This window comes from Azospirillum sp. A1-3, from assembly GCF_023806445.1.
GTDB lineage: Bacteria > Pseudomonadota > Alphaproteobacteria > Azospirillales > Azospirillaceae > Azospirillum.
The window spans coordinates 1347010-1403410 of sequence record NZ_JAMSLU010000001.1 but is presented as its reverse complement, the minus strand read 5'-3'; the positions used below and the strand labels follow the sequence as shown (position 1 = coordinate 1403410).

The window sequence follows — 56401 nt, the reverse complement described above, 5'->3', positions numbered from 1 at the left end:
CCCCAGGAAGACCATGACGATCAGGATGGTCAGGATGCCGCCCTCGACCAGCGTCTTCTGCACGTTGCTGAGCGAGTTGGTGATGCCGCGGGAACTGTCGCGCACCACCGCCAGCGTCACGTCCGGCGGCAGGGAGCCGTTGGTCCGCAGATCCCCGATCGCCGCCTGCAGGCCGCGCGCGACCTCCACCGTGTTGGCGCCCTGGACCTTGACCACATCGACCGCCAGCGCCGGGTTGCCGTTCAGCAATGCTGCGGAGTCCTGTTCCTCCTGCCCGTCGATCACCTCGGCGACCTGACCCAGCCGCACCGGGCTGTTGCCGCGGCGGGCGACGATCAGGTCCAGCAGGTCGCGCGGGTTGCGGACGCGCCCCTCCACCTGCACCACGCGCTCCCGCCCCTGGCCGGTGACGGTGCCGGCGGGGACGTCCTGGTTCTCACCCGTGACGGTGGCGATCACCTCGTCGACGCCGACGTTCAGCGCCTCCAGCTTTTCCGGCTTCAGGCGAACCAGGATCTGGCGCTTCACCCCGCCGGCGATGGTGGCCTTGCCGACGCCGCGGACGTTCTGCAGGCGCTTCAGGATGATCTGGTCGGTGAGCGTGGTGAGATCGCGCAAGGACCGCAGGTCCGACGTGACGGCGATGGACAGGATCGGCTGGTCATCCGGGTTGAATCGGGTGATCTGCGGATCCTTCACCTCGTCCCGGAAAGTGGCGCGGATGGCCGAGACCTTTTCGCGCACGTCCTGCAACGCCTGGACGGAGGAGGTCTTCAGGTCGAACTCCGCGATCACCACCGACTGGCCCTCGTAAGAGCGCGAGGTCAACGTCTTGATGCCGGCGATGGTGTTGATCGCATCCTCGACCGGGCGGGTGATGTCGGTTTCCACCGTCTCTGGGCTGGCGCCGGGATAGCTGGTGCTGACCACCACCACCGGGAAATCGACGTCGGGAAACAGGTCGACGCCCAGCCGGTTGTAGGAGAAGAGGCCGAGCACCATCAGCGCCACCATCATCATGGTGGCGAAGACCGGGTTGTCGACGCTGATGCGGGTGATCGGCATGGCGGCTGCTCCCGATCAGGCGCCGGCAATCGTGACGGGACGGCCGGCGGTCAGGCCGGGCAGGTTGCCGGTGACCACGCGGTCGCCCGGCGTCAGCCCCTCCACCTGCACCAGATCGCCGCGCGCCCACGATCCCACGCGCGTGACGGGCCGGCGTTCGGTGCGGCCATCGGCGATGACCAGAACGAAGTCGCCCTGCTCGTCATGGCGGACGGCGACCGGCGGCACGGCAATGGCTTGCGCGGCCTGCGCCACCAGAACCTCGCCGCTGGCGAACATGCCCCCGCGCAACGCGCCGTCCTTGTTGTCGATCGTCACATAGACGGGGATGGCGCGCGACCCCGCCCGCGCCATGGGGTTGATGCGGGCGACGCGGCCGGCGAACTCCCGCTCGCCGAAGCCTTCCACCCGCAGGGTCGCCGCCTGGCCGACGGCGAGCCGCGCCACCTGCTCCGCCGGGACGGTCGCCTCGACCTCCACCCGCGACAGGTCGACGATGGTGAACATGGCGGCGTTCACCGCCAGATTTTCCCCCGGATTGACGGAGCGGGTGGCGACCATGCCGTCGATGGGGCTGACCACCACCGCGTCGCGCAGGGCCTTGCGCGCCAGTTCCACCTGGGCGGCCAGCGCATCGACCTGCGCGCGCTGGAAACCGAAGCTGCTCTCGGCCTGATCCAGGCTGGTGTCGGAAACGATGTTGCTGCGGTTCAGCGTGCGGTTCTTGGACAACGTCTTTTCGGCCAGCACCATCTGGGCGCGGGCGCCCTCCAGATTGGCCTGCTTCTCGTTCAGGCGGGCGGACAGCTCGACCGTGTCGAAGCGGGCCAGCACATCGCCGCGGCGGACCGCCTGCCCCTCGCGCACCAGCACCTCGGCCAGCCTCGCGGCCACTTCCGCCTTCACCGCCGACTGCTCCATGGGGGAAACGGAACCACTGAGGCGCACGGTTTCCGTCAACGCGCGCGGCGCGACCGCCGTCACTTCCAACGCCGTCAGTTCCACCGGTCGTTCCGCCGCCGGGACAGGCGGGGCGGGGGGAAGCGCCGCCGGGCTGCTTGCACGCCACAGGGCAACCCCGCCGCCGGCCGCGAGCACGACCAGAAGGACCAGCAACAGCCGACCGAACCGCCGCCGCGGACGGGGCGAGGGCGGGGCATAGCCCTGCGGCGAAGGCCGCTGGGGCTGCAAAGGCTGGGGAGCCGGTGGGAAGGTCCGTTGCGGGGCGGTCATGATCGTCGATCCAATTCGGCCGGCCCTTCGCGGTCGAGGCGGCGTCGGTTGAGGGCGTGGCCGGTGCCTTCCATTAGGGGTGGCGCGGATGTTCCGTCAAGGTTCTCATTGTCGCGCCTTATGACAGGATGGGAGCACGGCATGGTCCTATCCAGATGGGCAGCGAAGATTGGCATACCAGCATTTGTCAAAAATCCTAATTGTCGACTTCGTTACAAGGGATAAATCGGGCAACTTTGAGGCATCTTCGGGACAGGATTCGACAAACGGCCGTGATGTCGCTTGACAGGCGTGGCCTATACATTGAAAAGCGATCCAACTCTTGTCCCGCCCGCGCCAACAGCACGGAAATTCACTCGTGGTCATACGAAACCTCGCGACGATCAACGCCGCCGGTGCAATGCTGTGCCTCGCCCTCGGTCTGGCCGGCTGCGCCTCCGAAGCGCCGCAGGTGCAGACGGCCCCGCCGGTCGAAGCCGCCTATGTCCCGGACCCGAACGATCCGCTGTCGCGCTGGGTCCCGCTGATCCGCGAGGCTTCCCAGAAATACGACATGCCGGAGAAATGGATCCGCGCGGTGATGATGCGGGAGAGCAATGGCCGTGCGACCACCAACAGCGGCAAGGTGCTGACCAGCTCCGCCGGGGCAATCGGGCTGATGCAGGTGATGCCCGGCACCTATGAGCTGATGCGGACACAGTACGGTCTCGGTCCCGACCCGTCGAACCCGCGCGACAACATCATGGCCGGCACCGCGTATCTGCGCGAGATGTACGACCTGTTCGGCGCTCCCGGTTTCCTGGCGGCCTACAATTGCGGCCCGGCCTGCTATGCCCAGCATCTGGCCGGCAAGCAGCGACTGCCGCGCGAAACCAAGATGTATCTGGCGGCCCTGACCCCGGTTCTGCGCGGCGCTGCGCCGCGCGAGCCGTCGCAGGCCGCCGGCGCCTCGGCCATCGAGGTCGCGGTGGTGCCGGACGACGCACCGAAGCCGCAAGGCGGCAGGCCGACCGCCCCGCCGCAGCGGTCCGAGCCGGCGCCGGTTGTCGTCGCCTCTGCCGCGCCGGACTCCCGCGCCCCCGAATCCCGTGCGGTCGAGCCGCGCCGGATGGAACCGCATCCGGCCGAGCCGGCACCGACCCCGGACCCGGCCCCCGTGGCGGTGGCGTCGCTGCCCGCACCCGCGCTGCCCGCCGCCAAGCCGGTCCAGGTCGCCAGTCTCGACTCGCCGCCGCCGACCACGCATCGGGTCAGCCCGCAGTTCACCACGCAGGTCGCCGAAGCGCTGCTTCCCCCGCAATCGGTCGGCAAGGGCGAGCGCGTGGTGATGCGCTTCGTCTCCCAGCGCGCCGACGGCTGCGGCAGCCTCGCCGGCCGCGACCGCGCCTGCGTCGCGCTGGCCGACGCGCGGTAGGAAGCGATGGCGGTCGGCTCCCGCGTCTCCACGGTGGAGGCGGAGAGCCGCCGCCCACCACCGGGCCAGCGTGAGCCGGACAATTTTTTGCGCCATTGCGGTCTGATTTGATCCGTATCACTTACGGATCGCCTCACCACTGGCATAACGGTGAGATGGACCGGTCCGAACACACATCCAGCCCATATCCCCCCTGCAGCTGTTGCGGTGAAGAGGTGCTGCTTGGCGAACCCATGTACTGGACGCCGGAGCGGCCCGGCCGCGTCTGGCACGACCTGTGCGCCCAGCGGGAAGGCCTCCTGCCGGCCAGCCCCAAGCCTGCCCGCGGCAAGCGGCGCAGTCCCAGGACGCAGGCGGTCGAGTCGCTGTTCTGAGGTGCAACTGAACGGGCAAAAGAAAAGGGGCGGTTTCCCGCCCCTTCGTCCTTCACCAGCGAAAGATTTCGCCTCACCTCATTCCCACTCGATGGTCCCCGGCGGCTTCGACGTGATGTCGTAGACCACGCGGTTGACGCCGCGCACTTCGTTGACGATGCGGTTGGACACGCGCGCCAGGAAGTCGTGGGGGAAGGGGTACCAGTCGGCGGTCATGCCGTCGGTGGAGGTCACGGCGCGCAGAGCCAGCACATGGTCGTAGGTGCGGCCATCGCCCATCACGCCGACGGTGCGGACCGGCAGCAGAACGGCAAAGGCCTGCCAGATCGCGTCGTAGAGGCCGGCGTTGCGGATTTCCTCCAGATAGATCGTGTCGGCCTTGCGCAGGATCTCCAGCTTCTCCGGCGTGATCTCGCCGGGGACGCGGATGGCGAGGCCCGGGCCAGGGAAGGGGTGGCGGCCGATGAAGGCCGGCGGCAGGCCGAGTTCGCGACCCAAAGCGCGCACCTCGTCCTTGAACAGCTCGCGCAGCGGCTCCACCAGCTTCAGCTTCATCCGGTCCGGCAGGCCGCCGACATTGTGGTGCGACTTGATGGTGACCGACGGGCCGCCGGTGAAGGACACGCTCTCGATCACATCGGGGTAGAGGGTGCCCTGGGCCAGGAACTCCGCACCGCCGACCTTGGCGCTCTCCTCGTCGAAGACGTCGATGAACAGGCCGCCGATGATCTTGCGCTTCTGCTCCGGGTCGGTGACGCCGGCCAGCTTGCCCAGGAACAGGTCCGATGCCTCGCGGTGGACCAGCGGGATGTTATAGTGGTCGCGGAACAGCCGCACGACCTCTTCCGACTCGCCGGCGCGCATCAGGCCGGTGTCGACGAAGATGCAGGTCAGCTGGTCGCCGATGGCCTCGTGGATCAGCACGGCCGCGACCGACGAATCGACGCCGCCGGAGAGGCCGCAGATCACCTTGCCCTTGCCGACCTGGGCGCGGATCTTCTCGATGGCCTGCTGCTTGAAGGCGGCCATGGTCCAGTCGCCCTTGATGCCGGCGACGCGGTGGACGAAGTTCGCCAGCAGCTGGGCGCCGTGCGGGGTGTGGACCACCTCCGGGTGGAACTGCACGCCATACATGCGGCGTTGGTCATTGGCGATGGCGGCGAAGGGGGCGCCATCGCTGACCGCCACGGCGCGGAAGCCGTCGGGCAATGCTGTGACGCGGTCGCCGTGGCTCATCCACACCTGTTCCTTCGACCCGACCTCCCACAGCCCGTCGAACAGGGCGCAGGGCTCCTTGATCTCGATGAAGGCGCGGCCGAATTCGCGGTGGTCGGAGCCGGAGACGTTGCCGCCCAACTGCTGGCACATCGTCTGCTGACCGTAGCAGATGCCGAGCACCGGGACCTTCAGGTCGAACACCGCCTGCGGCGCGCGCGGGCCGTTCGCCTCGGTGACGGAGGCCGGGCTGCCGGACAGGATGATGGCCTTCGGGTCATACTCGCGGATACGCTCGTCGCTCATGCCGAAGGGATGGATTTCGCAATAGACCCCGCTCTCGCGCACACGGCGGGCGATGAGCTGGGTGACCTGCGACCCGAAATCGAGAATGAGGACGCGTTCGGCGGAAAGGGAAGCGGCGCTGGACATCGACGAATCCTGATGCGGGGGACTCAAGGCCCCTCACTACCGCACCTCCGGCCCCGCCGACAAGCGTGCAAGCGGCGTCAGGTCGCGCCAGCCATAGGCGATCTCCACCAGATCGGTGCTGGCGAAGCGGATCGGCCGTTCCGCGACCTTGATGCCGCCCAACCGTTCGTAGAACCAGCGCGACGGGTTGTCGCGCAGGCACCACACCGCGGCCGACCGGACGCCGGCCGCCAGGAAGCGGTCGGCCATCGCCGCCATCAGCCGCCGGCCGATGCCGTAACCCTTTGCGTCGTCAAGAAGATAGAGCGCGTGGAACTCCCCCGCGTGGCCCTGCACCGCGACCCGCCGCGTGCCGAAGGAGGCGATGCCGACGATGGTGCCGGGGGCGGCGATCCCGCCGGCGACATCGACGGCGACGAAGGCGCCCTGGCCGGGGCCGCGCGTCTCGGCGATGGCTGCCCAGCGCTGAGCGGCGGCCGGCTCGGACAAATTGACCAGGAACTGCGCCGGGATCAGGCCGGGATAGGTTGACCGCCAGCTCTGCACATGGACGCGGGCGATGCCGTCGGCGTCCGACGCGCGCGCTTGGCGGATTGCGACCGTGGTGTCCGTCATCGACCGACCCTCCCGTGCAGCCTCTATACCAACAGTTTGGGGTGCGGATGCAGGAAGTCCAGCCGGAAAAGGAGGCAGGAATGCGTCACCAACGATAGGGCCGCGCGATTGGCGGGAGGGAGGCCTGCCCCCGGCCCGGTTGTCATCGCGCCGCAACAGGGGTAAACAGCCGGGACTGTTCCGGCGGGGGCCCGCACCGATCCAATCGGGCGGGGCCGCGCCAGTCCGCCTCAAGCGCCATGGCGGCGCGCCGGGCGGGGCTCCGGAGACCGGACACCGCATGTATTCCTCGCCTACGCTTTCCCGTTACATCGGGCGGCAGTTCATCGTCTGGTTCTGCCTGCTGATGGTGATCCTGCTCGCCATCGTGCTGCTGCTGGACACGGTGGAACTGCTGCGCCGCGCCGGCACCAAACCACATGTGACCTTCGGGCTGGTGGTGGAGATGGCGCTGCTGAAGCTGCCGGAGATCGGGCAGCAGATCTTCCCCTTCGTCATCCTGTTCGCGGGCATGTTCACCTTCTGGCGGCTGACGCGCAGCGCCGAACTGGTGGTCGCCCGCGCCGTCGGCGTTTCGGCCTGGCAATTCCTGATGCCGGTGATGTTCGCCGCCGCCGCCATCGGCGTGGTGAAGGTGACGCTGATCAATCCGGTCGGCGCCGTGTTCATCGCAAAGTACGAGCAGTTGCAGGACCGCTATCTGAAACTGCAGTCGAGCACGCTGAACATTTCGCGCTCCGGCCTGTGGCTGCGCCAGACCAACGAGAAGGAACAGTTCTTCATCCACTCGGAACTGGTGAATCCGGTGACCTTCGAGTTGTCGAACGTCATCGTCTTCCTGTTCGATGCCGATCAGAACTATCTCGGCCGCGTCGACGCGCCCAGCGCCGAACTGAAGGACCGCAAGTGGGAACTGCAGGACGCCGTTCTGAACCGGGCCAAGAAGGATCCGGAGAAGCTCGACAGCTACACGATCCCGACCGAGCTGGACATGGCCACCATCGAAGAGAGCTTCGCCCCGCCGGAGACGATCTCCTTCTGGGAGCTGCCGCGCTTCATCCACACGCTGGAGACCACGGGCTTCCCTGCCGTGCGGCACCGGCTGCATTACCAGTCGCTGCTGGCCCAGCCCTTCCTGTTCCTGGCGATGGTGCTGTTCGCCGCCGCATTCTCGCTGCGGCTGCCAAGGCGCGGTGGGACGATGGCGATGGTCACCGGCGGCGTGCTGACCGGATTCGTCCTGTTCGTGATGACCGACGTGGTCCGCACCTTCGGCATGTCGGAGACGATCCCCATCGTGATGGCAGCGTGGAGTCCCGCCGGCATCAGCCTGCTGCTGGGAACCGCGGCCCTTCTTCATCTGGAGGACGGCTGACGGAAAACGACCGGATGGGGGTGGGGCCATTCGCCGCAAAGCGACCGGTTATCCCCTTCGGTCATAATTCCGCCCAGTTGGTTTCGCACTGAATGGCAAGGTCCGATTCCGTTTGCATGGGGCACCGGCCCCACCGTAATAACGGGCGACCCGTTTTTGGAGCTTGAGCAGCATGTCGAGTTTGCGAGCCGTCCGGACCACCGTCGCCGTGGCGACCGCCTGCGCGCTTCTGGCCCTGCCCGCCGCGGCGCAGTCCGTCAAGGCCGCCGCCGGCGCTGCGGCCCCCCGGCCGACCGACCAGGGCACGCAGGTGGCGCGGGCACCGGGGTCCGAAGGCATCGCCGCCGTGGTGAATGACGAGGTCGTCTCGGTTTCGGACGTCAACGCCCGCATCCGCATGGCTCTGCTGAACGCCGGTGCCGCCGGCAATCCGGAGACGATCAAGCGCCTGACCCCGCAGGTGATGCGCCTGCTGATCGACGAGCGCCTGCAGATGCAGGAGGCAAAGCGCCTCGGCATCACGGTGTCCGCCTCCGAGATCGAGGACGCCATCAAGCGCATCGCCGAGCAGAACCGGATGAATGGACAGCAGCTTCAGGAAACCCTGAAGCGGCAGAATGTCCCGGTCTCCACCCTGAAGGATCAGATTCGCGCGCTGCTCGGCTGGCAGAAGGTGATGCAGCGCCGCATCCGTCAGGAGGTCGTCGTCGGCGAGGACGAGATCGACGCGGCGATGGAGCGGCTGAAGGCCAACATCGGCAAGCCCGAATATCTGGTCGCCGAGATCTTCCTGGCGGTGGACAGCCCTGACCAGGACGACGAGGTGCGCCGCAATGCCGAACGTCTGGTCGAAGAGGTGAAGCGCGGCGGCAACTTCGCCGCGCTGGCCCGCCAGTTCTCGCAGTCGGCCGGCGCCGCGTCGGGCGGCGATCTCGGCTGGGTGCGCAGCGGCGAACTGTCGCCCGAGGTCGACAAGGCGCTGGCCGGGATGCGCGGTGGTCAGCTGTCGGCGCCGATCCGCACCGCCACCGGCTATCATATCCTGCTGGTGCGCGGTCAGCGGCCCTTCGGCAGCAGCGGCGGCGAAGTTCCGATGCCGGTCGCCCAGCCGCCGGCGCCCCGTCCGCAGGCGCGGCCCGACGTGGCCAAGGCCACCGTCAACATGAAGCAGATCATCATTCCGATCGAATCCAAGGAGCAGGCCAAGGCCGTCAAGGAACAGGCCGAGAAGCTGCGCAAGTCGATCAAGAGCTGCTCCGACTTCCAGGCCCGCGCCAAGGAAACCGGCATGCCGGAATCGGGCGACATGGGCACCATGCGGGTCAAGGACATGGCGCCGGGCCTGCAGAACCTCGCGCTGGGCATCCCGCTCGGTCAGGCCAGCCCGGTGCTGATGAGCCCGGCCGCCGCGGTGATCCTGATCGTCTGCAAGCGCGACGTGCCGATGATCCAGCCGCCGCCGCAGGCCCAGCCGGCTCCGCCGCCGCCGGCGGCGCCGACTCCGATCAAGGAGGCCAAGCTGCCCGGTCGCGACGAGATCGAGCGCGAGCTGATCGCCGAGCGGGCGGATCTGCTGTCGCGCCGTTATCTCCGCGACCTGCGCCGCACCGCCTTCATCGAGACGCGCCTGTGACCGCCGCCCCGCCGGACAAGCTGCCGCTGGCCCTCACCATGGGGGAGCCGGCCGGCATCGGCGGGGACATCACGCTGAAGGCCTGGGCGGCCCGGCATGAGGCCGGCTTGCCGCCCTTCGTCGTTCTCGACGACCCTGCGCGGCTGGCGGCGCTCGCCGCGAAGCTCGGGCTGGCGGTTCCGGTCCAGGCGGTGTCGTCGCCGGACGAGGCTGTGGTGCTGTTCGACAGTGCGCTGCCGGTTCTGCCGGTGGGGCTCGGTACCGCTGTCATCGCCGGAAAACCTGACCCTGCCAACGGTGCGGCGGTGATCGCCAGCATCGACCGGGCGGTCGCCCTGGTGCAGGGGGGACAAGCGGCGGCCGTGGTCACCAACCCGATCCAGAAATCCTCGCTCTACGCCGCCGGCTTCCGCCATCCCGGCCACACCGAATATCTGGCGCATCTGGCCGGACTGGCCGACGAGCCGATCATGATGCTGGCGGCGGCCGATCTGCGCGTGGTGCCGGTCACCATCCATGTCTCGGTGCGCGATGCGGTGACCCTGCTGACCACCGAGGCCATCGTTCATGCCGGCCGCGTCACCGCGGCTTCGCTGGCGCGTGATTTCGGCATCGAGCGGCCGAGGCTGGCCGTCGCCGGGCTCAATCCCCATGCAGGGGAGGGTGGGGCGATGGGCCGCGAAGAGATCGACATCATCGAGCCGGCCATCGCCATCCTGCGCGCGGACGGCATCGACGTTTCCGGTCCGCGCCCGCCCGACACCATGTTCCATGCCGCCGCCCGCCGCGGCTATGACGCCGCGTTGTGCATGTACCACGATCAGGCGCTGATCCCGGTGAAGACGGTGGATTTCGACGGCGGCGTGAACATCACGCTGGGGCTGCCCTTCGTCCGCACCTCGCCCGATCACGGGACCGCGCTGGACATCGCCGGCACGGGCGCCGCCAACGCGACCAGCCTGATCGCTGCGCTGAAAACGGCCGACCGCATGGCGCGGAACCGGCGGCGCACGAGCGCTCCTTAGTCGCAGCACTTCGGCAAAACACTGCCACAAATGAAAAAGGAGCGCTCGTGCGCTCCTTTTTTCATGCCGTCCTTCCGGTGCGATCAGCCCCGGTCGTCGGGATCATACATCGTCGGCCCGCTCTGTTGGTCATGGTGGGACGGCGCCTGCTCGCGGTGATGGTGGGTGCGGGCGATGAAGGGCGCCAGATCCTGGAGTTCGATGAAGTTGTCGGCCTGACGACGCAGTTCGTCGGCGACCATCGGCGGCTGCGAGCGGACCGTGCTGACGACGCTGAAGCGCACGCCCTTGCGCTGAACCGCCTCCACCAGCCGGCGGAAGTCGCCGTCGCCGGAGAAGAGCAGGATGTGATCGACATGGTCGGCCATCTCCATCACGTCGATGGCCAACTCGATGTCCATATTGCCCTTGATCTTGCGCCGGCCCGATGCGTCGGTGAATTCCTTGGTCGGCTTGGTGACCATGGTATAGCCGTTGTAGTCGAGCCAGTCGACCAGCGGACGAATCGGGGAGTATTCTTGGTCTTCGACCAACGCGGTGTAGTAGAAGGCGCGAACCAGCCGGCCTTCCCCGGCGAACCCGTCACGCAACCTTTTGTAATCAATGTCGAAGCCCAACGAACGCGCTGCGGCGTAGAGGTTGGCGCCGTCTATGAACAGAGCGAGACGCTCTTCCTTGTAAAACAACTTGCTGACATCACGCGGCAAAGTCGAATTGCGGTCCAATGCCAGATTCCTTCCATCGCTGCTTGTGAAAATATGCATGGATTACGCGGAAAGACCCGCGTTCCAATTTTGAAATCTAGTGTATTGGACGCAAACATACAAGGGGCCAGCAGCCGCCGACTGTTCCGGGACACCACATTGATGTATAGGGACATTTTTATGGGGCGTTCCCCTGGCGCAATGCAGCAACGCTGTCGTTCGCGCTTGCACCTATCGGGCCACATCCATATAGTCTAGAGCCTCCTATGACTCCGGAGTTCGTCTGGCATGGCCCGCGTTACCGTTGAAGATTGCGTCCTGAAGGTTCCGAACCGTTTCGAGCTGGTCATGATGGCCGCCCAGCGCGCCCGCGAGGTCGCGAGCGGCGCTCCGCTGTCGATCGACCGCGACAACGACAAGAACCCGGTCGTGGCGCTCCGCGAGATCGCGGACGAGACGGTGTCGCTGGACTATCTGAAGAACGCCCTGATCAAGGGCCATCAGAAGCATGTCGAGCCGGATGAGCCTGAGGAAGAGATCGTCGAACTGATGGCCGGCGAGAACGACTGGGCCGCGCGCGGCAACACCTCGCTGGGCGACGAAGACGGCATGAGCGAGAGCGACGGCGAGGAACTGGCTGAGGACGACGACATCGCCGCGGACATGGATGCCGAGCCGGGCGCTGGTTTCGCCATGACCGAGGATCCCGACGGAGACCTCTGATTCTGGACAACGACCGCAGAACACGGAGGGGGCTCGACGCCCCCTCATCGAAGAATGGGGTGGGGAGCATCCGGCTCCCTTTTGGTTCGCTCAGGACCACCACGCACACATTTGAGGCGCCGCGCGCGCCGGGTCGGGCCGCATGATCCGGCAATACGAGCTTGTCGAGCGCGTCAAGGCGTATGATCCCTCGGCCGACGAGGATCTGCTCAACCGCGCCTATGTCTTCTCGATGAAGGCGCACGGGTCGCAGACGCGCGCGTCGGGCGATCCCTACTTCCTCCATCCGCTGGAGGTCGCCGGTATCTTGACCCAGATGAAGCTGGACGCCGGCACCATCGCCACCGCGCTGCTTCACGATACGGTCGAGGACACCGTCGCCACGCTCGAAGACATCGAGAGGGTGTTCGGCAAGGAAATCGCCCGCCTGGTCGACGGCGTCACCAAGCTGTCGCGGCTGGAGTTGAACAGCGAGCAGGCCAAGCAGGCGGAGAATTTCCGCAAGCTGGTCATCGCCATGTCGGAGGACATCCGTGTCCTGCTGGTGAAGCTGGCCGACCGGCTTCACAACATGCGCACGCTGTTCCATCTGAAAAAGCCGGAAAAGCGCCGCCGCATCGCCCGCGAAACCATCGAAATCTACTCGCCCTTGGCCGAACGCATCGGCATGCACAAGATCAAGGACGAACTGGACGATCTTGCTTTCGCCGAACTGAACCCGGACGCGCGCGACAGCATCCTGGCCCAGTTGGCCCGTCTGCGCAGCGAGGGTGAGAACCGCGTCCAGACCATCATCACCGAGCTGCGCGAGCTGCTGGCCTCCGAAGGGCTGCCTGACGTATCGGTGACCGGCCGCGAGAAGTCGGCCTATTCGATCTGGCGCAAGCTGCAGCGCAAGAATGTCAGCTTCGAACAGCTGTCCGACATCATGGCCTTCCGCATCACGGTCGGCACGGTCGGCGAATGCTATCAGGCTCTGGGTATCGTCCACGCCCATTATCCGGTCGTGCCGGGTCGCTTCAAGGACTACATCTCCACGCCCAAGCCCAACGGCTACCGCAGTCTGCACACCGGCGTGATCGGTCCCGGCCGCAATCGGATCGAGGTGCAGATCCGCACCCAGGACATGCACGAGATCGCCGAGCTGGGCGTCGCCGCCCACTGGGCCTACAAGCAGGATCACCAGCCGCGCCCGAATGGTGGCGAATACCGCTGGCTGCGCGAGCTGCTGGACATCCTGGAGCATGCGCAGAAGCCGGAAGAGTTCCTGGAACACACCAAGCTGGAGCTGTTCCAGGATCAGGTCTTCTGCTTCACGCCGAAGGGCGATCTGATCGCGCTGCCGCGCGGCGCCACGCCGGTCGACTTCGCCTATGCCGTCCATTCGCAGGTCGGCGACCATTGCGTCGGGGCCAAGATCAACGGCCGCATGCTGCCGCTGCGCACCCAGCTGCAGAACGGCGATCAGGTCGACATCGTTACCTCCAAGGCGCAGACGCCGGTTCCGGGCTGGGAACGCTTCGTCGTCACCGGCAAGGCGCGTGCCCGCATCCGCAAGTTCCTGCGCACCCAGCAGCGCGCCCAGTACATGGAGCTGGGCCGCGGCATGCTGATGCGGCAGTTCAAGTCGGAAGGCTACGAGTTCACCGAAAAGGCTCTGGAAGCCGCCACCAAGATCTTCCAGCAGCCGACTGTGGACGATTTGATGGCCGGTGTCGGCTCCGGCCTGCATTCGGTGCGCGAGGTCTTCCACGCCGTCTTCCCCGGCCACAAGGCCCAGACCGCACCCGCCGTCCGCGAGACGGAGGAGAGCGCGCCGAAGCCGAAGGCGAAGAACCGCAAGGAATCGGCGCTGCCGATCCGCGGTCTGATTCCGGGCATGGCCGTGCATTACGCCCGTTGCTGCCACCCGCTGCCCGGCGACCGCATCGTCGGCATCGTCACCACCGGCAAGGGCGTGACGATCCACACCATCGACTGCGAGACGCTGGAGAGCTTCCACGAATCGCCGGAACGCTGGATCGACGTGTCGTGGGAGACCGGTCCGGATTCGCCGGAAGAGCATGTCGGCCGCATCAGCGTCGTCATCGCCAATGAACAGGGCTCGCTTGGCACGCTGTTCACGGTGATCGGCAAGAACCAGGGCAACGTCATCCATCAGAAGATCACGAACCGCAGCACCGACTATTTCGAGCTGCTGATCGACATCGACGTGAAGGATGCCAAGCACCTGACCAACATCATGGCCGCCCTGCGCGCCACCCCGGCCATCCATTCGGTGGAGCGGGCGCGGGGACGGTAAATTCCCTGTCATCCGCGGCTGCACCGGTCGGTTCGGCGTGACGGAAGGCCGGTGCACCGCTATATAGACGGAATCGCCCCCGCCCGTTCCGGCGGGCGGCGGCGCTTTGGAGTCCGTGCATGTCCCGTTTCCTGCGCCTCGGCGTGAACATCGACCATGTGGCGACCGTCCGCAACGCGCGCGGCGGGGCGCATCCCGATCCCGTGCGCGCGGCAAGGCTCGCCATCGAGGCCGGGGCCGACGGGATCACCGCCCACCTGCGCGAGGACCGGCGCCACATCGTGGATCGCGACATCGAGCGGCTGATGGCCGAGATCGATCGCCCGCTGAACTTCGAAATGGCGGCCACCGGCGAGATGCTGGGCATCGCGCTGCGCCACAAGCCGCACGCGGCCTGCCTCGTTCCGGAAAAGCGCACCGAGGTCACCACCGAAGGCGGGCTGGACGTGATCGGCCAATACGACCAACTGGTCCGGCCGGTCGGGGAGTTGGGCGCCGCCGGCATCCGCGTTTCACTGTTCATCGATCCGGAACCGGCACAGCTCGACGCCGCCAAGCGCCTCGGCGCTCCGGTGGTGGAACTGCACACCGGCGCCTATTGCGACGCTCATGACCCGGCGGCGCGCGAGGCGGAGTTGGCGCGCATCGTCCGCGCCGCCGCCCATGCCGAGGCCATCGGGCTGGAGTGCCATGCCGGCCATGGCCTGAGCTACGACACCGTCGGTCCGGTCGCGGCGATCCAGACCATCGTCGAGTTGAACATAGGCCATTTCCTGATCGGCGAGGCGATCTTCGTCGGATTGACCAACGCCATCGCCCGCATGCGCAAGGCGATGGACACGGCGCGGAACGCGGCGGCGCCCGCCTCATGATGATGTCCGGCACCATCCTCGGCATCGGCAACGACCTGATCGACATCCGGCGGGTCGAGAAGTCGCTGGAGCGTTTCGGACAGCGCTTCATCGACCGCATCTTCACCGAGGTCGAGCAGGCCAAGTCGGAACGCCGCGCCGGCTCCGCCGCGAAGAACAACGCCCGCGCCTCGACATATGCCAAGCGCTTCGCCGCCAAGGAGGCGTGCTCCAAGGCGCTGGGCACCGGGTTTCGCGACGGGGTGTTCTGGCGCGACATGGGGGTGGTCAACCTGCCGTCCGGCCAGCCGACCATGCGCCTGACCGGCGGGGCGCTGGCCCGGCTGGAGGCGATGACGCCGCCGGGCATGCGCGCCCGCATCCATGTGACGCTGACCGACGAATACCCGATGGCCGAGGCCTTCGTCGTCATCAGCGCCGAACCGATCGAGTCCGCCCCAACCAAGCCCACAATGCCAACCAATACGGCGAACCCAGAATGACCTTTCAGAAAGAAACGGCGTCCAGCGCCAAGACCAAGGAATCCGGGTTCGCCGAGACCGTCAAGACGGTGATCTTCGCCGTGCTGATCGCCTTCGGCGTGCGGACGTTCGCCTTTGAGCCGTTCAACATTCCGTCGGGGTCGATGATCCCGACCCTGCTGATCGGCGATTACCTGTTCGTGTCGAAATACAGCTACGGCTACAGCAAATACACGGTCGGCTTCGGCCTGCCGCTGTTCGAGGGCCGTATCTTCGGCTCCATGCCGGAGCGGGGCGACGTGGCGGTGTTCAAGCTGCCGCGCGACAACAAGACCGACTACATCAAGCGGGTGATCGGGCTGCCGGGCGACAGCATCCAGATGATCGGCGGCATCCTGCACATCAACGGCCAGCCGGTGAAGCGCGAGCGGATCGAGGACTACGTCACCACCGATCCGCTGGGCCGCAGCATCCGCACCGCGCAGTTCATCGAGACGCTGCCGAACGGCCGCACCCACCGCATCATCGAGGAGTCGGACAACGGTCCACTCGACAACACCCCGGTGTTCAAGGTGCCGGCCGGCCACCTGTTCATGATGGGTGACAACCGCGACAACTCGCTGGACAGCCGCGTGCCGTCGCAGGTCGGGTTCGTTCCCATCGAAAACATGGTCGGCCGCGCCGAATTCCTGTTCTTCTCACTCGACGAGGGCACGCGCTTCTACGAGATCTGGCGCTGGCCGGTCGATCTGCGCTTCAGCCGTCTGTTCAACGGAGTCCGGTAAGTGTCCACCGTCACCAAGGCGCCTGCCGATGCAGGCGCCGGCTCCGAACCCGAGGCCGATGGCGCCGTCCAATCCGCGGACGTCGCCGGCCTCGCGCGTGCGCTGGGCTACGAGTTTTCCAACCCGTCGCTCCTGCGGGACGCGGTCACCCACCCGAGCCTGATGGGGCTGGAACGGGCCGGCCGCAAGTCGCACAAGGGGCCGGGCATCGCCTATGAGCGGCTGGAGTTCTTGGGCGACCGCGTCGTCGGGCTGGTGGTCGCGCAATGGCTGCTGGAGCGTTATCCGAACGAGCGCGAAGGGGCGCTGGCCAAGCGGCATGCAGCGCTGGTTCGCCGGGAATCGCTGGGCCGCGTCGCCGACGCCCTCGGGCTGGGCGCCTATCTGCGCCTGTCGCCGGCGGAAGCGCAGAGCGGTGGGCGGGAGAATCGCACCATCCTGGGCGATGCCTGCGAGGCGGTGCTGGGCGCCATGTATCTCGACGGTGGGTTGGAGCCGGTGACGCGCTTTGTCCGCCACGCGCTGGCCGGCGAGATCGACAAGGCGACGCCGCCGCCGCTGGACAGCAAGACGACGCTGCAGGAATGGGCGCAGGGGCGCGGAAAGCCGCTGCCCCGTTATGAACTGATCGAACGCAGCGGCCCGGCGCACGAGCCGCTGTTCGTGGTTGCGGTGCATGTCGAGGGAATGGAGCCGGTCAGCGGCTCCGGCTCGTCGAAGCGCATCGCGGAAAAGAAGGCGGCCAGCACATTGCTGCGCCAGGTGGGAGTACAGGTCGATGACTGACGGTCGCGACGACATCGACAAGAACAAGGTCCAGCCCGGTTCCGAGGCTGTGGAGCCGACACCGGAGTCCGTGGGCCCGGAGTCCATGAAGGACGACGAGGCGCTCGACCATGAGGACGGCGACGTCGGGAGCGAGGACGCCGACGAGGGCGACTTCGACGGCGAAGACGGCGAATACGAGGACGATGAGTACGAGGATGATGAGGATGCTCCGCGCGGGCAGCCCATCTCCGTCCTGCCGCCGCTGCTGACGATGCCGGAGCATCCGCGCTGCGGCTTCATCGCCCTGGTCGGCGCACCCAATGCCGGCAAGTCGACGCTGCTGAACGCGATGATCGGCAGCAAGGTGTCGATCGTCAGCCCGAAGGTGCAGACCACCCGCACCCGCGTGCTGGGCATCACCATCCAGGGCGACGCCCAGATGATCTTCGTCGACACCCCCGGCATCTTCAAGCCGAAGCGCCGGCTGGACCGCGCCATGGTGGCGGCGGCCTGGCAGGGGGCGGAGGACGCCGACGTGATCGGCGTGCTGTACGACGTGTCACGCCGCTCGATCGACGAGGACACCCGCAGCATCGTCGCCCGGCTGAAGGAGCAGGGGCGCGAGGCGATCCTGATCCTGAACAAGATCGATCTGGTGAAGCGCGACGTCCTGCTGGGCATCGCCGACGCCTTCCGGCAGGAAGGGATCTTCTCCGACATCTTCATGGTGTCGGCCTTCACCGAGGACGGCGTCGCCGATCTGAAGCAGTTCCTGGCCGACCGGCTGCCGGAAGGGCCGTGGCACTTCCCGGAGGACCAGATCTCCGACATGCCGATGCGCCTGCTGGCGGCGGAGATCACCCGCGAAAAGCTGTTCCTGCAGCTTCACCAGGAGCTTCCCTATTCCGCCACGGTGGAGACCGAGGTGTGGGAGGAGTTCGACGACGGATCGGTGAAGATCTCACAGGTCATCTTCGTGCAACGCGAAAGCCAGAAGGCCATTGTGCTGGGCAAGGGTGGCCAGCGGATCAAGGCTCTGGGTTCCGCCGCGCGGTCCGAGTTGACGGCGATGCTGGAGCGTCGCGTCCACCTGATCCTGTTCGTGAAGGTGCGCGAGGGCTGGGTCGACGACCCGGAACGCTATTCGGCCTGGGGGCTGGATTTCGGGGCGTCCTGAACGACAAAGGCCCTCTCCCGCGGGAGAGGGCCTTTTCCATTCCAGGGCTGTAGCTTTATGGTTGGCGATCGGATTCACGCTCCAAATCGATTCCGATTTCACACGATCCGATCTAAAGCCTCAGGCGGCCAGCAGGCGTAGATGGCCGTCGAATTCGTCAAGCGCACGCATCAGGTCCATCATCGCCTGGTCGGCCTGGGCACGGGCGAAGGGCCATGCGTCGTCATCGGCCATGTGGGTGGCCTCGATGCGGGCGATGGCACGATTGTTCAGTCCGCGGAGGCGGTCGAGCGTGCGCTCCCACGTCTCTCGCCGGTCGCTGCCCGCGCGCTCCACCATGGATCGCAGGGTTTCCATGCGGTCGGTGGCGCGCAGCACGAGCTCACGGCTCAGCGTGTCGAAGGCTTGCCGGTTGCGGCGGCTCATGAGATGTCCTCCTTTGATCCTCAACCGATTTTGACCTCTCGGCCGGCTGGCAGGATAGCCCCGCGCCGATACTGCGCAAACGCACCGGAAGCGCAGTCGTCACAGCCCCTTCGGGAGAAGCCGTAGCGATTTTGCGATGCGATTTAGCAGTTGCGGGATATCCGTCCGAATCCAAATCCCGCCGGGTTGCCCCGGCCTAAAAAGGACAAGGCAAACCCGGTGGCCGAGGAAGTCTTCCTGGTTGGATTGCGTTTCCTCCAGGGCCGGTTTCATCCGGCCCGTTGGCGTTTTTATACGCCGCCTTTTTGACGACGTTCTTTTGTTTTGGTGACGCTTTTGTGCCGGATTGGCAGGGCAGGGTCAATCCGCCCAAAAATCATAGACGGCGCGCAATCTGTCGCAGCCTAAAGGCGAGGTTGTAACCCTCAAACCGGGCAGAAAGCCGGAAGTGGTAGAGCGTTCGTGCGCGTGCTCACTCGGCCGCGACGGCGTAGGCGGGGATGGCTTCGGCATTGGCCGGTTCCGGCATCGCCGTGCCGCAGCAGGGGGCGGCCGCGGGCGTCGCGGCGATGGCGGCCTGTTGGGCCATGACGGCGCGATGCTCGCTGGCCATGCTGCGCATGGTGGGCACGCATTTGCCGCATTGGACCTGGCAATTGTGATGGCGGAACACCGAGGCCGGGGTCGTGGCGCCTTGATCCAGCGCGGCCTTGACCTTCTTGTCGTTCAACGCGTGGCAGATGCAGACGTACATTAGCCCTCGGCGACGTTCGGATGCGGAGCATTTCCCGGGTCCAGCAATAGCTGAGAGTGAGAATCGTTGTCAATGCTGCTATTGCGAACCGATCGCATATAAGAGGATTCGAGACGCTTTGTCACAGCCCCCTTCGCGTCAGTTCGAAAGGGGCGTGCCGCATCCTTGCGCTTGCATTCGGCGGCCGGCGGCGGTAGCCCGTGGGGCATGGACGACAGCACCCCCAAAAACGCTTCCGAAAACGCTCCGCAGCCCTCGCCGGGCGCGGTGGTGACCCCGCTTGGCCAGACGGTTTATCTGGCGGCGGACGGCTTCCTCGACGATCTGGTGGCGGAACTGGGGGAGGTCGCGTCGGTCGACGACCGGCTGGTCTTCGTCGACGGCCCGGCGCGCCCGGCCGCCTGGGCGCAGAACATCTGGTACGACCCGGTGCGCATCGAGTTCTCCTCGATCAAGGGCGGTGCCAAGGCGCTGCGCGGTATCCAGCGGAATTGGGCACTGTGGTCGCAGCGGCATCACCGCCGCGCTGCCCTGATCCAGGAGAACCTGCCGCACGTCTCTGCCAAGCCGGTGGTCTTCCCGTCGCCCCTGCCGACGGCGCCGCTGGGCTCCTGGACGCTGACGGACGAGTCCACCATCATCGCCGCGGCACGCTGCTCCAGCCCCTTCCGCAACGGTGAAGTGACCTTTGTCGAGAACCGGACAGTGCCGCCCAACCGCGCCTATCTGAAGCTATGGGAGGCACTGACCCTGTTCGGGGAGCAGCCGGGGCCGGGCGACCGCTGCCTCGATCTCGGCGCCTGTCCGGGTGGCTGGACCTGGGTGCTGCACGAGTTGGGGGCGTCGGTGGTCAGCGTTGACAAGGCGCCACTCGACCCCGCCATCGCCGCCCTGCCGCGGGTGGAGATCCGCCAGGAAAGCGCATTCGGCCTGAAGCCGGCGGCGGTCGGCCCGGTCGACTGGCTGTGCTGCGACGTGATCTGCTACCCGACCCGGCTTCTGCGGCTGGTGAAGGAGTGGATGGACAGCGGGCTGGCCAAACGCTTCATCTGCACGCTGAAATTCCAGGCGGAAACCGACCATGAGACCGCCCGCGCCTTCGCGGCGATCCCCGGCGGCCGGGTGATCCACCTGCACCACAACAAGCACGAACTGACTTGGATGTGGCCGGCGCAGTGAGCGCCGACCCTTCGCCTAATTCTGTCAGGCCACCGCCCGCCCTTCGGCATAGCCGAAGCTGACATAGTGCTGCCGTGCTCCCGACAGGCTGCCGCCGACGGCGGCCTTGACGTCGGGGTTCGCGGCCAGATAGGCGGCGGCATTGAATCTGCTGAGAGACCGTCCCTCGAACCTGCCGAACTGGATGTAATGCAGCTCCACGGCTTCGCGGTTGTTGCCGTAGGCGGCGATCAGGTCGGGGTTGCTGGCTTCGTAGGACAGCGTGTCGAACAGGCTGGAATTGCGGCCCTCGCGATAGCCGTGATCGATGAAGTGACGGGTCGCCGCAGTGGCATCGGTTCCGAAGGCCGACATCAGATCGCCGTAGCCGGCCAGATAATTGTAGGGGTCGAATCCGCTCAGGCTGCGGCCTTCGTAAACGCCGGAGTTGGCGAGATGCTGGGCCGCGGCGGCCGTGTCGGCGCCGAACGCGGCGATCAGGTCGCCATTCGACGCGATGTAGCGCAAGGTGTCGAAGCTGCCGGACACCGTGGCCGACAGCGCGCTGCTGCTGTCGGAAAAGCGCAGATACTCGATGTTGGTCAGGACATCGGTGCCGTTAGGGCCGTTGACGATGGTGTGGCTGCCGTCCAGCTGCTGGACGCTGTATTGCGCGCGGCTGCCGCTGAACACCACCGTGTCGGTGCCGGCGCCGCCATCCAGCACATCGCCCAGGCTGTTGACGGTGAAGTTGTCGTTGCCGCTGCCGCCGATCGCCTGCTGCATCTTCGTGCCGTAGGCCAGCGCCAGGAATGTGGTGGAGCCGGCGCTGCTGAACTGCCCGTCGCGCAGGTCCAGCGACAGCGCCGCCGTCTGGGCACTGCCGTTCAGGCTGTTGTGCCCGTTGGGGTCCCACAGGGTGATGAAGCTGCCGGTGTTCAGCGTGTAGCTGGTGTCGCCGGGGGCGGCCGACATGTTGGCGCCGTAGAGATACTGGATCGCCGCGATGTCGTAGAGGCTGGGGCCGGTCAGATTGACGCCCGACGGCAGGGCGTCGTTGTCGTTGTAGGACATGATGCTGTAGGCATAATTGTCCTGGGCGGACGACAGGTACGGACCCTCCGTCCCCTCGCTGGAGCCGGCATTGTAGTTGCCGGGATGCTTCAGGCCCAGCGCATGGCCGATCTCGTGGATGATCGTCATGTAGCCGTAGCTGCCCGTCGTCGGGTCGGTGTTCGTGGAACTGTCGTTGGCCAGGAAGACCTGACCGCCCTGGGAGGCGGTGGAGGGGTAGTAGGCGTAGGCTGCCGACTGGCCGTACTGTCGATTGGTGCCGAAGGCGATCGTCGCGTTGGCGGCGTCGGAGGTCTCGACGAAGGTGACGTTCGAGACGGCGCTCCAGGTCGCAAGCGCCTGCCGGACGGCAGCCTGCTGGGCGCTGTTCATTGCCGCGAAGCCGACGGCGTCGGATGAGGAGACCTGCCGCGAGCTGGACAGGAACCCATAGGTGACGGTGACCGCGCCGCCGACCGAACTGCCGTTCAGCACCGTGCTGTTGGCGCCCCAATGCGGTGTTCCGCTGGCGATAAGGGCGGAGATGCTGGTGGTCAGCGCGGACTGGCTCATGGGCGCTCGGCTCTTGCGACAATCGGGGTAGGACGTCCGGACGACGTCCGGACCACCCCTATACGAAATACGAGCAAGGTCACCAGCGCAATAGGTCAGGCACGGCGCAGCGCAAGTTCGATGGACGGACGCAGCATCGAGGCGGCGGCATGGCCGATCTCCACCGCCTCCGCCGCGCGGTCGAACTCCAGGATGCCGATATGGGCAAGCCGCGGCGCGATCAGCACATCCGGCGGCTCACCGGCCAGCCGCGAGCGGGTGATGCGGTCCTGCATGATGTCGATGGAGCCCGCCATAACCTCCAGGGCGTTCGGCATCTGCTTGTGGGCGTGGGCGTCGTCGATCTGATCGGCCAGGAAACGGGTCCGCTGGGTTGGCTTGCGGCCGAGCCAGGTGGAAATTTGGCTGGTCAGGTGCGAAAAGGCGGGCGAGCCGGCATCGCCGCCGGCGACCACCGGTTCCGGCACCTTGGCCGACACCGCTTTGACTCCATCCGATTTGCCGCGGCCGTTCGGCCGTCCCAGCGGGGACAGCTCGCTGTTCAGGTTGACCGCCACCACCACGTCGGCCCCAAGGGCCCGGCACAGCGAGACCGGCACCGGATTGACCAGCGCGCCGTCGACCAGCAGGTGGTGATCGCGCCGCACCGCCGGGAACAGGCCGGGCATGGCGGCCGACGCCAGCACCGCCGACATCAGCGGGCCGTCGCGCAGCCACATTTCGCGCCCGGTCGACAGATCGGTGGCGACGGTGGCGAAGGGCAGGGGCAGATCCTCGATCAGGACATTGCTGCGTTCGTTGTCGAAGCGGCCGAACGCCTTCTCGGCGGCGACCAGACCGCCGCGGCGGAAGGTGAGATCGATGATGCCCAGCATGCCCAGCCAGCCCATCTTCTGCGCCCAGGACTGCAGCTCGTCCATCTGGTCGGTCAGATAGGCGGCCCCGACCGCGGCCCCGATGGAGGTTCCGCAGATGATGTCGGGCTTGATCCCGATTTCCTCAAGCGCGCGCAGGACGCCGATATGCGCCCAGCCGCGCGCAGCGCCGCTGCCCAGGGCAAGCCCGATCTTCAGGTCGGTTTCCTTCGCCATCCGCTTCCCCTGTCAGCGCCGCCACCAGAATCCGATACCGGCCGGCGGCTTGATCTAGAGCTTATCATCTAGGCATCGCCGGCCGGTATCGGAAGCTGCCGGAAGTGGCACGCCGCCGGAGTGCCGGCGATCGCCGCAGTTGAAATGGCAAATGGCGAAAATTTATCCGACCTTTGACCTGGATCATCGGTTTCAAGGCCGTGACTGTGGCATTTCTGTGCCAGTACGAAGGTGTGATCGTCATTCGGGCTGATTTTAACCATGCGTCAACTGGACCCGATGCATTTTCGTTGCGTTGCAGTGTAGTTCCCGAACGCGGAAGGCTTGCCATGGCCGACGAACTGAAAAGCTTCAGAAAGGACTGGAAACGCTGGTCGACCGCGGAGCGGCTGATTGCCGTTACCCTGCTGGTCCTGGCGGCGCTTCTTGGTGCGCCGGCCGCCGCCGGGCTGTTCTGAGCCCCGACCTGCCGCAATCCGGTCGAACGCGCCACAGTGTGGCGCGCCGGCAACTTCGGCGCCGCCAAGGACGCTGCGGCGCGGTCCTCTTTACGGGCTATTAACCCTCACGACCATAGGCTTGGTCGGCTCGGACAGTTCCTGGGACGGTTGGGCGCCACGATCGGACGGAGCGTCGAACCTCCGCCGCAAGGGCACTCGACGGGCGCTCGCTGGAGGGCGCGGACCGGGGTGGTTCCGGCATATTCCGCCAAGGCCTTGCCCCTCTCGCTGGACACGCCCGATGACCTTCTCCGCCCAATCCGCCGTGACGGAACAGAAGCTCCTGAGACAGCGCCTCGACGCCGCCTTCGCGGAAGCAGCAAAGCCGCTGTCGCGTGACGAGGTGACGGACATCGTCCGCAACATCCTGGGCAGCATGGACGGCGACATCTCCGCCACCGACCTGCGCCTCTACAAGGAGGTCGTGGACCTCGCCAAGTTCATCGAAACGGCCAAGCAGGAAATCGCGGCGCTGCAGCCGGCCGAAATCCGCGACGAACATATCCGCACCGCCACGGACGAGCTGGATGCGGTGATCGGCGCGACCGAGAAGGCGACCTTCGCCATCTTCGACGCCTGCGACGCCATCGGCGCCATCGCCGGCCAGACGGACGCGGACAGCTCGGCGAAGCTGAACGACCAGATCACCAAGATCTACGAGGCCTGCAACTTCCAGGACATTACCGGCCAGCGCATCAGCAAGGTGGTGCGGACGCTGAAGCACATCGAATCGAAGGTCGACATGATCGTCGCCGCCTTCGGCAGCGAAGTGCGCCAGAACCACGCCCCGCGGCTGGCCAAGCTGGCGGCGGAGGAGGCGGAGGCCGCCGTCCATTACGAACCGATGACCGAGGAAGAGGCGGACAAGCAGCTTCTGCACGGGCCGCAGATGCCGGGCAACGCCATGGACCAGGACGAGATCGACCGTCTGCTGGCCAGCTTCGACTGACGCCATGCTGCCCGGCGCACCCATCAGCAGGCCCACCGGCGGCCACACGGCCCAAGGTGCAGGACCGGGCACGGGGAACGCCGGGCTGTCGCCGCTGCGGGTCGCGGGTGCCGGCGGTGTCGGTGCCAGGTCCGGTGTTGGCGGCCATGCCAACCCGAACAACGGCAGCATCCTGCTTCTGCTGTCGCTGTTCCTGCTGCTTCTGGTCTTCTTCATCGTGCTGAACGCCAATTCGGTGCAGACGGTGCAGAAGGTGAAGGCGGTCGCCGCCTCGCTGGAGCGGACCTTTCCCAGCTTCGTCATCGACCCGCGCCTTCGTGAGGGCGCCGAACCGGTGGCCTCGCGCGCCGGGACCGTCTTCGCCGTGCAGCGGCTGGACGATGTCGGCACCCTGTTCGCCACCGCGGTGGCGGTCGCCAAGGTCGAGGTGGTCGCTCCCGGCCAGTTGCTGGAGGTCCGGCTGCCGGCCGACGACCTGTTCCTTCCCGGCACCATGACCCTCCGGCCGGACCGCCAGGGCCTGATTGACCGCATCGCCGATGCCCTGCGCCAGTCGCGCCAGGGCGAGCGGGTGGAACTGGACGCGCTGCTCGGCATCGGGCCGACGGGAACGCCCAGCCAGCCGCCGGGGCCGGTCGCCCGTGCCGGGGTTCTGGCCCGCGCGCTGGTCGAGGATGGGGCGCCGGCCGGCAACGTCACCATCGGGATCGAGCGCGGGGAGCCGGGCGGCGTGCGCCTGCTGTTCTCCCTGCGCTGGGACGAGGATGGGGCGGCGGCAAATGCGGCTCCCAAGCTGGCCCCGAAGGCGGGGAAGACGGAGGTGCGGAAATGATCCGCATTCCGGGCGTCGTCAGCAAGGCCGGGGCGGAAGCGGACGATCGCGGCGGACAGCGCAAGACGCTGTGGCTGATCAGCTTCACCGACCTGATCTCGCTGATGCTCGCCTTCTTCGTCCTGATGTATTCGATGAGCGAGCCGGAGGCGGAGCGCTGGACCCGTCTGGCAAAGGGCGTGGCGGAGGCGATCCCCGCCGCGCGCTCGACCGCCAGCACTCCGTCGGATCGGCCCACTGATCCCGGCGCCGCCTTCAACGCCAAGGCGGTGGAGGCCAGGGCGGCCATCGACCTGCATTATCTGGCGGCCCTGCTGGGAAGCCAGCTGCGGTCGAATACGGAACTGGCGGTGGTCGAGGTTCGGCGCGAAGATGACCGTGTCGTCATCCGTCTGCCGGGCGAGCGGATGTTCGATCCCACCGGCGCCGCCTTCACCGAGGAGGGGCGGCGGGTGCTGTTCCTGCTGGGCGCCGTCATCGGCCGGATCGGCAACCGGATCGAGCTGGTCGGCCATGCGGAGCACGAGGATGCGACCGGCGGCGTGGCCTGGGAACGGGCGCTGACGCGGGCGGTCGCCGTGTCCGCCGCGCTGCGCGAGACCGGCTATCGCCGCGATCTGGTGGCACGGGCGGTGATGATGCCGGTTGATGGGGCAGGGGGCGCCGGCAACGGGCGCCTGCCGGTGGACATCGTGGTGCGAGAGGAAGGAGCGGATTGAGGTGACGGACCGGACGGCCCAAGAGTGGAAGCGTTGGCTGCGCGGCTGTGCCGCTGCGGTGGCGCTGCTTGCCGTGCCGGTCCTGCTGTCTCCTCTGGATGCGGACGCCGCCACGGTTCCGGTGCGCGGCGGCACCCACAAGGACTTCGGCCGGCTGGTCTTCGACTGGCCGGGCAAGGTCGATTACACCGCGTCGGTCGAGGGCGACCGGCTGGTCGTCACCTTCACCGACAGCATCGACGCTCCGCTCGATCGCCTGGTAAGGGCTCTGCCCAGCTATCTGGCCGCCGGACGGGTCGAGGCGGATGGCAAGACGGTCTCCTTCGACCTGAAGCGCCCGGTCTCGCTGAAAAGCTTCCGCAACGGCAACGCCATCGCCATCGACCTGTCGCCGGCCGCACCGCAGACGGCCGTCAAGGCGGAGGACGCGAAGCCCGAACCCGCGAAACCCGAACCCGCGAAAGCAGAGACCACGAAAGCGGAGGCGGTAAAGCCGGTGCCGTCCGCCGGGCGGCTGCGCGTGCGTGGGGCCGACCAGCCGGACCAGAGCCGCCTGACCTTCGACTGGCCGTCGCCGGTCGGCTACACGGTCACGCGCGACGGCGCCGCGGTGACGGTCGCCTTCGACAAGGGCGGCACCGCCGATCTGTCGGCTGTTTCCAAGGCGGCGTTGCGCAACATCCGGAATGTGGAAGCCTATCGGCGGGCCGATGGCGCGCTGGCGGTGACGCTGGCCGTGCCGCAGGATGCCGAGGTGACCGACAGCGCATCGGGCAAGTCGGTGGTGCTGTCCGTCGGCAATCCCGGCTCCCGCGCCGGCCTGCCCAAGAGCGACGCTCCGCCCGCCGCCGGTTCCCAGGGGACCGCTGCGGGGCAGGGCAGCAGCCAGGGCAGCAGCCAGGGCAGCAGCAGCCAGCCGGCGCCGGCCAAGGACACCGCCGGGGAAGGCGGCAGGGACGCGCCCACGATGGCGTCGGCGACCTCCAGCCTTTCCGCAATCGCGGCCAATGCCGCGGCGCCCCACTCTGCGGCCAATGTCGTGGCCCCCAGCGTTCCGCCGGCGGAGGCGAAGGCCGCGCCCGCAGCGCCTGCCGATGCCAAGGCCCAGCCGGCGGCAGGCCCGAAGGGACCGGTGCTGACCTTCGACACCGGCGGACCGGCCTCCATCGCCGTCTATCCGCGGGCGGGCCAGCTTTACGTCGTGTTCGACCGGCCGATGCCGATCGGTGCCGGCAAGCTCAGCGGCCCCGGGGCCGAGCTGATGGGGGCGGTGGAGCCGGTACCGGCGACCGGCGGCACCGTGTTCCGCACCAAGATCGGTCCGATGGTATGGCCGACCGTGGAACGGCAGGGCACCACTTGGCGCATCCTGTCCTCCGCCCGCCCCGCCAACATGGGCAGCGCCGGCGATCTCCGGGTGGAGCCCGACCCCGACTTCCTTCTCGGCGCCCGGCTGCTGGTGCGCGCGCCCGACGCGGCGAACGTCGTGCAGTTCGCCGATCCCGACGTCGGCGACCGCATCCAGGTGGTTCCGCTGCCCAGCCCCGGGCAAGGCGTGCCCGAACCGCACCGTTACCCGGACCTGGAAGTCATGCCCTCCTATCAGGGCGTGGTGGTGCGGCCGATCTCCGACAATGTGACGGTGCGCGCGATCAAGGAGGGGGTGGAACTGACCACCGCCGGCGGGCTGCACCTGTCGCCGGCCGCCGATGCAGGCAACCCGGCGGTCGCGCCGCCGCCAGCACCGGCATCAGCCCCCCAGCCGGTTCCGTCGCAGCTGGCCGCGGCGCCGCTTCCGGTCAATCCGCCGGCCGGTGGCGCCTCGTCCGCCATGGAGCCGCCGAAGGCGCAGCCCGCCCAGATGCAGGGTCGCCGCCTGTTCAATCTGCCGGCCTGGAAGCATGGCGACCTCGACCATTTCACCGAGGCGCGGCAGGACCTTCAGCTGGCCGTCGTCAATGCGCCGGAATCGGAGCGGCCGAAGGCGCAGCTCGACCTCGCGCGGTTCTATTTCGCCAACGGGTTCGGGCAGGAAACGCTCGGTATGTTGGACGTGCTGCAGCAGAACCAACCCGATCTGGAAGGCTGGCCGGAGTTCCGCGCGCTGCGCGGTGCCGCCCGCGTGCTGACCGGCGACCTCGACGGGGCGGAGGCCGACCTGTCGATCCCGTCGCTGGCCGGCAATCCGGAAGCCAATTTGTGGCGCGCCGCCATCGCCGCCGACCGCCGCGACTGGCCCAAGGCGATGGCCGGCTTCAAGGCGTCGGGCCCGATCCTGAACAGCTACCCCGAACCGATGATCGGAAAGCTCGGCCTGAGGGCGGCGGAAGCGGCGCTGGAGACGCGCGACTCCGCCACCGCCAAGCGGCTGTTCGACCGCGTGATCGAACACAGCGGCCCGGATCAGGAGGAGAACCCGCAGACGCAATATCTGCGCGGCCTGCTCTTCGCCCAGACTGGCGAGATCGATCAGGCGCGGGAACAGCTGACCGCCGCCTACAACAGCTATGACCGGCTCTATCGCGCCAAGGCCGGGCTGGCGCTGACCAATCTGGAACTGTCGGAAGGCAAGATGTCGCCGACCGCCGCGGCGGAGCAGCTGGCTGGCCTGACCTTCACTTGGCGCGGCGACGATCTGGAAATGCAGATCCGCTCGCGCATGGGCGAGGTGCTGATCGCCGGCGGCGAATATGCTAAGGGCTTCAACACCATGAAGGAGACGGCGGCCCTGGTCGCCGACACGCCCAGAGCCGAGGCGATCACCAAGGAGATGTCGCGCATCTTCGCCGACCTGTTCAAGGATGGGGCGCAGCGCCTGCCGACGCTGGACGCGCTGCAGCTCTACGATCAGTTCCGCGAGTTGACCCCGGTGGGGGAGGCTGGCGACGAAATCATCCGGCAGCTGGCGGAAAGGCTGATCTCCATCGATCTGCTGAACCGTGCGGCCGACCTGTTGCAGCATCAGGTCGAATACCGCCTGTCCGGTCTGGACAAGGCGCGGGTCGGCACGCGGCTGGCCTCCGTCCGGCTGCTCGACAACAAGCCGGAAGAGGCTTTGAAGGCGCTGGAACTTTCGAATGTCGCCGGGCTGCCGGCCGATCTGACGGCGGAACGGCGGCTGATGCAGGCCAAGGCGCTGGCCGAGCTGAACCGCGGCGACGAGGCGATGCAGCTTCTGGCCCAGGACGACAGCACCAACGCCAACCTGCTGCGTGTCGACATCGCCTGGAAGGGTCAGAAATGGGATGCTGCGGCGCTGGCCCTGAACAAGGTGATCGGCCCGCCACCCGCCGCCGGCAAGCAGCTGGACCCCAACATGTCGCAACTGGTGCTGAATCGCGCGGTGGCGCTGGCGCTGGCCGGCGACGGCAACGGGCTGAATCTGTTGAAGAAGGATTTCGAAGGGTCGATGAAGGGCGGGCCGAATGAGGATGCTTTCCGCATTCTGACCCGCCCCGAACAGGCGATGGGCCTGATCGACGTCGGCACCATCCGCTCCCGCGTCGCGGAGGTGGATATGTTCAAGAAGTTTTTGAAGGAATATCGCGGCGGGAAGCAGTCAGCCGATAAGCCGACTTCCTAAAGCCCACTTCATAAGGCGGCGGGACGCCTTGCGGGGGGATTGCGGCGCCCCGCCGCCCGCTCCGCGCCGATGGCCTTGGGCCGTTACTTCGGCAGCAGAACCTTGTCGATGACGTGGATGACGCCGTTGGACTGTTCGACGTTGGCGATGGTGACGCGCGCCATGTTGCCGGAAGCGTCGGCGACCATCACGGCGTCGCCGGACTGGGTGAAGGTCAGCGGCATGCCTTCCACTGTCTTCAGCATAGCCTTGCCGTTGCCCTTCTTGATGTCGGCCACGATGTCCTTGGCGTCCAGCTTGCCGGGAATGACGTGGTAGGTCAGCACCTTGGTCAACTGCGCCTTGTTCTCCGGCTTCAGCAGCGTATCGACGGTGCCGGCGGGCAGGGCGGCGAAGGCCTCGTTGGTGGGTGCGAAGACGGTGAAGGGGCCCTTGCTGTTCAGCGTGTCGACCAGCCCGGCGGCCTTCACGGCGGCGACGAGGGTGGTGTGGTCCTTGGACTGGGACGCATTCTCCACGATGGTCTTGCTGGGGTACATCGGCGCGCCGCCGACCATCTTTTCCATGGCCGCATTGGCGCAACCGGCAAAAAGAAGGGTGGCGATCGCCACGGTGGCAACCTTCTTCATAGCATTCCCTCTTGTCGGTGAAGGTCCGCTTCCCGCGGACACAACACCGTTACGGGGGAGGCTTCCGGTCAGATCACAGCAGAGTCTGTGCGTGGCACCGATTTTTGTTTGCGCGAAAGAGGTAATGCTCTGGTGGTGCAGCGCCGCCTCCCGACGGCTAGAGCTGCACCTGCGTCCCCAGCTCCACCACGCGGTTGGGCGGCAGTTTGAAGAAGTCGGTGGCGCTGACCGAGGTGCGGGACATCACCACGAACAGCTTCTCCCGCCACAGTGCCATTTGGGAGTTCATCTGCGGGATCAGCGTCTCCCGGCCCAGGAAGAAGGAGGTCGCCATCACGTCGAACTCCAGCCCGAAGGCCTTGCACAGGCGAAGCGCCTTGGGGATGTTCGGTTCCTGCGAGAAGCCGTAGCGCACGGTGATGCGGTAGAAGCCGTCGGCCAGCCCCTCCACCACCACGCGGTCCTTGGCGGGGACGCGCGGCACATCCTCCACCACCACCGTGACGAAGACGATGCGCTCGTGCAGGACCTGATTGTGTTTCAGGTTGTGCAGCAGGGCGATCGGCACGGTGTTGGAACTGGAGGTCATGAAGACCGCCGTGCCCTTCACCCGCTGGATGTCGCCCTTCTTCGCCTGACGCTGGATGAAGGCGTCGAGAGGCAGCGATTCCTCGGCCAGCCGCTTGGTCAGCACGGCCCGGCCGCGGCGCCATGTCGACATCAGCCCCAGCGTGACGCAGGCGATCACCAGCGGCACCCAACCGCCATGAGGAATTTTCACCGCATTTGCGGCGAAGAAGGAAACCTCCACCGTCAGGAAGGCCGCGCCGACGGCGAAGCAGAGCGGCAGGCTCCAGCTCCAGCGGCGGCGCGCCACCACCAGGAACAGGGTCGTGGTGATGATCATGTCACCCGTCACCGCGATGCCATAGGCGGCGGCGAGACGGCTGGAGGATTGGAAAACCAGCACCAGCCCCAGCACCGCGGCCAGCAGGCCCCAGTTGGCGCGGGGAATGTAGATCTGCCCTTCCTCCTCGTTGGAGGTGTGGCGGATGTCGAGGCGCGGGCAGAGGCCCAACTGCACCGCCTGCCGGGTCAGCGAGAAGACGCCGGAGATCACCGCCTGGCTGGCGATGACGGTGGCGGCGGTGGACAGGCCGATCAGCGGATAGAGCCCCCACTCCGGCGCCAGCAGGTAGAAGGGACTGCGCACCGCCGTCGGGTCGTTCAGCAGAAGCGCGCACTGGCCCAGATAGTTTAGCAGCAGGCCCGGCAGTACCACGGCCAGCCATGCCACCTGGATCGGGCGGCGGCCGAAATGGCCCATGTCGGCGTAGAGCGCCTCGCCGCCGGTCACCGCCAGCACCACCGCGCCCAGCACCAGGAAACCGGCGACGCCATGCTCGGCGAAGAAGGCGATGGCATAGTACGGGTTGAAGGCGACCAGCACGCTCGGTTGCCGGATCACCTCCAGCAGGCCCAGGATGCCGAGCGTGGAGAACCACACCAGCATGATCGGACCGAACAGCGCGCCGACGCGCGAGGTGCCATGGCTCTGGATGGCGAACAGGGCGATCAGGATGGCGACGGTCAGCGGCACCACCGACGACTCCAGCGCCGGCTCCGCCACGCCCAGGCCCTCGACTGCGGACAGCACGGACATCGCCGGGGTGATCATGCCGTCGCCGTAGAACAGCGAGGCGCCGAACAGGCCGAGCGCCGTCAGGATGGTCAGCTTGCCCGACGCATCCGGCCGCGTCTTGGACGCCAGCGCCAGAAGGGAGAGGATGCCGCCCTCGCCCTTGTTGTCGGCCCGCATGACGAAGCCCACATATTTAACGGTGACGACCATCACCAGCGCCCAGAACACCAGCGACATGATGCCCAGGACATTGTCATGGGTCAGGGCGAGCCCGTGGTCGCCGCCGAAGCATTCTCGCAGCGTGTAGAGCGGGCTGGTGCCGATGTCGCCATACACCACCCCGAGGGCACCCAGGGTCAGCGTCGCGAGCTTGCCGGAGTCGGGCGGCGCGGCCTTCAAAGCGGTATCAGTCATGCAGTGATTGCGGTCCGAAGTTGGTCCGTCGTTCGATGGCGCCCATCGCGGCGATGTCCCGGCCCGTCGCCCCTTCGGCGGCTGCGAACGGTCGGATCCATCCGGCGGGATCGGCGTCCTTGCCAATCATCCCACCGACGCACATCGCCTTTCCTCATACGCGCTTACTGCGCACAACGCCAGCGCGGGCTCGCGCCGCGAAGGCCAAGCCCGGGGGCTGCGACGAAGTGCGCAGGGCTGTTCGCGCTATGCGGGCGCCCTCAAAGCGTTCCGAAACTCCGGGCCAGGGAGCCGGCGATCAGATACCACCCGTCGACCAGCACGAAGAAGATGATCTTGAACGGGATGGCGACCATGGTCGGCGGCAGCATCATCATGCCCATCGACATCAGGATGGACGACACCACCATGTCGATGATGAGGAAGGGAAGGAACAGCAGGAAGCCGATTTCGAACCCGCGCTTGATCTCCGAGATCATGAAGGCCGGGACCAGGACGTGCAGCGGCATGTCGTTCGGCTCCTGCACATTCTGCAGGCGGGCCATGTCCATGAACAGGCGCAGGTCCTTCTCGCTGGTGTGATGCAGCATGAAATCGCGCAAGGGCGCCACCGTGCGGCGGAACGCCTCCATCTCGTCGATTTCCTGGTTCATCAGCGGCTGGATGCCCTGGGTGTAGCTGCGCTCGAACACCGGGGCCATGACGAAGAAGGTCAGGAACAGCGCCAGCGACATCATCACCGTGGTCGGCGGCACCTGCTGCACGCCCAGCGCATTGCGCAGGAAGGACAGCACGATGACGATGCGGGTGAAGGCCGTCATCATGATGAGGATCGACGGTGCCAGCGACAGCACCGTGATCAGGCCGATGGTCTGGACGATGCGGCCGGTGGCGGTGCCGCCGGCGTCACCCAGGTCGAAGGTCAGGCTCTGCGCCAGCGCCGGCCCGGCGCTCAGCCCCAGCACCACGCCAACGACGAGCGCCAGCGCCAGCCCGGCGGCTGCCGGTTTCCACCAGGATCCCACGCGCCTCAGGACGGCCCCAGTCATCGCGGCTGGCTCCCGGCCGGTGCAGACGCGGCGGGGGTATCGGCCGTCCCGGCGAGCGCCGTGTCGAATCCCTCGGCGGGGGCACTGTCCACCAGCAGGTCGCCGTTGGCGCTCAACAGGATCAGATGCTCGCGGTCATCGCGGCGGACAAGGATCAACCGCCGCTTGGCGTCGATTGGCAGCGCCTCCACCACGCTCAGCCGGCGCTGGCGGGCGCGTCCGCGTACGGTGCCGCCGGCCATCCCGACCCGGCGCATCACCCAGGCGACGATCATGATGAGCGCCACCACGAAGACGAGCGCCATCAGGAAACGGATATACTGGTCGAGATCCATGGAAACGGCAGGCTTTCTGTATCAGGGCGTATCGTCGGGACGGCCCGGAGCGGCCGGGGCGCCGTTGCGGCCATAGGCGGCGGCGGCACGCTGACGGGCGGTGTGCGGGTCGTCGCGGCCGGCCAGCGCGGCGGCGATGGTTTCCTCCCTCCGGGCCTGCTGGTCGGTCAGCGCGGCGGCCAGCGGCGCCAACGCCGCGACCAGATCGCCGAGCGGGCCGAGCAGGGTCCGCGCCTTGCCCCGCGGCAGGGCTTCGGCGGCGAGGCAAAGATGGGCGACGCGCTCCTCCAGCCCGGCGAGGTCGATCAGCACCCCGGCCTCGGCCTGAGTGCGCGCATCGTCGAGCGTTGCACCCAGCGCCACCGCCTGGTCCGCGATCCGGCCGGCCGACTCGGTGCTTTCGGGCGAAGGGGAAGCGGTTGGCGGACGGGTCACGGCTTGTCCTCTTCTACGATGTCCTCGGAGTGCGGTTCCGACGGCATCGTGCCGTTGGCGCGGTAGACATAAGCGAGGATTTCCGCCACCGCGGCGATGGCCTCGACAGGAATGTCGCTGTCGACCTCGATGGCGGACAGGATCTCGACCAGATCGGCGTCCTCGCGCACCTTCACGCCGTTGGCGAAGGCGACCTCCAGGATTTGCTCCGCGACCGTTCCCTTGCCGGTGGCGACGATCCGCGGCAGCGTCTCCGTCCCCAGTTGGTATTTCAGCGCAACCGCGACCGGCCGCCGGGCAGGGGACGGCCTCTTGCCGGCTGGCGGTGAGGCGGGAGGGCGGGCTTGCGCGGACAACAGGCGGCCTTATCGAAGGGTCCTTCCTGCGCCGCATCCTGGACCGGTAGGCTTAACGAACTGTAAAGGCGTGGTGTCTGCGCGGTTCCACATGCCGGGATTCATTCTTCGTTAACGCAAACGGGCGACCATCGGAGGCTGTGACGATGCCCGGCCTGGGCAGCGTTCGGCGGCATTGGGGCGGGATCAGGGCCATGGACCTCGGTAATCTCGGCATCTTCAAACTGATGTCACGCAAGATGGACTGGCTGACCCAGCGTCAGGAAGTCATCTCGCAGAACATCGCCAACGCTGATACTCCTGAGTACAAGGGCCGCGACCTGAAGCCCTTCACCTTCCGCGACGCGCTCGGCGACAGCCGGCGGCTGACTCCGGTGGCGACCAACGCGTCCCATCTGGCAGGATCCCGCGGTCCCGGCGGCATGGCGCAGGAACAGAAGGTGCGTGATCCGTACGAGACGGCGCCGGACGGCAACAACGTCGTCCTGGAAGACCAGATGATGCGGATGAGCCAGAATTCGATGGATTACCAGACCATCACCAACCTGTACAAAAAGCAGGTGGCGATGATCAAGTCGGCGATCCGCTCGGGCAGTTGATCGGCTTGGATTTGCCGGCGGGTTTTTGAGGAGGCGGTGCGATGGATCTCTACAAGTCGATGGCGGTTTCCGCCTCCGGCATGAAGGCGCAGGGCACGCGCCTGAAGGTCATTTCGGAGAATCTGGCGAACGCCAACACCACCGCGGAAACGCCGGGCGATCTGCCTTACCGGCGTAAGACGGTCATCTTCAAGAACGAGCTGGACCGCGCGATGGACGTCGACAAGGTCCGCGTCGCCAAGGTCGATGTGGACAAGAGCGATTTCCAGCGCCGCTACGATCCCTCCCACCCGTCGGCCGACGCCGACGGCTATGTGCTGATGCCGAACGTCAATTCGGTGGTCGAGGCGATGGACATGCGCGAGGCCCAGCGCAGCTACGAAGCCAACCTGTCGGCCATCGACACCGCGCGCCAGATGCTGACCCGCACCATCGACATCCTGCGCGCCTGATCTCGTCCCGCGCAAACGCCCCTGAACCTCCCGACCGACCGGAACCGCCGCCATGATCAATCCGCTGAACGCCGCCGCGGCCTACGCCACCACCGCCGCCAAGACGACCGGCCCCGGCATGGCCGCGCGCGACGGCCTCTCCTTCGGCGACGTGCTGGAACAGGCGGCCAAGGAAAGCATCGGCACCCTGAAGAAGAGCGAGGACATGTCGGCCATGGCGGCCGTCGGCAAGGCGGACCTGAACGACGTCGTCCAGGCCGTGACCAATGCCGAGGTGACGCTGCAGACCGTCACCGCCGTGCGCGACAAGGTGCTGAACGCCTATCAGGAAATCCTGCGCATGCCGATGTGACGGCGTCCGTTTCGCACCCTCCGCCGTTCTGAACCAGTCGTCATGAACGAGACCGAAGTCATCGAACTCTGCCGCACGTCCATCGTCACGCTGGTGATGGTCTGCGGGCCGATTCTGGTCATCATGATGGCGGTCGGCACCGTCATCTCCATCTTCCAGGCGGTGACCCAGATCAGCGAGCAGACCCTCGCCATGGTGCCGAAGGTGCTGCTGGTCTTCGGCCTCAGCATCCTGCTGATGCCCTTCATGCTGGGCAAGCTGACCGACTTCTTCGAACATGAGGTCGCCGACCGCATCGTCGCCATCGGCGTCGGCGCCACCGACAATGGCGGCGCGCCCTTCACGCCCGGCACCGGCGTGACGCCGCCCCCGGCGCCGACCGCGGCCGCGGCGGGCCAATGAACGTCCTGCAGCAGCTTCTGGGCGAGCAGATCTTCGTCTGGATGTTGGTCTTCATGCGGGTCGGCACCGCCTTCAGCGTGATGCCCACCATCGGCGACGCCTTCGTTCCCACCCGCATGCGCCTGCTGTTCGCGCTGGCGGTCAGCACGCTGGTGGCGCCGGCGATCCGGCCGATGCTGCCGCCGATGCCCGACAGTCCGTTCCAACTGATGGTGTTGGCTGCCGGCGAGATGACGGTGGGGATTTTCCTCGGCACCATCGCCCGGCTGCTGATGGGCGCGCTGGAGGTGGCCGGCACCATCATCAGCCTGCAGAGCGGCCTTGCCAACGCGCAGATCTTCAACCCGGCGCTGGCGACATCGGGCTCTCTGCCCGGCTCGCTGATGGGCTGGCTGGGGCTGCTGCTGATTTTCGTCACCGACCTGCATCATCTGCTGATCATGGCGGTGGTCGACAGCTACGCCACCTTTACGCCGGGGGCGGCGATCCCGATCGACGACATGGCGAACGTGGTCGGGCAACTGGTGTCGAAAAGCTTCATGCTGGGGGTGCAGATGTCCGCCCCCTTCCTGATCACCGGCATGCTGTTCGCGCTGGCGCTGGGGCTGCTGAACAAGCTGGCGCCGCAGGTGCAGGTGTTCCAGCTGTTCACCTCCGTCCAGGTGCTGCTGGGTCTGTTCATGTTCGCGCTGACGCTGGGCGCGATGATGCTGTTCTGGCTGTCGCGCTTCGAATCGACCTTCATCGAATTCCTGAAGCCGCTGTAGAGGGGGGACGCCCGTGTCGGAAGAGGCGGACGAGTCCTCCAAAACAGAGGACCCGACATCCAAGAAACTCGACGAGGCCCACAAACAGGGCCAGTTCGCGATGACCCGCGAGGCCGCGAACTGGTTGATGGTCGCGGCGATGCTGGTGGTGCTGGTCTCCATCCTCCCCGGCACCCTGAAGGGGCTGGTGTTCCGGCTGAATTACTATTTCGAGAATCTGGACCAGTTCACCTTCGATCGCGCCGGGGTCGGCGCGCTGCTGTTCCGGGTGATGCGCGACGTGATGTGGGCGCTGTGGCTGCCCATCCTGCTGTTCGTGGTGGCCGGCGTGGTGTCGACCATCGGCCAGACCGGCTTCCACGTCTCCTGGGAGCTGATCTCGCCGAAATTCAGCAAGCTGAACCCACTGCCCGGCCTGATGAACATGTTCAAGGCCAACCAGGGGGTGGAACTGCTGAAGAGCATCGCCAAGCTGGCGGTGGTTGGCGGAGTCGCCTACATGGCGCTGGTGCCGATGTTCGGCGGAATCGAGGCCTATATCGGCATCGACATCGTCACCATGCTGCTGCAGATGGACGGGCTGGCCCATCGGCTGCTGATCTGGGTCCTGGTGGTCCTCACCTTCATCGCTGCCGGCGACTTCCTGTGGCAGAAGCAGCAGTTCGACAAGAAGATGAAGATGACCAAGCAGGAGGTGAAGGACGAGCACAAGCAGCAGGAAGGCGATCCCGTCGTCAAGGGCCGCATCCGGCAGATCCGGTTCGAGCGCGCGCGCAAGCGCATGATGGCCGCGGTGCCGAACGCCGACGTGGTGGTCACCAACCCGACCCACTTCGCGGTCGCGCTGAAATACGACCCGACCCAGATGGGCGCGCCGATGGTCCTGGCGAAGGGTGTCGATCAGGTCGCCTTCAAGATTCGCGAGATCGCCGAATCGAACAATGTTCCGGTCATAGAAAACCCGCCCCTCGCCCGTGCGCTCTATGCCGCTTGCGATATCGACGAAGAAGTTCCGTCCGAGCACTATCGGGCGGTCGCCGAAGTCATTACCTATGTCTTCAAGCTCAAAGGGCGGGCGCTGCGCAACTGATCCGGCTCCGTAACGGTTGACGGGACCGGTGGAGCGGCCGACCATCGCAGGTGGCGCGACGGAGATGCCCGGTCGGTAACATCCGGTCCCGGGCAACTCCCAGGAAGACCGTGTGGGGTTTGGAGTATTGGTGGACGACACAACTTCCCTTTCCGACACCGCACGCAATGCAGCGAACCACCGGGCGTCGTCCGGCGGAGTGCTGATGCTCATCCAATATGCGCTGGCGCCGGCCGGGCTGCTGGTGCTGGCCGCCGGCCTGCTGCTGGACCGCGACGAGGTCGGTTGGCTGGGCGCCGGGCTGGCGGCGGCGGGCGTGGCGCTGCTGATTGGCCGAAGCGTGTCGGTGGTGCGGCGGTCGGCGCGGATCGGCGCGCTGCTGAGCGGCGCGCTGGAAGGGATGCCGGCCGGGCAGCTGGTCTGCGACGGGGCCGACGAGGTGGTGTTCGTCAATGCGGCCTTTCGCGAACTGGCGGGCTGGCGCCGCGGCGAACGGCCGCTGGACGCCCTGGCGCGCCAGTTTTCCGGCGACCCCGACAGCGCGCGCGAGTTCCGCCGCCTGCGCGAGCGGGTGAGGGCCGGTGCCGCCGCTTCGGCCGAGCTGGCGATCCCGGCATTGGACAACCGCCCGCCGGAATGGCGCAAGGTGCAGGGGCAGCCGGTCGCCGGCTTCCCCGGCTCCGTCCATTGGCGGATCGAGGACATCACCGCCCGACGTGAGCTTGAGCATGTGATGCTGCGCGAGCAGGCCAAGCTGGCCGACTTCATGGAGCATGCGCCGGTCGGCTTCTTCTCGGTCGATCAGAACGGCCATTTCCTGTTCGTCAACGCCACACTGGCGCAATGGCTGGAGGCGGCACCCGGCGATCTGACCGACGGCGAATCGCGGCTGCACCGCATCCTGGCCGTGCCCCCGGTCTCCGCGGCCCCCTTCGACCTGTTCGATCACGGTGGCGGCGAGCAGCGCGGCGAGCTGACCATGGTGGGGCTGCGCGGCCGGCGTTTCCAGGTTGCGGTGGCGCAGAGCGTGGTGCGGGCCGACGACGGCACCATCCACACCCGGTCGGTCGTGCGCGACCTGTCGCCCGAACGGGAATGGCAGGAGGCCCTGCGCCAGTCCGAACAGCGGTTCCAGCGCTTTTTCGAAGACGCGCCGATCGGCATCGCGCTGGTCAACGAGACCGGCCAGCTGACCGAATGCAACGAGGCCTTCCTGGCGCTGATCGGCAGCGAGGCGGGCAGCGTCATCAACCGCCCGATGGCCGACCTGATCGTCCCGGCGGAGCGTGAGGCGGTGACCGCACGGCTGAAATCCGTGCAGGGCGGCGCCGACCCGGCCCACCCGCTGGAGGTGCGGCTGTCCGGCGGGCGGGAACTGACGGCCCAGCTCTATGCCCGGCGCCTCGCCAACCCGGTGCGCACCGATGGCCGCACGGATGGCGGCAAGGTTGATGGGGTCGGCCTGATCCTGCACTTCATCGACATGACCGAGCGCAAGAGCCTGGAGGCGCAGTTCGCCCAGTCGCAGAAGATGCAGGCGGTCGGCCAGTTGGCCGGCGGCGTGGCGCACGACTTCAACAATCTGCTGACGGCGATGATCGGCTTCTGCGACCTGCTGCTGCTTCGGCACAAGCCGGGCGACCAGTCCTTCAGCGACATCATGCAGATCAAGCAGAACGCCAACCGCGCCGCCAACCTCGTGCGGCAACTGCTGGCCTTCTCGCGCCAGCAGACCCTGCAGCCGCGCGTCATCAACGTGACCGACGTGCTGGCGGAGCTGGCGAACCTGTTGCGCCGCCTGATCGGCGAGAACATCGAATTGAAGATGATCCATGGCCGCGACCTGGGGCTGGTCAAGGTCGACCAGAACCAGCTGGAGCAGGTCATCATCAACCTGGTGGTCAACGCCCGCGACGCCATGGCCGGCGGCGGCAAGCTGACCATCAACACGACCAACTACGTCGTCAGCCAGCCGGAACGGCGGGAGCATGAGACGATCCCATCCGGCAGCTATGTCTCCATTGAGGTGATCGACACCGGCTGCGGCATCGCGCGGGAGAATCTGCAGCGCATCTTCGAGCCCTTCTACACGACCAAGGAGGTCGGGTCGGGTACCGGGCTCGGCCTGTCGACGGTGTACGGCATCGTCCGGCAGACCGGCGGCTTCGTGCTGGTCGATTCGGCGGTGGGGGAGGGCACGACCTTCACCATCCTGCTGCCGCACCACCAGGGCGAACTGCGCCCGGTCGACACCGCCGAACCGCGGGAGCGGCGCGGCAGCGACCTGACCGGCACCGGCACCATCCTGCTGGTAGAGGACGAGGACGCCGTGCGCGTCTTCTCCGCCCGCGCGCTGCGCAACAAGGGCTATCAGGTGCTGGAGGCCAAGAACGGCGAGGCGGCGCTGCAGCAGATCGAGACCAACGGCGCCTCCATCGACCTGCTGATCACCGACGTGGTGATGCCGCAGATGGATGGTCCGACGCTCGCCCGCCATGTCCGGAAGCTGCGCCCGGAAATGCGGGTGATCTTCATCTCCGGCTATGCCGAGGACCGGCTGGGCGAGATCGACGGCGTCGAAGTCGCCTATTTCCTGCCCAAGCCCTTCTCGCTGAAGCAGTTGGCCTCCAAGGTGAAGGAGGTCATCCGTGATGGTCGGTAAGGGCGAATCAGCCCGCAGCGGCATGCCCGGACATACCCTGTAAAATAGGAACGCACAGGCAACATCAGCCCTTGCAAACGAGAACGAAGAGAGTACATTCAGCCTCGTTGCAAGAGCGCCGACCGTGTGTTCTAAGAGAGGGGTACCGGGCATGTCGTCCGCACAGCTTCGTTTGGTCGAGAAGGATTCCATGGACAAGCAGAAGGCGCTCGATGCCGCCCTGAGCCAGATCGAACGCGCGTTCGGCAAGGGCTCGATCATGAAGCTTGGCGCCCGTGAGAACTTGGTCGAGACGGAGGTCATCTCCACCGGCTCCCTGGGTCTCGATATCGCGCTGGGCATCGGTGGCCTGCCGAAGGGCCGCATCATCGAAATCTACGGGCCGGAAAGCTCGGGCAAGACGACGCTGGCGCTGCACGCCATCGCCCAGGCCCAGAAGGCCGGCGGCACCTGCGCCTTCGTCGATGCGGAACACGCGCTCGACCCGTCCTATGCCCGCAAGCTGGGCGTCAACATCGACGAGTTGCTGATCTCCCAGCCGGACGCCGGCGAGCAGGCGCTGGAGATCGCCGACACGCTGGTGCGCTCCGGCGCCATCGACGTGCTGGTGGTCGACTCGGTCGCCGCGCTGGTGCCGCGCGCCGAACTGGAAGGCGAGATGGGCGACAGCCATGTCGGCCTGCACGCCCGCCTGATGAGCCAGGCTCTGCGCAAGCTGACCGGCTCGATCTCCAAGTCGAACTGCCTGGTGATCTTCATCAACCAGATCCGCCTGAAGATCGGCGTGATGTTCGGCAATCCGGAGACGACGACCGGCGGCAACGCGCTGAAGTTCTACGCTTCCGTGCGCCTCGACATCCGCCGCATCGGCTCGATCAAGGACCGCGACACCGTCGTCGGCAACCAGACCCGCGTCAAGGTGGTGAAGAACAAGATGGCCCCGCCGTTCCGCGTGGTCGAGTTCGACATCATGTACGGCGAAGGCGTGTCGAAGGTGGGCGAACTGCTCGACCTCGGCATCCAGGCCGGCGTGGTCGACAAGTCGGGCGCGTGGTTCAGCTATGACGGCACCCGCATCGGCCAGGGCCGCGAGAATGCCAAGACCTACCTGCGCAACAACCCCGAGATGGCCGACGCGATCGAGGCCAAGATCCGCGGCAACGCCGGTCTGGTCGCCGATGCGATGATGGGCACCCCGGAAGCCGACGGCGAAGCCTCCACTCCGGAGTAACGCTAGGGCAGGTGGAATGAGAGGCCCCGCCTTCCGAAAGGGAGGCGGGGTTTTTTTGTGGGTGGGGGCATCGAAGCTGACACTTCTTCTCGAATCAAGCCCTCACACATCCACGACCATATGCGGCCTGAACGCTCCTTCCAGCGTCAGCAGCAAATGCAGGTAGACCGCCACCTTGCGCGCGCGGTCGCTGTTGCGGGTCAGGCAGTCACGCAGTTGTTCCGCCAGTCGTGCGGTTTCCGGATCCAGTTCCGGTGCGGCGGCGATGGCAGCCTGGACGATGTGTTCCGGATCGACGGGGACCTCTGCCGCCGGGTCCTTCAGCAGGGCTTCGGCGATCGCCTCTTCGTCATGGTGGACCGGGGGCGGAGCGACCGGTGGTGGTGGGGCGCGGCTGGACAGGTGGCTGCGGAGATTGTCCTTCAACCGGGTACGCTGACGCTCGTCCAGCCCGTCGAATTGATCGACCTCGTCGAACAGAAGATCGTACAGGCGCCGCCGCTGCGGGTTGGGCGGGTTGTGGTCGCGCCGCTCCTGCTCGCGGTCGTGCCGCTCCTGGCGAGGGTTGCGGCGGCTGTTGCGGTCGGTGGCGTTGCCGCTCCGCTCGACGCCTGCAGTGGTGCGGACGCTGAACTCCGGCGGGCCGATGCCGCGCCCGGAGGTGAGATTGCCGGACATGAGCCGCCTCCCGGGTTTGGTTCTCCCTGGCGGTCAAGTCTGGCAGAGCCGGCGCTTTCGTCAATGCGAAAGCGCCGGCTCCCATTGGTCAGTCACCGGCCCCGGCACTCACGGCGCCGTCGGCGGCTTCCGGCTTGCTCTTGCCGAAGCCGATGGTGGGGAAGACGTTGATCAGCGCGGTGATGAAGGCCGCCAGATAGGGCAGCGACTGTACCACCAGCAGACCCGACCACATGAAGGCGTCGCGGTTCTCGTGGCCGAAGACCATGACGATGGCAAGCGCCGCGCCCCACAGCGACACCAGCAGCACCAACTCCTCCCGCGCCATCAGGAAAGCCTGCATCAGCGCCGGCTGGTTTTCGCACTTCGGCGTGCGGACGAAGGGCCGGCCGGAGGTGAAGATGCCCAGCCACATGGCGCGGCCGACGGTGTGGGTCAGCGCCATGCCGGCCACCGCCGCCCCGACCTTGTCCCAGAAGCCGCACTTTACCCGCGCCTCGTAGAGCCAGAGCGAAGCGCCGACCTTGAAGGCGAAGACGCTGAGCGTCGGGATCATGAAGACGTTGGGCGGGAATTCGAAATATTTGGGGAAAGCCATCAGGCCGATGGACCAGATGATGCCGGCGATGCCGAACACCATATGGGCGGCGTCGGCAAACCAGGGCAGCCAGCCGGTGATGAAATGGTACTTCTGGCCGGTGGTCAGCTCCTTCGCACCCGGCGACAACTGGCGCCAATGGTGCTTCAGGATCTGCACGGCGCCGTAGGCCCAGCGGAAGCGCTGCGTCTTGTAGGCGGAGAAGCTGTCGGGAACCAGCCCCTTGCCATAGCTCTCCGGCATATAGACCGCTTCATAGCCATGCTCGAACAGGCGCAGGCCGAGGTCGGCGTCCTCGGTGATGCACCATTCGCCCCAGCGGCCGACCTTTTCCAAGGCCGACTTGCGGATGATGGTCATGGTGCCGTGTTGGATGATCGCGTTGCGCTCGTTGCGCTGGATCATGCCGATGTGGAAGAAGCCGGCATATTCCCAGTTGGTCATGCGCTGGAACAGGTCGTGTTCCCATTCGCGATAATCCTGCGGCGACTGGACGAAGCCGACCTCCGGCCGGTTGAAGTGCGGAATCGTCGCCTTCAGCCAGTCGGGATGGACCTGATAGTCGCTGTCGATGACGGCGATGTGTTCGGCGTCGGGGGCGGTCTGCGCCAGACCAAAATTCAGCGCACCGGCCTTAAAGCCCGGCCAGTTGTCGAGATGGAAGAAGCGGAACTTCGGCCCCAGCTTCTTGCAGTATTCCTCAATCGGACGCCAGACCGCCGGGTCCTTGGTGTTGTTGTCCAGCAGCAGGACTTCGTAATTCGGGTAATCCAAGTTGGCCAGCGCGTCCAGCGTCTGCATGACCATGTGCGGCGGCTCGTTGTAGCAGGGCACGTGGATCGACACCTTCGCCGCATTGGGCAGCGGAGCGGCGGAGCAGGGGATGAACTTGCGTTTGAACTTGTGCTGCCAGACGACCTCGGTCAGTTCCATGCCGTCGATCAGCATGACCGCGAACAGCACCAGCTGGCAGAAGATCAGCAGGCCCCAGGCGATTTCGGTGGTGAGCGCGAGGCCGGCGGCGGACGCCGCGCTGACGGTGAAGACGAGGACGGAGGCCACCGCCTGGATCAGCGCGCCATAGAAGATCTGGCCGCCGATCTTCAGGTCGCTGCGGCGCCACAGGAAGAACACCAGCGGCAGGAAGCCCAGCGCAATGGCGGTGGCGCACTTGATCTCCCAGTTGCGGATCTCGTGCACCCCGCCGATCATCGGGAATTTCGGGTTGCGCTGATAATCCCACAGACCCCAGCTGGTGCCGGCGGTGCCCTCGATCTCCCGCTTCCACGGCTGATCGAAGGCCTCCATGATGAAGTAGTCGAGCTTGTTCTGGGCAGCGACGTTCAGGAAGTTGCGGATGAACTTGGCCTGATTCACCTGGCTGGCCTCGGCGCCGCGGCGCCACGGTCCATCGGCCGGCCAGCCGATCTCGCCGATCAGGATGTGCTTGTTCGGGAACTTCTGCTTCAGCTCATTGTAGCGGAACATGGCGTAGTCGACCGACTGGTCGACCGGCACGCCTTCCCAATAGGGCAGCAGGTGGACGGCGAGAAAGTCGACCGCGTCGACCAATTCCGGGTGCTTCAGCCAGACGTGCCACGGCTCCGCGATGGAAACCGGGACGTTGACCTTCTTTTTCACCCGCTTGATGTAATCGATGGCCTGCGGCACCGTCAGATCGGCGCGCAGGATCGCCTCGTTGCCGACCAGCACGCGGCGGACGTTGCTGTTGGCACGGGCCAGCTTGATCAGGCCGGCCAGTTCGGGCTCGTCGATCTCCGGCTTGCCGGCCGTCCAGGCGCCGGCGGTGACCGGCAGCCCGTGCTTGGCGGCGATGGCCGCCACCATTTCGGAGCCGTCGGTGGTCGAATAGGTTCGGACGGCCTTTACCGCGCCCTCAAGCGCGTCCATGTCCTTCTCGATGTCCTCGGCGGACGCCTTATCGCCCTTCGATGGGCTCTTGTCCGAGTGGAAAGGTGTATAGGCGACGCCGGTGATGGCGCCGGCCCAGGACCGCTCGTCCACCGGACGGTTCCACAGCGCCCAGAAGGCGATGTTGCCGAGGATCACCAGGATCAGAACCGCAAAGGCCGATTTGCGCATGTGGGTCGTTCTCGCTCGCCGCACCAGAAAACATGGATACGGCCCGTGGAGATGGCGCAAGGGGACTGTTGCCGCCCCGACCATGTCCTCGGACCGAACTCTACTATCGTCCAACGAATGCCGCTGCGCCGTATGGCCGGCGCGCACGGCAATCTATACAAGCTTCGCGGTTGCCCCGCCACTGCCGGCTATAACAGGGCAGCCTCCGGATTATTCCCCCGGCGGCGCCCGCCGCAGGCCATGAATGGAGTGAAGCATGTTTTCCCTTAACGAACGGCTACAGGCCGATACCCGCCCTGTGTCCGATCTGGGGCTGTGCCGGGTTCTGCTGATGAACAACCGGCTGTGGCCCTGGCTGATCCTGGTGCCGATGCGCGAGGGGGCCGTGGAGATCCACCGGTTGGAGGAGAGCGATCAGGCGACGCTGATTCGGGAGATCGCGCAGGCGTCCCGCGTGGTGGAGCGGCTGTTCGCGCCGGACAAGATGAATGTCGGGGCGCTGGGCAACATGGTGCCGCAGCTGCACGTCCACGTGATCGGCCGGACGCGGGGCGATCCGGCATGGCCGGGGCCGGTTTGGGGGTCCGGGCATGCCGAACCGTATGAGGCGGCGGAGGCAGATGCCCTGGTGGAACGATTGGCCGAGGCGTTCCGCGTCGGTGCGTGAACTTTGTCGCGCCGTGAGTGTTTGGGTGGTCAACCACCTTTTCGGGAGACCGCCATCATGGCCGACCAGGACCGCTCCAAATCCGTGACCTCCGACGCGCCGTCGGACGCCGCCCAGCGAATCGAGGACAAACTGGTCGACAAGACCGGCAAGGCCTCCGGCGATCCCGACAAGCCCGTTCAGCAGAAGTGGGAGGAGATGGGCGAGCGCGAGGACATTATCGAACGCAGCCAGCGCGAAGGGGGAGGGGTTTAGAAGGTCGGCACTTGCCCCCACCCTAACCCTCCCCCGCTGGGCGGGGGAGGGAACTCCCGCTGTATCGCGAATCTACCCTCCCTTGCGAAGCGGGGGAGGGAGGGACCCACGCGCCAGCGTGGGAGGGTGGGGGCAAGTGGCGTCGGCGCGCCCTACCGCTTCACCGTACAGCTCAGCGCCAGCACGTCGGCGGCCTTTTCCAGGTCGTCGGCGCGGACCAGCACATAGTCGGTGTTGTAGGTGGAGATCGCGAAGATCGGCAGATGGGCCTGGGCCAGCGGAACGGCGATGCGGGCCAGGATGCCGAACAGCGAGAAATCGACCACCCCCTCCACCCGGAAAGCGCGCCAGCCGCGTTCGACCTTGACGCCGTCGGGCACCCGGTCCTCGCGGCAGAGAATCGACAGTTCCTCTCCGGTCCGGGTGGCGCCGACCAGCGGGTCGGTCCAGTCGAGCCAGTCCGGCAGGCCGCTGCCGGGCGGAAGCTGGGCCACCGCCAGACGGTCGGGCAGGATCGTCAGGGTCAGGCCGGTCTGCTCCCGCACCAAGGCGGCGGTCAGCGTGGCTTCGTCCACCTCGAAGGGCTTCAGGATGCGGCGCGCACGGGCGGCCAGTGACGGCACGCCGGAGCGCATGGCGCGGCCCAGCATTTCCGCCGAGGTGGCGCGCAGCCCGACATCCGATTCGGCCAGATCGACCACCGCCTGCAAGGCGCTGGTCTGGACGATGCGGCTGGGGCTGTTCTCGAACCAGTCGGCCAGCAGGACGGCGGCGCGGTGGCGCTGCTCCTCCGTCATGGTCAGGCGCGGCACGATCTGGGCAAGGTGCCAGCGCACCTCCGCCTGTTCGATGGCGACAGCGTCGGTCAGCAGATGCTCGACATAGGGGTCGAGCCAGCCGGGATTGCCGCGCGATACCCGTTCCAGCGCATCGGCAGCGCGCATGCGCACGCTGGCATTGCGGTCGAACAGGCAGCCGACCAGTTCCGCCAGCTTGCCGCGGTCGGCCGACACCTCGTCGGCGACGGAGGGGGCGTCGCCCACCGTCCGCCGGTCGCCGATCGCCAGCCGGCGGGCGAGCGAGGCGTTCCGGATCAATTCGTCCATCTCAGCGCCGCCCGGTCGGACGGCCGAACCGCGACGGCGTACCGAAGCGCGAAGCGATCTTGGCCCCGGTCGGCTTCGGCGGCGGCGGCGGAGGGGGCGGCGGTGGGGTTTCACCGCGCGGCACGCCGCCGCCCGACGCCATTTCCGCCAGATCCTTGACCAGCTTCTGTACGCTGCGCACGCGGGCCTGCGGATCGGGCCATTCGCGGACATAGACCAGCTTGTGGTCGGGCCGCAGCTTCATCAGCGTCAGGTGCTGGGCGATGTAGGTCAGCAGCTTGGCCGGCTCGGCATAGAAATTGTCGTGGAAGGCCAGCACCAGACCCTTCGGCCCGGCATCGACACGGTCGATGTTGGCCTGTTTGCACCAGCGCTTGATGGTGACGACGTCCAGCAGGTTCTCGACCTCCTCCGGCAGCTTGCCGAAGCGGTCGATCAGTTCGGCGGCGAAGCCGTCCACCTCCGCCCGGTCGACCAGATCGGCGATGCGGCGGTAGAGCGACAGCCGCACGGTCAGGTCGGGGACGTAGCTTTCCGGGATCAGCACCGGCGTGCCCAGGTTGATCTGCGGCACCCACTCCTGCGCCGCAGCGGCGGCGACGGCACCCTCCTGCATGGATGCCCGGGCGTTGGCTACCGCCTCCTCCAGCATCTGCTGGTAAAGCTCGACGCCGACCTCGCGCACCTGCCCCGATTGCTCCTCGCCCAGCAGATTGCCGGCGCCGCGGATGTCCATGTCGTGACTGGCGAGCTGGAAGCCGGCGCCCAGGCTGTCCAGCGTCTCGATGACATGCAGACGCTGTTGTGCGGTGGCGTTCAGCGGCTTGTTGGGAGCGTAGGTCAGATAGGCATAGCCGCGCTTCTTCGACCGGCCGACTCGGCCGCGGATCTGATAAAGCTGGGCCAGTCCGAACAGGTCGGCGCGGTGGACGATCAGCGTGTTGGCATTGGGGATGTCCAGGCCGCTTTCGATGATGTTGGTCGCGAGCAGGACCTCGAACTTGCCCTCGTCGAAGGCGGTCATCACGTCTTCCAGCTCGCTGGCCGGCATCTGGCCGTGGGCGGTGACGATCTTGACCTCCGGGACCAGATCGCGCACCCGCTCGGCCACCTTCGCCAGATCCTCGATGCGTGGGCAGACATAGAAGCTCTGGCCGCCGCGGTAATGCTCGCGCAGGATGGCCTCGCGGATCACCACGGGGTCGTAGGGCAGGACGAAGGTTCGCACCGCCAGCCGGTCGACCGGCGGGGTGGCGATCAGCGACAGCTCGCGCACGCCGGACAGCGCCATCTGCAGGGTGCGCGGGATCGGCGTGGCGGTCAGCGTCAGCACATGGATGTCAGCGCGCAGCTCCTTCAGCCGCTCCTTCTGCTTCACGCCGAAATGCTGCTCCTCGTCGACGATGACCATGCCGAGCCGCTTGAAGTCGAGCCCCTTGGCGAGCAGGGCATGGGTGCCGACGACGATGTCGGCCGTGCCCTCCGCCAGTTCCTTCTTCACCAGCGTCTGTTCGCGGGCGGTGACCATGCGGGACAGCTGGACCACGCGCACCGGCAGCCCGGCGAAGCGGGTCGAGAAGGTGCGGAAATGCTGGCGGGCGAGCAGGGTGGTCGGCACGACGACGGCGACCTGCTTGCCGCTCATCGCCACCATGAAGGCGGCGCGGAGCGCCACCTCGGTCTTGCCGAAGCCGACGTCGCCGCAGACCAGCCGGTCCATCGGCCGGCCGCTGCCGAGGTCGGTGAAGATGTCCTCGATGGCCTTCAGCTGGTCGTCGGTCTCGGGGTAGGGGAAGCGGGCGGCGAACTCCTGATAGACGCCCTCCGGCGTCAGCACCGGATCGGCCTTCTTCAGCATGCGTTCGGCGGCGATCTTCAGCAGGGCTTCCGCCATGTCCTTCAGGCGCTTCTTGACCCGCGCCTTGCGGCCCTGCCAGCCGGCGCCGCCCAGCTTGTCGAGCTGGACGTTCGCATCCTCCGAGCCGTAGCGCGACAGCACCTCGATGTTCTCGACCGGGACATACAGCTTGTCGCCGCCCTCGTAGATCAGGCGCAGGCAGTCGTGCGGCGCGCCGGTGACCTCCAGCGTTTCCAACCCATCATAGCGGCCGATGCCATGGTCCATGTGGACGACGATGTCGCCCTCATGCAGGGCCGAATGCTCGGCGATGAAGTTGGCGGCCTTGCGTTTCTTCTTGGCTGGGCGGACCAGACGGTCGCCGAGGATGTCCTGTTCGGTGATGACGGCAAGGTCCGGGGAGGTGAAGCCATGCTCCATCCCCAGCACGATGGTGCCGATGATGCCGCGGTCGAACCGGCGGACATCTTCCATGCTCTCCGCCGGCTCCAGGCCGGGGATGCCGTGGTCGGCCAGCACATTGGACAGGCGGTCGCGCGACCCGGCGGAATAGCCGGCGATCAGCACGCGGCGCCCGTCGGCACGCAAGGCGCGGATATGGTCCTTCACCGCATCGAAGACGTTCACGTCGGGGCGGTTGCGCTCCTCCGCGAAGTCATGGCCGCGCTTGCCGCCGGCGTCCACCGTGCCCTTGATGCCGGGGGGCGTGGAGAAGATCTGCAACTGCGCCACCGCACGCTCCGCCATCAGCGCGTCCCAGACGGTGGCGTCGAGGAACATCGAGGCGACCGGCACCGGCTTGTAGACCGGCGATCCCGCCCGCTTCTCGATGGTCATCATCGAATCGCGGGAGGCGTGGAAATCGACGACCTGGGCGATGCGGGCGTCGCGCGCCTCGTTGGCCTGATGGTCCAGGCTGACGATGCCGCGCGGCAGGTAATCCAGCACCGTGTCCATGCTCTCGTGGAACAGCGGCAGCCAATGCTCCATCCCGCCATAGGACCGGCCGGCGGAGATCGCCTCATAGAGCGGGTCGTCGTCGGTCACCGCGCCGAACAGCTCGCGGTAGCCGGAGCGGAAGCGGGCGATCCCGGCCTCGTCCAGGAAGACCTCGGACATCGGCTTCAGCTCGACACGGTCGCGCTTGTCGGTGGTGCGCTGGGTCATCGGGTCGAAGGCGCGCACCCCCTCCAGCTCATCGCCGAACAGGTCGAGGCGGAGCGGCTCCTCCGTGCCCGGCGGGAACAGGTCGATGATGCCGCCGCGCACCGCGAACTCGCCCGGTTCCCGCACCGTCTGGGCGCGTGTATAGCCGTTGCCGGCGAGGTAGCGCTGCAGCTTTTCCAGGTCGATGCGGTCGCGCAGCTTGGCCGAGAACACCGCGTTTTTGAAGGCGCTGCGCGGCGGCACCTTCTGCACCACGGCGTTCACGGTGGTGAGCACAATCAGCGGGGCCAGCCCGTCCCGGTTCGACGCCGCCTCGCGCCGTGCGATCAGGCGGGTCAGCGTGTCGATGCGGCGGGCGACGATGCCGCCGTTCGGCGATACCCGGTCGTAGGGCAGGCAGTCCCAGGCCGGGAAGGTCAGCACCTCCAGCTTCGGCGCGAAGAACGTCAGCGCCTCCGCCAGCAGGGCACAGCGCGTGTCGTCCAGCGCCACATGCAGCAGGCCATAGGCCCCGGCCTTCTGCGCAAGCTCCGCCAGAATGCGGGCGTCATGACCCTCGGGCGCGCCGCCGATCAGGAGACGGCCGGCGCGGCCGGGCTGGAGATCGTAACTGACCAAAGGAGGATGCCTCGGGAATGCTGCGGGACGAGCGAGAACGTCAGGAGCCTTGACGTGGTGTGTAACGGAATGCCGTCAACAGGCGCATCACGTCATTGTCATGCTCGGCCGGCACCGGCTCGCGCCCCGACATCCAGTCGTAGAGGTCGGGATCGCCAAGCTCCAGCAGCGCCTCGAATCGGTCGAGCATGGTGTGGTCGAAGTCGCCGACATGGGCGTCGGCGAAGCTGCCCATCAACAGGTCCATCTCGCGAGTGCCACGGTGCCAGGAGCGGAAGCGCAGGCGCTTGCGCCGGTTTTCAAGCGATTCGGCCTTCTCGGGAGCCTGCGTCTTGGAAGCCGGGGGGGTGCCGTTTTCGGTCATTGATTTCCAACGTCGAAAGCCCCCAGCGCCACCAGCGGCGAAGGGGGGAACCATTCAGGAACCCCATCCTGCACGGGCCGGCGCGGCGATGCAACCTTGGCTGCGTGTCTTGACCCCGCGGACAGCCTGTCCTATCTGCGGTCTGGCCCGCGGGGACGACCCCGCCGACTGCAGAGGGTATCCGGGTGGGGACGACCCCGCCATTCCAAGACGGAGGTACCGTCATGGCGTGGGTCACGCTGTTCTTCGCTGGTCTTTTCGAAATCGGCTGGGCCGTCGGCCTGAAATACACCGACGGCTTCACCCGTCTGGTTCCGAGCGTGTTAACCGCCGCGGCGATGCTGGCAAGCATCCTGCTGCTGGGGGCTGCGTTGAGGAGCCTGCCGCTCGGGACCGCCTATGCGGTGTGGACGGGAATCGGTACGGTGGGTACGGCGATACTGGGCATGCTGCTATTCGGCGAGCCCGCCGAAGCGTTGCGACTGCTGTGCATCGCGGCGATCGTCGGCGGGATCGTGGGGCTGAAGGTTCTGCACGGGTGAGTTTGGGGGCTGGGGGTGGAGTGCGGGGTGCCGGTGCCCCCTCCCTAGCCCTCCCCCGCTAACGCGGGAGAGGGAACTCCGCCGCTTCGCAATTCAGTTTACGCCGACAAGCGTTCTGCCCCCTCTCCCGCGAAGCGGGGGAGGGATGGGGAGGGGGCATTCAGCACCCCCTCAAAGCGCCTCCGTCCGGCAGGTCAGCCCCAACGTCTCCGCCGTGTTGGCCACCGCCGACAGGCAGACCTCCGCCCGCTCCGCCGGGATCGACACGGAAAAGCGCAAGACGTACCGCTCGCCGGCACGGTCGGGCAGGGTCTGCGCGTCCAGGCGGACGATGTTCGCGTCGAACTGGGTGAAGATCTCCGACAGACGCGCCACGAGGCCGGGCTGGTCGCCGCCCGACACCTCGACGCGGTGGGTGATCAGCGCCTGCGGGCCGGGCTGCGGGTCGAAGGCGAAGGGGCTGACCTTCACCTCGGCACCGGCCAGGACGTGCAGGGACGACAGGCTGGCCTGAAGCTCCGCCACCGTCAGGCCGTCGGGCAGTTCGCAAACGGCGGAGAACTCCGCGCCGCTGCCCAGCGAGGCGAAGGTGGCGTCGCGCAGGTTGATGCCCTGTTCGAACAGATGGCTGGTGATGCCGGAGACCAGACCGACCCGGTCGGGGCAGAAGGTGGAAACCAGGGCCAAGCCAGCAGTCGATTCCGTCGCCATCGCACGTCTCCCGTGATCGGTTTTCTTCGAGGGGCACGGGTTCGGCCGTGCCGTCCGGATCGGCGATCATCGAAGCGGGGTGCCGGGAACGCCAGAACAAAATGGCGGTCAGCCCCCGGTCAGCCCCAACTCAGCCGCCAAGCAACCGGCGCGCGGCGTCGCTGATGGCGTGCAGTTCGGTCGCCAGCGCCGGATCGACATCGTCGACATAATGGGAGGCGAGCAGGCCGAAATTCAGCTCGTCGGCGCGGTCCAGCCGCTTGGCTCCGTCGCGCGCCGCGCCGTCGACATAGTCGAGCTGGCGCTGGATGCTGGTCAGCCAGCTGTTCTCCGGCTCCCGCCGTGCCAGCGCGGCAACCCCGGCCTGGGCCTGCGCGATCCGGCGGCGCAGTTCGTCGGTGGTGGCGATGTCGGGCATTGCGGGGCTCCGTTGCGAAAGGCGGCGGCCAGTCTGGACCACCGCCGCCATCGGGAGAACAGCGACGGCGGCGGGTGGTCACGACCTTACTGAACCAGTCCGCCGCTGGCGACGCCCGCCTTGACGGTGTTCGGCACCACGACCTGGGCGCAGCCGCCCTTGGTCTGGACGCTGGTGCCGGGGGTGGTCCAACTGTCGACGATGGGGGCGGCGACCGATTTCAGCCCCTGGCCGGCGGGCAGAACTGCCTTGTACTCGGCCCGGCCGGTGCCGGAGATGCCGAGGCAGTCGGGCGTTGCCGTCACCACCGGAGAGAAGAAGTTGCCGAATCGAATGCTGTCGTAGCCGGTTCGGACATACTGGTACCAAGTGGTGCCGGCGGCGACATCGATCATCTCCAGCGGCTTGGAGAAATCGATGCCCTTGGAATCATCGGCGTAGCGGGCGGAGGTGAGGTCGGTCGAAGCATAGAAATAGCTCGCCACCACCACGCGCGCGTTCAGCTGGTCCGCGCTGGTGCCGGCGGACTTGGCGGCGATCACCTGCTCGGCGGTGGGGGCGGTCTGGGCGTTTCCCGGCAGCGCCGAAACCAGCGCCAGTCCCAATGCGAGTGTTGCGGCCTTGAAAATGCGTGAAAGCGAATGCATTGGCAATCATCCTGTCCGGAAGGTTGAAAATCTTCCGAAAGACGATACCAATGCAATCGCCCGCTCCAAGCCCGAAATGCGAAGAGGGGCCGAACCGCATCTACGGTCCCACCCCTCTTAAAGGTACGGGAGTGGGGACGCCCTCGGGCGTCAGGCGGCGGTGCCGCCGACGGTCAGGCCTTCCAGCTTCAGCGTGGGCTGGCCGACGCCGACCGGCACGCCCTGGCCATCCTTGCCGCAGGTACCGACGCCGGGGTCGAGGCGGCTGTCGTTGCCGATCATAGAGACCCTGGTCAGGCTGTCCGGCCCGTTGCCGATCAGGGTGGCGCCCTTCACGGCGGGACCCAGCTTGCCGTCCTCGATCAGGTAGGCCTCGCTGGCGGAGAAGACGAACTTGCCGTTGGTGATGTCGACCTGACCGCCGCCGAAGTTCTTGGCATAGATGCCCTTCTTGACGGAGGCGATGATTTCTTCCGGCGTGTGGTTGCCGTTGCGCATCACCGTGTTGGTCATGCGCGGCATCGGGTTGTAGGCGAAGCTCTGGCGCCGGCCGTTGCCGGTCGGGCGCATGCCCATCAGGCGGGCGTTCATGCGGTCCTGCATCAAGCCGACCAGGATGCCGTCCTCGATCAGCGTGGTGCACTGGCCGGGGGTGCCCTCGTCGTCGACGCTGATGGAGCCGCGAGAGTTCTCGATGGTGCCGTCATCGACGATGGTGACGCCCGGGGCGGCGATGCGCTGGCCCATCAGACCGGAGAAGGCGGAGGTCTTCTTGCGGTTGAAGTCACCCTCCAGCCCATGGCCGATGGCCTCGTGCAGCAGGATGCCGGGCCAGCCGCTGCCCAGCACCACCGTCATCTCGCCGGCCGGGGCGGGGACGGAGGCGAGGTTGACCAGCGCCTGCCGCAGCGCCTCGTCGACGAAGCCGCGCCAGGTTTCCGGCTGGATATAGTGTTCGTAGGTGACGCGGCCGCCGCCGCCATAGCCGCCGGTCTCCATCCGGTCGCCCTCGGCCACCACGACGGAGACGTTCAGGCGGACCAGCGGGCGCAGGTCGGCGACGCGGACGCCGTCGGCGCGCATGATCTGCACTGCCTGCCATTCGCCGCTGATCGAGCAGCTGACCTGCCGCACCCGCTCATCCTTGGCGCGGGCATAGGCGTCGATGTCGGCCAGCAGCTTCACCTTTTCCTCGAAGGGGACGAGGTGAAGGGGGTTGTCAGGGATATAGAGGGCGCGGTTGGTACCGGCCGGCGGCTCCGCCAGCGTGCCGGTGTGGCCGGCCTGCACGGCGCGCACGGTGGCGGCGGCACGGCGGATCGCCTCTTCCGACAGGTTGCTGGCGTGGGCGTAGCCGGTCGCCTCGCCGGCGATGGCGCGCAGGCCGAATCCCTGGGTGGTGTCGAAGCTGGCGGATTTCAGCTTCCCATCGTCCCAGCCCAACGACTCGCTCTGGGCATATTCAAGATAGAGCTCCCCATCGTCGGCACTGTGCAGGGCGTCCTGCACGACGCCTTCCACGCGGGCGCGGTCCATGCCGGCGCGGTTGAAGAAGAGATCGTCGGTGACGGCAAGCGCGCTCATGAAAACTCCGAACCTGTGATGGGGCGGAACCCGGTCTGCCCGGCCTGATGGCGTGTGCCGGCCTTGTTCCATGGTAGGACACAATGTCATGGCGGGCGGTCTCGCGCCGCGCCGTACGATGTGTTCTAACGGACTGACTATAGTGTGGCGACGCTGGCGCGATCCGGCAAGTTCGCCGATGCCGGATTGTGTAAGCTCACGGTACGGTGCTGGGATGGCGGAGGAAAGCATGGGCGACGGAGCGGTGCGGACGACCACGGATAGCCTGAACCGCGCCGGTGCCTCCGGAACCGGCGCCGGCATGACCGGGCCGCGTCCGCTGCGGGACCATCCGTTGCGGCAGACTCTGACCAACGAGGTCCATGCCCGGCCGCCCGAATCGCTGACCGCGCCGGTGCGCGCCACCATGCTGGCGATGCTGTCGGGGGAGGGCGCGGCGGAGGCCGACCGTCGCCATCTGGAGGCGCTGTGCGACTGGGCCGGCGTGGTCCGCCCGCCGCAGGGCGCCACCCATCACAGCGCGTCCTTCGGCAGCTTCCATCTGAAGTGGGAGCGTCACACCGAATTCTCGACCTGGACCGTCTTCCGCCCCAGCGCCATGCCGGCCGGCTCCCTGGCCGATCCCTTCCTGGAACCGGCACTGCACGCCCTGCCGCGCGACTGGCTGGCCGGGCTGCCGGGCGAACTGCTGGTCGGCATCCACGTCGCCGTGCTCTCCCCCGACCAGCCGGAGCCGTCGTCCAACATGATGGCGGCGATGTTCGGGTCGGAAAGCTATGTCGGATCGCGGATCGCCGGCCGTTCGGCCACCGCCTGGACCGACTTCCGCATCCATGGCGATGGATTCTCCCGGATGCTG

At 66.9% G+C, this 56401-nt stretch carries 54 protein-coding genes (2 of these 54 running past the window's edge); 30 read left to right on the top strand and 24 right to left on the bottom strand.

The genetic code is table 11. From position 1 onward, the window contains the following. Both M5E06_RS06670 and M5E06_RS06665 read right to left on the bottom strand, forming a co-directional pair. On the bottom strand, window positions 1–1065 hold the 5' portion of the coding sequence (locus tag M5E06_RS06670; protein ID WP_252137601.1) for an efflux RND transporter permease subunit. The gene continues 2076 nt to the left of window position 1, outside the view; 1065 of the gene's 3141 nt are visible here — the first part of the coding sequence; the start codon lies at window positions 1063–1065; its stop codon lies beyond the left edge, outside the window. Between the two features lie 15 nt (window positions 1066–1080). Then, entirely contained in the window at window positions 1081–2298 is a 1218-nt protein-coding gene (locus M5E06_RS06665) for an efflux RND transporter periplasmic adaptor subunit (protein ID WP_252137600.1), read from the bottom strand. Between the two features lie 358 nt (window positions 2299–2656). On the opposite strand from M5E06_RS06665, the gene M5E06_RS06660 reads away from it, so the two are divergent. Continuing rightward, window positions 2657–3712 carry a transglycosylase SLT domain-containing protein gene (locus M5E06_RS06660; RefSeq protein WP_252137599.1) on the top strand — a complete coding sequence of 352 codons (1056 nt, stop codon included), beginning with the start codon at window positions 2657–2659 and terminating at the stop codon, window positions 3710–3712. Window positions 3713–3927: 215 nt separating this feature from the next. Further along, window positions 3928–4086 carry a hypothetical protein gene (locus M5E06_RS06655; protein ID WP_252137598.1) on the top strand — a complete coding sequence of 53 codons (159 nt, stop codon included), beginning with the start codon at window positions 3928–3930 and terminating at the stop codon, window positions 4084–4086. A 78-nt stretch (window positions 4087–4164) separates the two neighbouring features. On the opposite strand, the gene guaA is transcribed toward M5E06_RS06655, so the two are convergent. Next, complete coding sequence (guaA, locus tag M5E06_RS06650) at window positions 4165–5733, bottom strand: glutamine-hydrolyzing GMP synthase (protein ID WP_252137597.1); 1569 nt, start codon at window positions 5731–5733, stop codon at window positions 4165–4167. Window positions 5734–5769: 36 nt separating this feature from the next. After that, window positions 5770–6348: a GNAT family N-acetyltransferase gene (locus tag M5E06_RS06645; protein WP_252137596.1), complete on the bottom strand. Its 579-nt coding sequence runs from the start codon at window positions 6346–6348 to the stop codon at window positions 5770–5772. Between the two features lie 280 nt (window positions 6349–6628). Between M5E06_RS06645 and lptG the strand changes: the two genes are divergently transcribed. The 3 genes from lptG to pdxA all read left to right on the top strand — a co-directional run bounded on the left by lptG (window position 6629) and on the right by pdxA (window position 10381). Next, window positions 6629–7723, top strand: coding sequence for an LPS export ABC transporter permease LptG (gene lptG / locus M5E06_RS06640; RefSeq protein WP_109073123.1), 1095 nt, complete (start codon window positions 6629–6631; stop codon window positions 7721–7723). A gap of 172 nt (window positions 7724–7895) precedes the next feature. Next, complete coding sequence (locus tag M5E06_RS06635) at window positions 7896–9356, top strand: peptidylprolyl isomerase (protein ID WP_252137595.1); 1461 nt, start codon at window positions 7896–7898, stop codon at window positions 9354–9356. Then, entirely contained in the window at window positions 9353–10381 is a 1029-nt protein-coding gene (gene pdxA, locus M5E06_RS06630) for a 4-hydroxythreonine-4-phosphate dehydrogenase PdxA (RefSeq protein WP_252137594.1), read from the top strand. The genes M5E06_RS06635 and pdxA overlap by 4 nt, the downstream gene beginning before the upstream one ends. 83 nt (window positions 10382–10464) lie before the next feature. On the opposite strand, the gene M5E06_RS06625 is transcribed toward pdxA, so the two are convergent. Beyond that, complete coding sequence (locus M5E06_RS06625) at window positions 10465–11106, bottom strand: LabA-like NYN domain-containing protein (protein ID WP_252137593.1); 642 nt, start codon at window positions 11104–11106, stop codon at window positions 10465–10467. Window positions 11107–11373: 267 nt separating this feature from the next. Between M5E06_RS06625 and rpoZ the strand changes: the two genes are divergently transcribed. The 7 genes from rpoZ to era all read left to right on the top strand — a co-directional run bounded on the left by rpoZ (window position 11374) and on the right by era (window position 18173). After that, complete coding sequence (rpoZ, locus tag M5E06_RS06620) at window positions 11374–11808, top strand: DNA-directed RNA polymerase subunit omega (protein WP_109150067.1); 435 nt, start codon at window positions 11374–11376, stop codon at window positions 11806–11808. A 142-nt stretch (window positions 11809–11950) separates the two neighbouring features. Next, on the top strand, window positions 11951–14110 hold the full coding sequence (locus M5E06_RS06615; RefSeq protein ID WP_252137592.1) for a RelA/SpoT family protein: 2160 nt from the start codon (window positions 11951–11953) through the stop codon (window positions 14108–14110). 119 nt (window positions 14111–14229) lie between these two features. Then, window positions 14230–14982 (top strand): pyridoxine 5'-phosphate synthase, encoded by a 753-nt coding sequence (locus M5E06_RS06610; RefSeq protein WP_252137591.1) that lies wholly within the window; start codon window positions 14230–14232, stop codon window positions 14980–14982. Beyond that, complete coding sequence (acpS, locus tag M5E06_RS06605) at window positions 14979–15464, top strand: holo-ACP synthase (RefSeq protein ID WP_252137590.1); 486 nt, start codon at window positions 14979–14981, stop codon at window positions 15462–15464. The genes M5E06_RS06610 and acpS overlap by 4 nt, the downstream gene beginning before the upstream one ends. Beyond that, window positions 15461–16228, top strand: coding sequence for a signal peptidase I (gene lepB / locus M5E06_RS06600; protein WP_109073131.1), 768 nt, complete (start codon window positions 15461–15463; stop codon window positions 16226–16228). Before acpS ends, lepB begins: the two co-directional genes overlap by 4 nt. After that, window positions 16229–17014 (top strand): ribonuclease III, encoded by a 786-nt coding sequence (gene rnc / locus M5E06_RS06595; protein WP_252137589.1) that lies wholly within the window; start codon window positions 16229–16231, stop codon window positions 17012–17014. 253 nt (window positions 17015–17267) lie between these two features. After that, window positions 17268–18173: a GTPase Era gene (era, locus tag M5E06_RS06590; RefSeq protein ID WP_109073170.1), complete on the top strand. Its 906-nt coding sequence runs from the start codon at window positions 17268–17270 to the stop codon at window positions 18171–18173. Window positions 18174–18293: 120 nt separating this feature from the next. Here the strand turns inward: era and M5E06_RS06585 are convergent, their stop codons facing one another. Beyond that, window positions 18294–18599, bottom strand: a complete 306-nt coding sequence (locus tag M5E06_RS06585) for a hypothetical protein (RefSeq protein WP_252137588.1) — start codon at window positions 18597–18599, stop codon at window positions 18294–18296. Between the two features lie 472 nt (window positions 18600–19071). Next, complete coding sequence (locus M5E06_RS06580) at window positions 19072–19353, bottom strand: (2Fe-2S)-binding protein (protein ID WP_252137587.1); 282 nt, start codon at window positions 19351–19353, stop codon at window positions 19072–19074. 207 nt (window positions 19354–19560) lie between these two features. Between M5E06_RS06580 and M5E06_RS06575 the strand changes: the two genes are divergently transcribed. Next, complete coding sequence (locus tag M5E06_RS06575) at window positions 19561–20532, top strand: SAM-dependent methyltransferase (RefSeq protein ID WP_252137586.1); 972 nt, start codon at window positions 19561–19563, stop codon at window positions 20530–20532. A 24-nt stretch (window positions 20533–20556) separates the two neighbouring features. On the opposite strand, the gene M5E06_RS06570 is transcribed toward M5E06_RS06575, so the two are convergent. Together M5E06_RS06570 and M5E06_RS35475 are read right to left on the bottom strand one after the other, a co-directional pair. Next, window positions 20557–22137, bottom strand: a complete 1581-nt coding sequence (locus tag M5E06_RS06570; protein WP_252137585.1) for a matrixin family metalloprotease — start codon at window positions 22135–22137, stop codon at window positions 20557–20559. Window positions 22138–22232: 95 nt separating this feature from the next. After that, on the bottom strand, window positions 22233–23228 hold the full coding sequence (locus M5E06_RS35475; RefSeq protein ID WP_286208626.1) for a patatin-like phospholipase family protein: 996 nt from the start codon (window positions 23226–23228) through the stop codon (window positions 22233–22235). 329 nt (window positions 23229–23557) lie between these two features. Here M5E06_RS35475 and M5E06_RS35470 point away from each other — a divergent pair, with 329 nt between their 5' ends. From M5E06_RS35470 to M5E06_RS06540, 5 genes are all read left to right on the top strand, one after another. Continuing rightward, entirely contained in the window at window positions 23558–23686 is a 129-nt protein-coding gene (locus tag M5E06_RS35470) for a hypothetical protein (protein WP_256379245.1), read from the top strand. Window positions 23687–23969: 283 nt separating this feature from the next. Further along, window positions 23970–24677, top strand: a complete 708-nt coding sequence (locus tag M5E06_RS06555; RefSeq protein WP_252137584.1) for a protein phosphatase CheZ — start codon at window positions 23970–23972, stop codon at window positions 24675–24677. Window positions 24678–24681: 4 nt separating this feature from the next. Next, the gene (locus M5E06_RS06550) at window positions 24682–25509 is read left to right on the top strand and encodes a hypothetical protein (RefSeq protein WP_252137583.1); all 828 of its coding nucleotides are present in this window, start codon (window positions 24682–24684) and stop codon (window positions 25507–25509) included. Beyond that, a complete protein-coding gene (locus M5E06_RS06545) occupies window positions 25506–26228 on the top strand; it encodes an OmpA/MotB family protein (RefSeq protein WP_136705747.1) in 723 nt (240 codons plus the stop codon). Before M5E06_RS06550 ends, M5E06_RS06545 begins: the two co-directional genes overlap by 4 nt. A gap of 1 nt (window position 26229) precedes the next feature. Continuing rightward, a complete protein-coding gene (locus M5E06_RS06540) occupies window positions 26230–29811 on the top strand; it encodes a tetratricopeptide repeat protein (protein ID WP_252137582.1) in 3582 nt (1193 codons plus the stop codon). A gap of 83 nt (window positions 29812–29894) precedes the next feature. On the opposite strand, the gene M5E06_RS06535 is transcribed toward M5E06_RS06540, so the two are convergent. The 6 genes from M5E06_RS06535 to M5E06_RS06510 form a co-directional block, all read right to left on the bottom strand. Further along, a complete protein-coding gene (locus tag M5E06_RS06535; protein WP_109150055.1) occupies window positions 29895–30440 on the bottom strand; it encodes a fasciclin domain-containing protein in 546 nt (181 codons plus the stop codon). Between the two features lie 157 nt (window positions 30441–30597). Next, window positions 30598–32496: a potassium transporter Kup gene (locus M5E06_RS06530; protein WP_252137581.1), complete on the bottom strand. Its 1899-nt coding sequence runs from the start codon at window positions 32494–32496 to the stop codon at window positions 30598–30600. 260 nt (window positions 32497–32756) lie between these two features. Then, window positions 32757–33545: a flagellar type III secretion system pore protein FliP gene (gene fliP / locus M5E06_RS06525; RefSeq protein ID WP_109073142.1), complete on the bottom strand. Its 789-nt coding sequence runs from the start codon at window positions 33543–33545 to the stop codon at window positions 32757–32759. Beyond that, a complete protein-coding gene (locus tag M5E06_RS06520) occupies window positions 33542–33880 on the bottom strand; it encodes a FliO/MopB family protein (protein ID WP_252137580.1) in 339 nt (112 codons plus the stop codon). Before M5E06_RS06520 ends, fliP begins: the two co-directional genes overlap by 4 nt. Before the next feature lie 21 nt (window positions 33881–33901). After that, window positions 33902–34315: a hypothetical protein gene (locus tag M5E06_RS06515; RefSeq protein WP_252137579.1), complete on the bottom strand. Its 414-nt coding sequence runs from the start codon at window positions 34313–34315 to the stop codon at window positions 33902–33904. Beyond that, window positions 34312–34671 carry an EscU/YscU/HrcU family type III secretion system export apparatus switch protein gene (locus M5E06_RS06510; protein ID WP_109073145.1) on the bottom strand — a complete coding sequence of 120 codons (360 nt, stop codon included), beginning with the start codon at window positions 34669–34671 and terminating at the stop codon, window positions 34312–34314. Before M5E06_RS06510 ends, M5E06_RS06515 begins: the two co-directional genes overlap by 4 nt. A gap of 194 nt (window positions 34672–34865) precedes the next feature. Between M5E06_RS06510 and flgB the strand changes: the two genes are divergently transcribed. The 8 genes from flgB to recA all read left to right on the top strand — a co-directional run bounded on the left by flgB (window position 34866) and on the right by recA (window position 42226). Continuing rightward, window positions 34866–35270 carry a flagellar basal body rod protein FlgB gene (gene flgB / locus M5E06_RS06505; RefSeq protein ID WP_136705742.1) on the top strand — a complete coding sequence of 135 codons (405 nt, stop codon included), beginning with the start codon at window positions 34866–34868 and terminating at the stop codon, window positions 35268–35270. Window positions 35271–35311: 41 nt separating this feature from the next. Then, window positions 35312–35722, top strand: a complete 411-nt coding sequence (flgC, locus tag M5E06_RS06500) for a flagellar basal body rod protein FlgC (protein WP_109073147.1) — start codon at window positions 35312–35314, stop codon at window positions 35720–35722. 52 nt (window positions 35723–35774) lie between these two features. After that, complete coding sequence (gene fliE / locus M5E06_RS06495; protein WP_109073148.1) at window positions 35775–36074, top strand: flagellar hook-basal body complex protein FliE; 300 nt, start codon at window positions 35775–35777, stop codon at window positions 36072–36074. A 42-nt stretch (window positions 36075–36116) separates the two neighbouring features. Beyond that, window positions 36117–36476 (top strand): flagellar biosynthetic protein FliQ, encoded by a 360-nt coding sequence (locus tag M5E06_RS06490; RefSeq protein WP_149267524.1) that lies wholly within the window; start codon window positions 36117–36119, stop codon window positions 36474–36476. Then, complete coding sequence (fliR, locus tag M5E06_RS06485) at window positions 36473–37243, top strand: flagellar biosynthetic protein FliR (RefSeq protein ID WP_252137578.1); 771 nt, start codon at window positions 36473–36475, stop codon at window positions 37241–37243. Before M5E06_RS06490 ends, fliR begins: the two co-directional genes overlap by 4 nt. A 13-nt stretch (window positions 37244–37256) precedes the next feature. Then, complete coding sequence (gene flhB, locus M5E06_RS06480; protein ID WP_252137577.1) at window positions 37257–38333, top strand: flagellar biosynthesis protein FlhB; 1077 nt, start codon at window positions 37257–37259, stop codon at window positions 38331–38333. 130 nt (window positions 38334–38463) lie between these two features. Beyond that, window positions 38464–40995: an ATP-binding protein gene (locus M5E06_RS06475; protein ID WP_502801961.1), complete on the top strand. Its 2532-nt coding sequence runs from the start codon at window positions 38464–38466 to the stop codon at window positions 40993–40995. 151 nt (window positions 40996–41146) lie between these two features. After that, complete coding sequence (gene recA / locus M5E06_RS06470) at window positions 41147–42226, top strand: recombinase RecA (RefSeq protein WP_085089587.1); 1080 nt, start codon at window positions 41147–41149, stop codon at window positions 42224–42226. A 102-nt stretch (window positions 42227–42328) separates the two neighbouring features. On the opposite strand, the gene M5E06_RS06465 is transcribed toward recA, so the two are convergent. Next, window positions 42329–42904 carry a hypothetical protein gene (locus M5E06_RS06465; protein ID WP_252137575.1) on the bottom strand — a complete coding sequence of 192 codons (576 nt, stop codon included), beginning with the start codon at window positions 42902–42904 and terminating at the stop codon, window positions 42329–42331. A gap of 88 nt (window positions 42905–42992) precedes the next feature. Next, window positions 42993–45605, bottom strand: a complete 2613-nt coding sequence (locus tag M5E06_RS06460; protein WP_252137574.1) for a glycosyltransferase family 2 protein — start codon at window positions 45603–45605, stop codon at window positions 42993–42995. Between the two features lie 256 nt (window positions 45606–45861). Here M5E06_RS06460 and M5E06_RS06455 point away from each other — a divergent pair, with 256 nt between their 5' ends. Together M5E06_RS06455 and M5E06_RS06450 are read left to right on the top strand one after the other, a co-directional pair. Further along, a complete protein-coding gene (locus M5E06_RS06455) occupies window positions 45862–46272 on the top strand; it encodes an HIT domain-containing protein (RefSeq protein WP_252137573.1) in 411 nt (136 codons plus the stop codon). A gap of 57 nt (window positions 46273–46329) precedes the next feature. Further along, window positions 46330–46527, top strand: coding sequence for a hypothetical protein (locus M5E06_RS06450; protein ID WP_252137572.1), 198 nt, complete (start codon window positions 46330–46332; stop codon window positions 46525–46527). Window positions 46528–46679: 152 nt separating this feature from the next. On the opposite strand, the gene M5E06_RS06445 is transcribed toward M5E06_RS06450, so the two are convergent. From M5E06_RS06445 to M5E06_RS06435, 3 genes are read right to left on the bottom strand one after another with little or no spacing between them, the layout of a single operon-like run. Continuing rightward, on the bottom strand, window positions 46680–47633 hold the full coding sequence (locus tag M5E06_RS06445; protein ID WP_252137571.1) for an ACT domain-containing protein: 954 nt from the start codon (window positions 47631–47633) through the stop codon (window positions 46680–46682). Between the two features lies 1 nt (window position 47634). After that, window positions 47635–51276 carry a transcription-repair coupling factor gene (mfd, locus tag M5E06_RS06440; RefSeq protein ID WP_252137570.1) on the bottom strand — a complete coding sequence of 1214 codons (3642 nt, stop codon included), beginning with the start codon at window positions 51274–51276 and terminating at the stop codon, window positions 47635–47637. Window positions 51277–51316: 40 nt separating this feature from the next. Beyond that, the gene (locus tag M5E06_RS06435) at window positions 51317–51640 is read right to left on the bottom strand and encodes an FAD assembly factor SdhE (RefSeq protein ID WP_252137569.1); all 324 of its coding nucleotides are present in this window, start codon (window positions 51638–51640) and stop codon (window positions 51317–51319) included. A 224-nt stretch (window positions 51641–51864) separates the two neighbouring features. On the opposite strand from M5E06_RS06435, the gene sugE reads away from it, so the two are divergent. Beyond that, a complete protein-coding gene (sugE, locus tag M5E06_RS06430; RefSeq protein WP_252137568.1) occupies window positions 51865–52182 on the top strand; it encodes a quaternary ammonium compound efflux SMR transporter SugE in 318 nt (105 codons plus the stop codon). 171 nt (window positions 52183–52353) lie between these two features. Here the strand turns inward: sugE and M5E06_RS06425 are convergent, their stop codons facing one another. The 4 genes from M5E06_RS06425 to tldD form a co-directional block, all read right to left on the bottom strand. Then, complete coding sequence (locus tag M5E06_RS06425) at window positions 52354–52893, bottom strand: glycine cleavage system transcriptional repressor (protein WP_252137567.1); 540 nt, start codon at window positions 52891–52893, stop codon at window positions 52354–52356. Between the two features lie 130 nt (window positions 52894–53023). After that, window positions 53024–53311 (bottom strand): immunity protein Tsi6 family protein, encoded by a 288-nt coding sequence (locus tag M5E06_RS06420; protein WP_252137566.1) that lies wholly within the window; start codon window positions 53309–53311, stop codon window positions 53024–53026. 86 nt (window positions 53312–53397) lie between these two features. Further along, the gene (locus M5E06_RS06415) at window positions 53398–53958 is read right to left on the bottom strand and encodes a polymorphic toxin type 46 domain-containing protein (protein WP_252137565.1); all 561 of its coding nucleotides are present in this window, start codon (window positions 53956–53958) and stop codon (window positions 53398–53400) included. A 150-nt stretch (window positions 53959–54108) separates the two neighbouring features. Then, window positions 54109–55542 carry a metalloprotease TldD gene (gene tldD, locus M5E06_RS06410; protein ID WP_252137564.1) on the bottom strand — a complete coding sequence of 478 codons (1434 nt, stop codon included), beginning with the start codon at window positions 55540–55542 and terminating at the stop codon, window positions 54109–54111. A 229-nt stretch (window positions 55543–55771) separates the two neighbouring features. Here tldD and M5E06_RS06405 point away from each other — a divergent pair, with 229 nt between their 5' ends. Then, window positions 55772–56401 carry the start of a DUF3422 family protein gene (locus tag M5E06_RS06405; RefSeq protein WP_252137563.1) on the top strand. The gene runs 750 nt beyond the window's last position, so 630 of the gene's 1380 nt are visible here — the first part of the coding sequence; the start codon lies at window positions 55772–55774; its stop codon lies off the right edge, out of view.

Excerpts from the sequence above, each read along its gene's own strand:
- M5E06_RS06665 (WP_252137600.1), bottom strand. The coding sequence starts at position 2,298 with ATGACCGCCCCGCAACGGACCTTCCCACCGGCTCCCCAGCCTTTGCAG.
- guaA (WP_252137597.1), bottom strand. The coding sequence starts at position 5,733 with ATGTCCAGCGCCGCTTCCCTTTCCGCCGAACGCGTCCTCATTCTCGAT.
- M5E06_RS06645 (WP_252137596.1), bottom strand. The coding sequence starts at position 6,348 with ATGACGGACACCACGGTCGCAATCCGCCAAGCGCGCGCGTCGGACGCC.
- lptG (WP_109073123.1), top strand. The coding sequence starts at position 6,629 with ATGTATTCCTCGCCTACGCTTTCCCGTTACATCGGGCGGCAGTTCATC.
- M5E06_RS06635 (WP_252137595.1), top strand. The coding sequence starts at position 7,896 with ATGTCGAGTTTGCGAGCCGTCCGGACCACCGTCGCCGTGGCGACCGCC.
- rpoZ (WP_109150067.1), top strand. The coding sequence starts at position 11,374 with ATGGCCCGCGTTACCGTTGAAGATTGCGTCCTGAAGGTTCCGAACCGT.
- M5E06_RS06615 (WP_252137592.1), top strand. The coding sequence starts at position 11,951 with ATGATCCGGCAATACGAGCTTGTCGAGCGCGTCAAGGCGTATGATCCC.
- M5E06_RS06610 (WP_252137591.1), top strand. The coding sequence starts at position 14,230 with ATGTCCCGTTTCCTGCGCCTCGGCGTGAACATCGACCATGTGGCGACC.
- acpS (WP_252137590.1), top strand. The coding sequence starts at position 14,979 with ATGATGATGTCCGGCACCATCCTCGGCATCGGCAACGACCTGATCGAC.
- lepB (WP_109073131.1), top strand. The coding sequence starts at position 15,461 with ATGACCTTTCAGAAAGAAACGGCGTCCAGCGCCAAGACCAAGGAATCC.
- era (WP_109073170.1), top strand. The coding sequence starts at position 17,268 with ATGCCGGAGCATCCGCGCTGCGGCTTCATCGCCCTGGTCGGCGCACCC.
- M5E06_RS06585 (WP_252137588.1), bottom strand. The coding sequence starts at position 18,599 with ATGAGCCGCCGCAACCGGCAAGCCTTCGACACGCTGAGCCGTGAGCTC.
- M5E06_RS06580 (WP_252137587.1), bottom strand. The coding sequence starts at position 19,353 with ATGTACGTCTGCATCTGCCACGCGTTGAACGACAAGAAGGTCAAGGCC.
- M5E06_RS06575 (WP_252137586.1), top strand. The coding sequence starts at position 19,561 with ATGGACGACAGCACCCCCAAAAACGCTTCCGAAAACGCTCCGCAGCCC.
- M5E06_RS06570 (WP_252137585.1), bottom strand. The coding sequence starts at position 22,137 with ATGAGCCAGTCCGCGCTGACCACCAGCATCTCCGCCCTTATCGCCAGC.
- M5E06_RS35475 (WP_286208626.1), bottom strand. The coding sequence starts at position 23,228 with ATGGCGAAGGAAACCGACCTGAAGATCGGGCTTGCCCTGGGCAGCGGC.
- M5E06_RS35470 (WP_256379245.1), top strand. The coding sequence starts at position 23,558 with ATGGCCGACGAACTGAAAAGCTTCAGAAAGGACTGGAAACGCTGGTCG.
- M5E06_RS06555 (WP_252137584.1), top strand. The coding sequence starts at position 23,970 with ATGACCTTCTCCGCCCAATCCGCCGTGACGGAACAGAAGCTCCTGAGA.
- M5E06_RS06550 (WP_252137583.1), top strand. The coding sequence starts at position 24,682 with ATGCTGCCCGGCGCACCCATCAGCAGGCCCACCGGCGGCCACACGGCC.
- M5E06_RS06545 (WP_136705747.1), top strand. The coding sequence starts at position 25,506 with ATGATCCGCATTCCGGGCGTCGTCAGCAAGGCCGGGGCGGAAGCGGAC.
- M5E06_RS06535 (WP_109150055.1), bottom strand. The coding sequence starts at position 30,440 with ATGAAGAAGGTTGCCACCGTGGCGATCGCCACCCTTCTTTTTGCCGGT.
- M5E06_RS06530 (WP_252137581.1), bottom strand. The coding sequence starts at position 32,496 with ATGACTGATACCGCTTTGAAGGCCGCGCCGCCCGACTCCGGCAAGCTC.
- fliP (WP_109073142.1), bottom strand. The coding sequence starts at position 33,545 with ATGACTGGGGCCGTCCTGAGGCGCGTGGGATCCTGGTGGAAACCGGCA.
- M5E06_RS06520 (WP_252137580.1), bottom strand. The coding sequence starts at position 33,880 with ATGGATCTCGACCAGTATATCCGTTTCCTGATGGCGCTCGTCTTCGTG.
- flgB (WP_136705742.1), top strand. The coding sequence starts at position 34,866 with ATGGACCTCGGTAATCTCGGCATCTTCAAACTGATGTCACGCAAGATG.
- flgC (WP_109073147.1), top strand. The coding sequence starts at position 35,312 with ATGGATCTCTACAAGTCGATGGCGGTTTCCGCCTCCGGCATGAAGGCG.
- fliE (WP_109073148.1), top strand. The coding sequence starts at position 35,775 with ATGATCAATCCGCTGAACGCCGCCGCGGCCTACGCCACCACCGCCGCC.
- M5E06_RS06490 (WP_149267524.1), top strand. The coding sequence starts at position 36,117 with ATGAACGAGACCGAAGTCATCGAACTCTGCCGCACGTCCATCGTCACG.
- fliR (WP_252137578.1), top strand. The coding sequence starts at position 36,473 with ATGAACGTCCTGCAGCAGCTTCTGGGCGAGCAGATCTTCGTCTGGATG.
- recA (WP_085089587.1), top strand. The coding sequence starts at position 41,147 with ATGTCGTCCGCACAGCTTCGTTTGGTCGAGAAGGATTCCATGGACAAG.
- M5E06_RS06465 (WP_252137575.1), bottom strand. The coding sequence starts at position 42,904 with ATGTCCGGCAATCTCACCTCCGGGCGCGGCATCGGCCCGCCGGAGTTC.
- M5E06_RS06460 (WP_252137574.1), bottom strand. The coding sequence starts at position 45,605 with ATGCGCAAATCGGCCTTTGCGGTTCTGATCCTGGTGATCCTCGGCAAC.
- M5E06_RS06455 (WP_252137573.1), top strand. The coding sequence starts at position 45,862 with ATGTTTTCCCTTAACGAACGGCTACAGGCCGATACCCGCCCTGTGTCC.
- M5E06_RS06450 (WP_252137572.1), top strand. The coding sequence starts at position 46,330 with ATGGCCGACCAGGACCGCTCCAAATCCGTGACCTCCGACGCGCCGTCG.
- M5E06_RS06445 (WP_252137571.1), bottom strand. The coding sequence starts at position 47,633 with ATGGACGAATTGATCCGGAACGCCTCGCTCGCCCGCCGGCTGGCGATC.
- M5E06_RS06435 (WP_252137569.1), bottom strand. The coding sequence starts at position 51,640 with ATGACCGAAAACGGCACCCCCCCGGCTTCCAAGACGCAGGCTCCCGAG.
- sugE (WP_252137568.1), top strand. The coding sequence starts at position 51,865 with ATGGCGTGGGTCACGCTGTTCTTCGCTGGTCTTTTCGAAATCGGCTGG.
- M5E06_RS06425 (WP_252137567.1), bottom strand. The coding sequence starts at position 52,893 with ATGGCGACGGAATCGACTGCTGGCTTGGCCCTGGTTTCCACCTTCTGC.
- M5E06_RS06420 (WP_252137566.1), bottom strand. The coding sequence starts at position 53,311 with ATGCCCGACATCGCCACCACCGACGAACTGCGCCGCCGGATCGCGCAG.
- M5E06_RS06415 (WP_252137565.1), bottom strand. The coding sequence starts at position 53,958 with ATGCATTCGCTTTCACGCATTTTCAAGGCCGCAACACTCGCATTGGGA.
- tldD (WP_252137564.1), bottom strand. The coding sequence starts at position 55,542 with ATGAGCGCGCTTGCCGTCACCGACGATCTCTTCTTCAACCGCGCCGGC.